General features: G+C 66.3%; 51 protein-coding genes (2 of these 51 running past the window's edge). 30 read left to right on the top strand and 21 right to left on the bottom strand.

Annotated elements, in window-relative coordinates; genetic code table 11:
* A protein-coding gene (locus tag BP26_RS0109815) for a 6-carboxytetrahydropterin synthase (RefSeq protein WP_029920405.1) crosses the window boundary here: on the bottom strand, positions 1–200 show its start. The gene continues 664 nt to the left of window position 1, outside the view; only the first 200 of its 864 coding nucleotides appear in the window; the start codon lies at positions 198–200; its stop codon lies beyond the left edge, outside the window.
* Between the two features lie 33 nt (positions 201–233).
* Between BP26_RS0109815 and BP26_RS0109810 the strand changes: the two genes are divergently transcribed.
* The 4 genes from BP26_RS0109810 (at position 234) to BP26_RS0109795 (ending at position 5061) form a co-directional block, all read left to right on the top strand.
* Complete coding sequence (locus tag BP26_RS0109810; RefSeq protein ID WP_029920404.1) at positions 234–782, top strand: SRPBCC family protein; 549 nt, start codon at positions 234–236, stop codon at positions 780–782.
* A gap of 78 nt (positions 783–860) precedes the next feature.
* Positions 861–2291 carry a glutamate--tRNA ligase gene (gene gltX / locus BP26_RS0109805; protein ID WP_029920403.1) on the top strand — a complete coding sequence of 477 codons (1431 nt, stop codon included), beginning with the start codon at positions 861–863 and terminating at the stop codon, positions 2289–2291.
* A 29-nt stretch (positions 2292–2320) separates the two neighbouring features.
* Positions 2321–4240 carry a threonine--tRNA ligase gene (gene thrS / locus BP26_RS0109800; RefSeq protein WP_029920402.1) on the top strand — a complete coding sequence of 640 codons (1920 nt, stop codon included), beginning with the start codon at positions 2321–2323 and terminating at the stop codon, positions 4238–4240.
* Positions 4237–5061 carry a M23 family metallopeptidase gene (locus BP26_RS0109795; protein ID WP_029920401.1) on the top strand — a complete coding sequence of 275 codons (825 nt, stop codon included), beginning with the start codon at positions 4237–4239 and terminating at the stop codon, positions 5059–5061. Before thrS ends, BP26_RS0109795 begins: the two co-directional genes overlap by 4 nt.
* Before the next feature lie 50 nt (positions 5062–5111).
* Here BP26_RS0109795 and BP26_RS0109790 read toward each other — a convergent pair whose 3' ends face one another.
* Positions 5112–5453, bottom strand: coding sequence for a histidine triad nucleotide-binding protein (locus BP26_RS0109790; protein ID WP_029920400.1), 342 nt, complete (start codon positions 5451–5453; stop codon positions 5112–5114).
* 111 nt (positions 5454–5564) lie between these two features.
* Here BP26_RS0109790 and msbA point away from each other — a divergent pair, with 111 nt between their 5' ends.
* From msbA to BP26_RS0109765, 5 genes are read left to right on the top strand one after another with little or no spacing between them, the layout of a single operon-like run.
* Positions 5565–7337 carry a lipid A export permease/ATP-binding protein MsbA gene (gene msbA, locus BP26_RS0109785; RefSeq protein WP_029920399.1) on the top strand — a complete coding sequence of 591 codons (1773 nt, stop codon included), beginning with the start codon at positions 5565–5567 and terminating at the stop codon, positions 7335–7337.
* Positions 7338–7354: 17 nt separating this feature from the next.
* Positions 7355–8347 carry a tetraacyldisaccharide 4'-kinase gene (lpxK, locus tag BP26_RS0109780; protein WP_029920398.1) on the top strand — a complete coding sequence of 331 codons (993 nt, stop codon included), beginning with the start codon at positions 7355–7357 and terminating at the stop codon, positions 8345–8347.
* Positions 8348–8377: 30 nt separating this feature from the next.
* Positions 8378–8560, top strand: coding sequence for a Trm112 family protein (locus BP26_RS0109775; RefSeq protein ID WP_029920397.1), 183 nt, complete (start codon positions 8378–8380; stop codon positions 8558–8560).
* Between the two features lie 16 nt (positions 8561–8576).
* On the top strand, positions 8577–9335 hold the full coding sequence (kdsB, locus tag BP26_RS0109770) for a 3-deoxy-manno-octulosonate cytidylyltransferase (protein WP_029920396.1): 759 nt from the start codon (positions 8577–8579) through the stop codon (positions 9333–9335).
* A gap of 17 nt (positions 9336–9352) precedes the next feature.
* Complete coding sequence (locus BP26_RS0109765; RefSeq protein ID WP_157572450.1) at positions 9353–10033, top strand: phosphatase domain-containing putative toxin; 681 nt, start codon at positions 9353–9355, stop codon at positions 10031–10033.
* Between the two features lie 188 nt (positions 10034–10221).
* On the opposite strand, the gene BP26_RS0109760 is transcribed toward BP26_RS0109765, so the two are convergent.
* The 3 genes from BP26_RS0109760 to BP26_RS0109750 all read right to left on the bottom strand — a co-directional run bounded on the left by BP26_RS0109760 (position 10222) and on the right by BP26_RS0109750 (position 15574).
* Complete coding sequence (locus BP26_RS0109760) at positions 10222–10965, bottom strand: hypothetical protein (protein WP_029920394.1); 744 nt, start codon at positions 10963–10965, stop codon at positions 10222–10224.
* A 24-nt stretch (positions 10966–10989) separates the two neighbouring features.
* A complete protein-coding gene (locus BP26_RS0109755) occupies positions 10990–12249 on the bottom strand; it encodes an OmpA family protein (RefSeq protein ID WP_169740677.1) in 1260 nt (419 codons plus the stop codon).
* Positions 12250–12508: 259 nt separating this feature from the next.
* Positions 12509–15574, bottom strand: coding sequence for an Rne/Rng family ribonuclease (locus BP26_RS0109750; RefSeq protein WP_084182962.1), 3066 nt, complete (start codon positions 15572–15574; stop codon positions 12509–12511).
* A 1120-nt stretch (positions 15575–16694) separates the two neighbouring features.
* Between BP26_RS0109750 and BP26_RS31070 the strand changes: the two genes are divergently transcribed.
* Entirely contained in the window at positions 16695–17624 is a 930-nt protein-coding gene (locus tag BP26_RS31070; protein ID WP_029920391.1) for an RluA family pseudouridine synthase, read from the top strand.
* 2 nt (positions 17625–17626) lie between these two features.
* Positions 17627–18283 (top strand): HAD-IIIA family hydrolase, encoded by a 657-nt coding sequence (locus BP26_RS0109740; protein WP_029920390.1) that lies wholly within the window; start codon positions 17627–17629, stop codon positions 18281–18283.
* Here BP26_RS0109740 and BP26_RS0109735 read toward each other — a convergent pair.
* Positions 18280–18876 (bottom strand): Maf family protein, encoded by a 597-nt coding sequence (locus tag BP26_RS0109735; protein ID WP_029920389.1) that lies wholly within the window; start codon positions 18874–18876, stop codon positions 18280–18282. The two genes, BP26_RS0109740 and BP26_RS0109735, sit on opposite strands and share 4 nt — an antisense overlap.
* Positions 18877–18918: 42 nt before the next feature.
* Here BP26_RS0109735 and BP26_RS0109730 point away from each other — a divergent pair, with 42 nt between their 5' ends.
* The 4 genes from BP26_RS0109730 (at position 18919) to BP26_RS0109715 (ending at position 22035) form a co-directional block, all read left to right on the top strand.
* The gene (locus BP26_RS0109730) at positions 18919–19344 is read left to right on the top strand and encodes a YceD family protein (protein ID WP_157572449.1); all 426 of its coding nucleotides are present in this window, start codon (positions 18919–18921) and stop codon (positions 19342–19344) included.
* 107 nt (positions 19345–19451) lie between these two features.
* On the top strand, positions 19452–19646 hold the full coding sequence (gene rpmF / locus BP26_RS0109725; protein WP_029920387.1) for a 50S ribosomal protein L32: 195 nt from the start codon (positions 19452–19454) through the stop codon (positions 19644–19646).
* A 51-nt stretch (positions 19647–19697) separates the two neighbouring features.
* The gene (plsX, locus tag BP26_RS0109720) at positions 19698–20741 is read left to right on the top strand and encodes a phosphate acyltransferase PlsX (RefSeq protein ID WP_029920386.1); all 1044 of its coding nucleotides are present in this window, start codon (positions 19698–19700) and stop codon (positions 20739–20741) included.
* 31 nt (positions 20742–20772) lie between these two features.
* Complete coding sequence (locus BP26_RS0109715) at positions 20773–22035, top strand: multidrug effflux MFS transporter (RefSeq protein ID WP_051748776.1); 1263 nt, start codon at positions 20773–20775, stop codon at positions 22033–22035.
* Here BP26_RS0109715 and BP26_RS0109710 read toward each other — a convergent pair whose 3' ends face one another.
* The 5 genes from BP26_RS0109710 to gspC all read right to left on the bottom strand — a co-directional run bounded on the left by BP26_RS0109710 (position 22036) and on the right by gspC (position 30106).
* On the bottom strand, positions 22036–24081 hold the full coding sequence (locus BP26_RS0109710; RefSeq protein WP_084182960.1) for an AsmA family protein: 2046 nt from the start codon (positions 24079–24081) through the stop codon (positions 22036–22038).
* 122 nt (positions 24082–24203) lie between these two features.
* Entirely contained in the window at positions 24204–25424 is a 1221-nt protein-coding gene (gene gspF, locus BP26_RS0109705) for a type II secretion system inner membrane protein GspF (RefSeq protein ID WP_029920383.1), read from the bottom strand.
* Between the two features lie 4 nt (positions 25425–25428).
* Positions 25429–26928: a type II secretion system ATPase GspE gene (gene gspE / locus BP26_RS0109700; RefSeq protein ID WP_029920382.1), complete on the bottom strand. Its 1500-nt coding sequence runs from the start codon at positions 26926–26928 to the stop codon at positions 25429–25431.
* Positions 26929–26936: 8 nt separating this feature from the next.
* Positions 26937–29201: a type II secretion system secretin GspD gene (gene gspD / locus BP26_RS0109695; RefSeq protein ID WP_051748773.1), complete on the bottom strand. Its 2265-nt coding sequence runs from the start codon at positions 29199–29201 to the stop codon at positions 26937–26939.
* 2 nt (positions 29202–29203) lie between these two features.
* Positions 29204–30106 carry a type II secretion system protein GspC gene (gspC, locus tag BP26_RS27500; protein WP_029920380.1) on the bottom strand — a complete coding sequence of 301 codons (903 nt, stop codon included), beginning with the start codon at positions 30104–30106 and terminating at the stop codon, positions 29204–29206.
* A 172-nt stretch (positions 30107–30278) separates the two neighbouring features.
* Between gspC and BP26_RS0109685 the strand changes: the two genes are divergently transcribed.
* The 4 genes from BP26_RS0109685 (at position 30279) to clpA (ending at position 37344) form a co-directional block, all read left to right on the top strand.
* Positions 30279–32507, top strand: coding sequence for a CHASE2 domain-containing protein (locus tag BP26_RS0109685; protein WP_029920379.1), 2229 nt, complete (start codon positions 30279–30281; stop codon positions 32505–32507).
* Between the two features lie 388 nt (positions 32508–32895).
* The gene (locus BP26_RS0109680) at positions 32896–34314 is read left to right on the top strand and encodes an NHL repeat-containing protein (RefSeq protein ID WP_157572448.1); all 1419 of its coding nucleotides are present in this window, start codon (positions 32896–32898) and stop codon (positions 34312–34314) included.
* Between the two features lie 181 nt (positions 34315–34495).
* Positions 34496–34819, top strand: a complete 324-nt coding sequence (clpS, locus tag BP26_RS0109675) for an ATP-dependent Clp protease adapter ClpS (protein ID WP_029920377.1) — start codon at positions 34496–34498, stop codon at positions 34817–34819.
* 239 nt (positions 34820–35058) lie between these two features.
* A complete protein-coding gene (gene clpA / locus BP26_RS0109670) occupies positions 35059–37344 on the top strand; it encodes an ATP-dependent Clp protease ATP-binding subunit ClpA (RefSeq protein WP_029920376.1) in 2286 nt (761 codons plus the stop codon).
* A 195-nt stretch (positions 37345–37539) separates the two neighbouring features.
* Here clpA and infA read toward each other — a convergent pair whose 3' ends face one another.
* From infA to BP26_RS0109645, 5 genes are read right to left on the bottom strand one after another with little or no spacing between them, the layout of a single operon-like run.
* Positions 37540–37758 (bottom strand): translation initiation factor IF-1, encoded by a 219-nt coding sequence (gene infA, locus BP26_RS0109665; protein ID WP_029920375.1) that lies wholly within the window; start codon positions 37756–37758, stop codon positions 37540–37542.
* A 27-nt stretch (positions 37759–37785) separates the two neighbouring features.
* Positions 37786–38529 carry an arginyltransferase gene (locus BP26_RS0109660; protein ID WP_051748771.1) on the bottom strand — a complete coding sequence of 248 codons (744 nt, stop codon included), beginning with the start codon at positions 38527–38529 and terminating at the stop codon, positions 37786–37788.
* Positions 38526–39296: a leucyl/phenylalanyl-tRNA--protein transferase gene (aat, locus tag BP26_RS0109655; protein WP_051748769.1), complete on the bottom strand. Its 771-nt coding sequence runs from the start codon at positions 39294–39296 to the stop codon at positions 38526–38528. The genes BP26_RS0109660 and aat overlap by 4 nt, the downstream gene beginning before the upstream one ends.
* Positions 39289–40467 carry a GNAT family N-acetyltransferase gene (locus tag BP26_RS0109650; protein WP_051748796.1) on the bottom strand — a complete coding sequence of 393 codons (1179 nt, stop codon included), beginning with the start codon at positions 40465–40467 and terminating at the stop codon, positions 39289–39291. Before BP26_RS0109650 ends, aat begins: the two co-directional genes overlap by 8 nt.
* Positions 40468–40479: 12 nt before the next feature.
* A complete protein-coding gene (locus BP26_RS0109645) occupies positions 40480–40812 on the bottom strand; it encodes a hypothetical protein (protein ID WP_029920371.1) in 333 nt (110 codons plus the stop codon).
* 179 nt (positions 40813–40991) lie between these two features.
* On the opposite strand from BP26_RS0109645, the gene BP26_RS0109640 reads away from it, so the two are divergent.
* The 4 genes from BP26_RS0109640 (at position 40992) to BP26_RS0109625 (ending at position 46503) form a co-directional block, all read left to right on the top strand.
* Positions 40992–43607 (top strand): DNA translocase FtsK, encoded by a 2616-nt coding sequence (locus BP26_RS0109640; RefSeq protein ID WP_281172710.1) that lies wholly within the window; start codon positions 40992–40994, stop codon positions 43605–43607.
* Between the two features lie 315 nt (positions 43608–43922).
* Complete coding sequence (gene lolA / locus BP26_RS0109635) at positions 43923–44594, top strand: outer membrane lipoprotein periplasmic chaperone LolA (RefSeq protein WP_029920369.1); 672 nt, start codon at positions 43923–43925, stop codon at positions 44592–44594.
* Between the two features lie 118 nt (positions 44595–44712).
* Entirely contained in the window at positions 44713–46032 is a 1320-nt protein-coding gene (locus tag BP26_RS0109630; protein WP_029920368.1) for a replication-associated recombination protein A, read from the top strand.
* A gap of 189 nt (positions 46033–46221) precedes the next feature.
* Positions 46222–46503, top strand: coding sequence for a BrnA antitoxin family protein (locus BP26_RS0109625; RefSeq protein WP_036516466.1), 282 nt, complete (start codon positions 46222–46224; stop codon positions 46501–46503).
* A 173-nt stretch (positions 46504–46676) separates the two neighbouring features.
* Here BP26_RS0109625 and BP26_RS0109620 read toward each other — a convergent pair whose 3' ends face one another.
* The 5 genes from BP26_RS0109620 to BP26_RS0109600 all read right to left on the bottom strand — a co-directional run bounded on the left by BP26_RS0109620 (position 46677) and on the right by BP26_RS0109600 (position 51455).
* A complete protein-coding gene (locus BP26_RS0109620; RefSeq protein WP_029920366.1) occupies positions 46677–47456 on the bottom strand; it encodes an alpha/beta fold hydrolase in 780 nt (259 codons plus the stop codon).
* Between the two features lie 112 nt (positions 47457–47568).
* Positions 47569–48267: a 4-carboxy-4-hydroxy-2-oxoadipate aldolase/oxaloacetate decarboxylase gene (locus tag BP26_RS0109615; protein WP_029920365.1), complete on the bottom strand. Its 699-nt coding sequence runs from the start codon at positions 48265–48267 to the stop codon at positions 47569–47571.
* A complete protein-coding gene (galB, locus tag BP26_RS0109610) occupies positions 48264–48998 on the bottom strand; it encodes a 4-oxalmesaconate hydratase (protein ID WP_029920364.1) in 735 nt (244 codons plus the stop codon). The genes BP26_RS0109615 and galB overlap by 4 nt, the downstream gene beginning before the upstream one ends.
* A gap of 90 nt (positions 48999–49088) precedes the next feature.
* Positions 49089–50036: a PDR/VanB family oxidoreductase gene (locus tag BP26_RS0109605; protein ID WP_029920363.1), complete on the bottom strand. Its 948-nt coding sequence runs from the start codon at positions 50034–50036 to the stop codon at positions 49089–49091.
* Positions 50037–50129: 93 nt separating this feature from the next.
* Positions 50130–51455, bottom strand: a complete 1326-nt coding sequence (locus BP26_RS0109600; protein ID WP_084182958.1) for a Rieske 2Fe-2S domain-containing protein — start codon at positions 51453–51455, stop codon at positions 50130–50132.
* Between the two features lie 295 nt (positions 51456–51750).
* Here BP26_RS0109600 and BP26_RS0109595 point away from each other — a divergent pair, with 295 nt between their 5' ends.
* The 7 genes from BP26_RS0109595 to BP26_RS29390 form a co-directional block, all read left to right on the top strand.
* A complete protein-coding gene (locus BP26_RS0109595; RefSeq protein ID WP_084182957.1) occupies positions 51751–52722 on the top strand; it encodes a LysR family transcriptional regulator in 972 nt (323 codons plus the stop codon).
* 191 nt (positions 52723–52913) lie between these two features.
* Complete coding sequence (locus BP26_RS0109590) at positions 52914–54044, top strand: 4-oxalomesaconate tautomerase (protein ID WP_084182956.1); 1131 nt, start codon at positions 52914–52916, stop codon at positions 54042–54044.
* Between the two features lie 40 nt (positions 54045–54084).
* Entirely contained in the window at positions 54085–54990 is a 906-nt protein-coding gene (locus tag BP26_RS0109585) for an amidohydrolase family protein (protein ID WP_029920359.1), read from the top strand.
* A gap of 29 nt (positions 54991–55019) precedes the next feature.
* Positions 55020–55421, top strand: a complete 402-nt coding sequence (gene ligA, locus BP26_RS0109580; RefSeq protein ID WP_029920358.1) for a protocatechuate 4,5-dioxygenase subunit alpha — start codon at positions 55020–55022, stop codon at positions 55419–55421.
* Positions 55414–56253, top strand: a complete 840-nt coding sequence (locus BP26_RS0109575) for a class III extradiol dioxygenase subunit beta (RefSeq protein WP_029920357.1) — start codon at positions 55414–55416, stop codon at positions 56251–56253. The genes ligA and BP26_RS0109575 overlap by 8 nt, the downstream gene beginning before the upstream one ends.
* A complete protein-coding gene (locus tag BP26_RS0109570; protein WP_029920356.1) occupies positions 56246–57202 on the top strand; it encodes a Gfo/Idh/MocA family oxidoreductase in 957 nt (318 codons plus the stop codon). The genes BP26_RS0109575 and BP26_RS0109570 overlap by 8 nt, the downstream gene beginning before the upstream one ends.
* Before the next feature lie 329 nt (positions 57203–57531).
* On the top strand, positions 57532–57671 hold the beginning of the coding sequence (locus tag BP26_RS29390) for a hypothetical protein (RefSeq protein ID WP_157572446.1). The gene runs 184 nt beyond the window's last position; 140 of the gene's 324 nt are visible here — the first part of the coding sequence; the start codon lies at positions 57532–57534; its stop codon lies beyond the right edge, outside the window.

Genomic DNA, 57671 nt, shown 5'->3' with positions numbered 1-57671 from the left:
ATCATGGTGTGGTCGGCGCTGCCGTCCAGCGCGCGCTTCAGGCGCTTCTTCACCTCGCCGAAATCCAGCACCATCGACTGGTCGTCCAGATCGCCGTCCAGCTCGATGTCGACGATCCAGCTTTCGCCCACCAGCCCGCGCTGCGCGTCCAGATAGGCGCAGTCGATCACGGTCAGCTGTTCGACGAAAAGGCGGGTCATGTCATCATGTTGCGGAGAAATCGGGAGACAGCGATGCGCTACAGCAGGGCGATTCATTCAACGGCGGGCATTTTAGCAGCCGCGGTGTTCCTGGCCGGCCCGACCCGCGCCGACGTGCTCAATGCCGACGCCACCGGCTTCCAGGTCAAGACCACCCTGACCGTGGCGGCGCCGCCGGCCAAGGTCTACGCCGCCTTCTCCAAGGTGGGCAAGTGGTGGAATCCCGAGCACACCTGGTCCGGTAATTCGGCCAACCTGAGCCTGTCCACCAAGCCCGGCGGCTGTTTCTGCGAGAAGCTGGAAAACGGCGGCGGTGCGCAGCACATGGTGGTGGTCTACGCCGCGCCGGGCAAGGAATTGCGCCTGAACGGCGCTCTCGGCCCGCTGCAGACCGAGGCCGCCATCGGCAACCTGGCCCTGACCCTCAACCCCAAGGACGACGGCACCGAGCTGACCTGGGTCTACAGCGTCAGCGGTTACACCAAGGGCGGCTGGACCGCCTGGGCGCCGGACGTGGACGCGGTGCTGAACGAGCAGTTCAGCCGCCTCAAGGGCTACGTCGAGACCGGCAAGGCGCAATAAGCGGGCTGCTACACGGGGCGTAAGCCCTCGATGGGTTAAAATCGGCGCCTTTCCGCGGCTGTGCCCCAATCCTCGCCCATGTCAGTATCGCCCTCGGTTGTCACGCGCTTCGCCCCCAGTCCCACCGGCTATCTGCACATCGGTGGTGCGCGCACGGCGTTGTTCAGCTACCTGTATGCCAAGCGGCACGGGGGCAAGTACCTGCTGCGCATCGAGGACACCGACCTGGAGCGCTCCAGCGAGGACGCGGTGAAGGCCATTTTCGAGGGCCTGGACTGGCTCGGCCTGCCGTCCGACGTCGAGCCGGTATTCCAGACCCAGCGCTTCGACCGCTACAAGGAGGTGATCGAGCAGATGCTGGAAGCCGGCACCGCCTACCACTGCTATTGCTCCAAGGAAGAGCTCGACGCGATGCGCGCCGCGCAGATGGCCCGCAAGGAAAAGCCGCGCTACGACGGCCGCTGGCGCCCGGAGCCGGGCAAGATCCTGCCGGAGCGTCCGGAAGGCGTGCGGCCGGTGGTGCGCTTCCGCAATCCGCAGGAAGGCGAGGTGCTGGTCGACGACCTGATCAAGGGCCCGATCAGCTTCCAGAACACCGAGCTGGATGACCTGATCATCGCCCGCGGCGACGGCACGCCCACCTACAACTTCTGCGTGGTGGTGGACGACTGGGACATGGGCATCACCCACGTCATCCGCGGCGACGACCACGTCAACAACACCCCGCGCCAGATCAACATCCTCAAGGCCCTCGGCGCCGAGCCGCCGGCCTACGCGCACGTGCCGATGATCCTCGGCGCGGACGGGGTGAAATTATCCAAGCGCCACGGCGCGGTCGGCGTGATCGAGTACCGCGCCCTCGGCTTCCTGCCGGAGGCGCTGCTCAACTACCTGGTGCGCCTGGGCTGGAGCCACGGCGACCAGGAACTGTTCAGCCACGCCGAGATGCTGGAGATGTTCGACATCACCAAGGTGCAGAAGGCGCCGGCGCGCTTCGACATGGAAAAGGCCATCTGGGTCAATCACCAGTACCTGAAGACCGCCGACCCGCTGCACGTCGCGCCGGAATTCGACTGGCACCTGCGCCGCATCGGCGTCGATCCGGCCAAGGGCCCGGCGCTGGCCGTGGTGATCGAGCAGCAGCGCGAGCGCTGCAAGACCCTGGTGGAAATGGCCGAGAAGTCCAAATTCTTCTTCGCCGAACTCGAAGGCTACAACGAGAAGGACGCCGCCAAGCACCTGACGGCGGACGGCGCCGCGCTGCTGGACGAACTGCGCGCGCGGCTTGAAGCGCTGCCCGAGTGGACCGCGCTGGCGCTGCACGAAACCGTCAACGGCTTCGCCGAAGGCAAGGGCCTGGGCCTGGGCAAGGTGGCGCAGCCGATCCGCGTCGCCATTGCCGGCATGGCCATCTCTCCGCCGATCGACCAGACCCTGCTCCTGCTGGGACGCGAGCGAACTCTTGCGCGGCTGGCAGCCGCCGTGAGCTACGTCCGCAATAAATCCTGAATAAAGCAGCAGAAACGGAATACCGGATCATGTCGATTCAAATCACGTTCCCGGACGGGAACCAGAAAACGTTCGAGGCCCCGCCGACGGGCCTGCAGATCGCCCAGGGCATCAGCCCGGGCCTGGCCAAGAAGGCCGCGGTGGTCAAGGTCAACGGCGAGCTGTGGGACCTGACCCGGCCGATCGACCGCGACGCGAAGTTCGAGATCGTCACGCGCGACAAGCCGGAAGCGCTCGAAGTGATCCGCCACGACGCCGCCCATGTGCTGGCGCAGGCGGTGCAGGAGCTGTTCCCCGGCACCCAGGTCACCTTCGGTCCTGCCACGGACACAGGCTTCTATTACGACTTCGCCCGCAGCGAGCCGTTCACGGAAGCCGATCTGCAGCAGATCGAGGAGCGCATGCGCGAGATCGTCAAGCGCGACCTGCCGATCAGGCGCGAGGTCTGGCCGCATGACGAGGCGGTGAAATTCTTCGACAAGGCCGGCGAGAAATTCAAGGCCGAGTGGATCCGCGACGGCATCAAGGCCGACGAGGAACTGACCATCTACCGCCAGGGCGACACCTGGCTGGACATGTGCCTGGGCCCGCACCTGGCTTCCACCGGCAAGCTCGGCACGGCTTTCAAGCTGACCAAGGTGGGCGGCGCCTACTGGCGCGGCGACGCCAACAACGCGCAGCTGCAGCGCATCTACGGCGTGGCCTTCGCCACCGAGCAGGAGCTGAAGGACTACCTGCACATGGTCGAGGAGGCGGAGAAGCGCGACCACCGCCGCCTGGCCAGGCAGCTCGACCTGTTCCATCAGCAGGAAGAGGCGCCGGGCATGGTGTTCTGGCACCCCAAGGGCTGGGCCATCTGGCAGGCCGTGGAGCGCTACGTGCGCGGCGTCTACAAGCGCAGTGGCTACCAGGAGGTGCGCGGTCCGCAAATCATGGACGTGAGCCTGTGGAAGAAGTCCGGGCACTGGGACAACTACCAGAACAACATGTTCTTCACGGAATCGGAAAAGCGCACCTACGCCGTGAAGCCGATGAACTGCCCGGGGCACGTGCAGATCTACAACGCCAATCTGCACAGCTACCGCGACCTGCCGATCCGTTACGCCGAGTTCGGCGGCTGCCACCGCAACGAGCCCAGCGGCGCGCTGCACGGCATCATGCGCGTGCGCGCCTTCACCCAGGATGACGGCCACATCTTCTGCATGCCGGAGCAGGTGGAATCCGAAGTCACCGCGTTCCATCGCCAGGCGATGGAGGTTTACTCCGATTTCGGCTTTGGCGATATCGACATCAAGATCGCGCTGCGCCCGGACAAGCGCATCGGCGACGACGCCACCTGGGATCGCGCCGAGGACGCGCTGCGCGCGGCCTTGCGCAGTGCCGGCGTGGAGTGGACCGAGCTGGCCGGCGAAGGCGCGTTCTACGGCCCCAAGATCGAGTACCACCTGCGCGATTCGATCGGCCGCGCCTGGCAGGTCGGCACCATGCAGGTCGATTTCATGATGCCGGAGCGGCTCGGCGCCAGCTATATCGACGAGCATTCCAGCCGCCAGATCCCGGTGATGCTGCATCGCGCCATCGTCGGCTCGATGGAGCGCTTCATCGGCATCCTGCTCGAGCACCACGCGGGCGCCATGCCGCTGTGGCTGGCTCCGGTGCAGGTGGTCGTCGCACCGATCGTCTCCGACGCGGATGCCTATGCGCGCGAGGCCGCCGCCGCGCTCGACGCCGCGGGCCTGCGCGTCGAGGCCGACCTGCGCAACGAGAAGATCACGCTCAAGATCCGCGAGCACTCGCTGCAGAAGGTGCCGGTCATCGTGGTGGTCGGACGCAGGGAGGCCGAAGAGAAGACCGTGACCTTGCGCCGCCTCGGCTCGGAGAGGCAGGAGAGCCTGCCGCTGGCGGAAGCCGTCGCCCGGCTCGCCGCCGAAGCCGCGCCGCAACGTTGAGCCCGCGCCGGCTGCTGGCCGCCGCCGTTCTGGCGCTTGGTGCCGGAGTGGCGGCGGCGGCTCCCGAGCTGCCCGTCACCTTGCGCGGTGCCTTCGAGCAGGGGGCGGTGGTGCTCGGAAAGGCCGATCCCGCAGCAAAGGTAACGCTCGACGGCCGCAGGCTCCTGCTCACCGCCAAGGGTGATTTCGTCTTCGGCTTCGACCGTGATGCCGGGCCGGACGCCGTGCTGGGCGTGACCCTCCCCGGGCGGGCCGAGGTGGTGAAGCACTACACCGTGCGCAAGCGCGACTGGCAGATCCAGCGCATCGAAGGCCTGCCGCCCAGGCTGGTCAATCCGCCGCCGGAAACCGAGCAGCGCATCGCCGACGAGGCCGTGCTGATCAAGGCCGCGCACGAGCGCGACACCGCCATCGACGATTTCGTCCAGCCCTTCGTGTGGCCGGCCAAGGGCCGCGTCTCCGGCATCTTCGGCAGCCAGCGCATCCTCAACGGCGAGCCCAAGCAGGCGCACTACGGCGTGGACGTGGCGGTACCGATCGGCACCCCGGTGCATGCGCCGGAGGGCGGCATCATCGCCCTGGCCGAGCCGGACCTCTACTTCACCGGCGGCACCATCATCGTCGACCATGGCCACGGCCTGTCCTCGGTGGTGGTGCATCTGTCGAAATTGCTGGTGAAGCCGGGTGACCGCGTGCAGCGCGGGCAGGTCATCGCCCTCTCCGGCATGACCGGCCGCGCCACCGGCCCGCATGTGCACTGGGGCGTCTACTGGTTCGGCGCCCACGTCGATGCGCAGCGGCTGGTAACGCCGAAACCCTAGGGTTCAATAAAGGGCCCAGACTGGAAGCGTCAATGCCGTCCCTGGCGCGCTCACCCCGGCGGCCATTTCAGCGGCCGCCCCGCCATCACATGCAGATGGATATGAAACACGCTCTGCCCGGCGCCCGCGCCGTTGTTGACGGTGACCCGGAAGGCCTCGCCGAATCCGGCATCCGCCGCCACCTTGTTCGCCACCAGCATCAGGTGGCCGAGCAGGGCCTGGTCCTCCACCGTGGCGTCGACCAGCCGCGGGATCGGCTTGCGCGGGATCACCAGCAGGTGCAGCGGGGCGCCGGGATTGATGTCCTTGATCACCACGCACTGTTCGTCCTCGTAGACGAAGCTGCCGGGGATCTCGCGGTCGATGATCTTTTCGAACAGGGTCTTGGCCATGGCGCTGGGGTCAACCGGTTTGGGGGATGGTTTCGGCCAGTTTAAGCGAACCCGGGCCGCGAGTTGCTACCATGAGCCCCTTGTACCCGCCGTCCAGCCGCCGTCCGCCCCTTGAACGCCGCAACAGCCCAGCCTTACAGCCCCGCCGCCGTCTACCGTCGTTTGCTGCGCTATGCCGCGCCGCACTGGAAGGTGTTGGTGCTGGCCCTGTTCGGCATGTTGATCTTCGCCTTCTCGGATTCGGTGGTCCTGCCTTACCTGGTCAAGCGCCTCACCGACACCTTCGCGGAACATGACCGCCATGTGATCCTGTGGATGCCCTGGGCCATCCTCGGCCTGTTCCTGGTGCGCGGCATTGCCAATTTCTGCTCCGCCTACGGCATGGCCTGGGTCGGGCAGGGCGTGGTGGCGCGGATGCGCCAGGAAGTGTTCGAGCACCTGCTGGCCGTGCCGGTGAGCTACCACGACCGCACCCGCACCGCCGACCTCCAGGCCAAGCTGACCTATCACGCCAGCCAGATCGCCGATTCGGCCTCCAGCGTGCTGGCCTCGATGATCCAGGGCGGGCTCACCGCCATCGGCCTGCTCGGCTTCATGTTCCACACCAGCTGGCGCCTGACCCTGTTCTCCCTGCTGATTGCGCCGCCGGTGGCTTTCTCCATCAGCTGGGTCAACAAGCGCTTCCGCACCGTCTCCGCGCGCATCCAGAATTCCATGGGCGGCATGAACCACGCCGCCGACGAGGCCATCACCGGGCGCCGCGTGGTCAAGCTCTACGGCGGCGAGAACTTCGTGCGGGAGAATTTCCGCACCATCAACGACTACCTGCGCCGGCAGAGCCTGAAGATGACCGCGGCCGGCGCCACCAGCACCAGTTCGCTGGAGCTGATCGCGGCCATCGGCGTCTCCGCCCTGGTGGCCCTGGCGATGAGTCCGCGCATGCTGGAGGCGATGAGCTCCGGCGATTTCGTCGCCTTCCTGGTGGCGATGCTGACCCTGCGCCAGCCGATCAGCTCGATGACTGGCCTGAGCGAACGCATCCAGCGCGGCGTGGTGGCCGGCGCCGACCTGTTCGGCTTTCTCGATACGCCGGCGGAGCGGGACAGCGGCAGCGTGCCGCTGCAGCGCGCCCGCGGCGCCATCCGTTTCGAAGATGTGCGCTTCAGCTACAACGACGACAAGGCACAGGCCCTGGCCGGCGTCACCCTGGACATCCCGGCGGCCAAGACGGTGGCCTTCGTCGGCCAGTCCGGCGGCGGCAAGTCGACCCTGCTGTCGCTGATTCCGCGTTTTTACGATCCCACCAGCGGCCGCGTCACGCTCGACGGCACCGACCTGCGCGAGTACCGGCTCAGCGACCTGCGCCGGCAGATCGCCCTGGTCGACCAGAACGTGGTGCTGTTCAACGCCAGCATCGCCGACAACATCGCCTACGGCTCCCCCGACGCCTCGCGTGAACGCATCGAGCAAGCCGCGCGCCGCGCCTGCGCCTGGGACTTCATCCAGAACCTGCCGCAGGGCCTGGATACGCCGCTGGGTCAGGATGGCGGCGGCCTCTCCGGCGGCCAGCGCCAGCGCATCGCCATCGCCCGCGCCCTGTACAAGGACGCGCCGATCCTGATCCTGGACGAGGCCACCTCGGCGCTGGACACCGAGTCCGAGCGCTACATCCAGCAAGGCCTGGAAGAACTGATCCGCGGCCGCACCACCCTGGTCATCGCCCACCGCCTGTCCACCGTGCAGAACGCCGACCTCATCGTGGTGATCCAGGAAGGACGCGTGGTCGAACAGGGCAGCAATGCCGAGCTGCTGGCGCGCGACGGCGTCTATGCCTCGCTGCACCGCCTGCAGTTCCGCGAGGCGGCCGAGGAAGCCGCAGTCTGAGCTTCATAGGGCCGTCCATGAAAATCTCGCTCGACCAGTTCTGGTACCGTCCCGCCCCGCCGCCCGGCTGGCTGCGTCCGCTGGCTTCGCTCTACGGCTCGGTCTCGGCCGATCTCGCGCGCACCCGCAAGGCTGCCGCGGTGCACCTGCCGGTACCGGTCATCGTGGTCGGCAACATCACCGTCGGCGGCACCGGCAAGACGCCTTTCGTGCTGTGGCTGGTGGAGCGCCTGCGTGAGCAGGGCTGGCGGCCCGGCGTGATCAGCCGCGGCTACGGCGGCTGTTCCCCCGAATACCCGCTGCGCGTCACCCCGGCCACCGACCCCGCCTGGGCCGGCGACGAGCCCGCGCTGATCGCGCGCCGGCTCGACATCCCGGTCGCCGTGGCGCCGGACCGCGTCGCGGCGGCGCGCCTGCTGCTCGACAGCGGCGACGTCAACATCCTGGTCACCGACGACGGCCTGCAGCACTACCGGCTGGCGCGCGACATCGAGATCTGTGTCGTCGACGGCAGCCGCGGCCTCGGCAATGGCGCGCTGCTGCCCGTGGGGCCGCTGCGCGAACCGCCGCAGCGGCTGCGCGAAGTGGACCTGGTGGTGGTCAACGGCGGCGGCTGGCGTGCCGACGGCGTCACCACGCTGGACATGAAGCTGCGCACCGTCGAAGCCCTGCCGCTCAGCGGCGGCGAACCGCGGCCCCTGGCCAGCTTCGCCGGCAGCAAGGTCCATGCAGTGGCCGGCATCGGCAATCCCGGGCGCTTCTTCGCCTCCTTGCGCGCCGCCGGCATCGAGGTGATCCCGCACCCGTTCCCGGATCATCACGGCTACACCGAGATCGACCTGGCCTTCGACGGCGCCCAGCCTGTGCTGATGACCGAGAAGGATGCGGTCAAATGCGCCGAGCTGGCCCGGCCCAATCACTGGTATGTGCCGGCCCAGGCGGTGATCACGGCGGACGGTGCGGCGCTTGTGCAACAATTGCTGGATAAGCTGCCGCCAGCCGCGGATTAGCTGCCAATCCCCCGAAAACACCGAATACCTATGGACAAGCGTTTGCTCGACATCCTCGTCTGCCCCGTTTCCAAGGCGCCGCTGGAATGGCATGCCGACCGGCAGGAACTGTGGTGCAAGGCCTCGCAGCTCGCCTACCCGGTGCGCGACGGCATCCCGGTGATGCTGGAAGAAGAAGCGCGCCCGCTTACCGACGCCGAGCTCGGCCGTTAGCCAGCCGGTTTCTGACGTGACTGCCTTCAAAGTCGTCATCCCGGCCCGGCTCGGCTCCACCCGCCTGCCGCGCAAGGTGCTGCGCATGCTGGCCGGCAAGCCCCTGGTGCAATGGGTCTGGGAGGCCGCACAGGCCTCGGCGGCGGAGCAGGTGATCATCGCCGCCGACGACGCGCAGGTGCTGGAGGCCTGCCGCGCATTCGGCGCCGACGCGCGGCTCACCGCGCCCAGCCACCAGTCGGGCACCGACCGCATCAACGAAATCGCCCAGGCCGCGGGCTGGCGCGACGACATCCTGGTGGTCAACCTGCAGGGCGACGAGCCGCTGATGCCGCCCGCACTGATCCGCCAGGCGGCCGAACTGCTCGCCGGCGATCCCGGCGCCGACATAGCCACCCTGTGCCATCCGCTGCACAGCCGCGAAGAGTGGCTCAATCCCAACGTGGTCAAGCTGGCGGCCGACTCGTTCGGCTACGCCCTGTATTTCTCGCGCGCGCCGATTCCCTGGAAGCGCGAAGGCACCAGCCCCGAATCGCCGCTGCCGCTGGGCCTGGCGTTCCGGCATATCGGTCTTTACGCCTACCGCGCCGGGGCGCTGCGGCGCTTCAGCGCGCTGCCGCCGTCGCCGCTGGAGAGCTGCGAAATGCTGGAGCAGCTGCGCGCACTCAGCCATGGCCTGCGCATCAAGGTCGGCATCGCCCAGGAGCTGCCGCCGCACGGCGTGGATACCGAGGAAGATCTCGCCGCGGTCGGCGCCCTGCTCGCCGCACGCTGACACCAAACGAAAAAATCATGAACCAATCTTCCGCGTCGATGCCGCCGCTGACGCCTGGACGGCGTTTCCTGGCGTGGCTGAACATGCTGTTCATCGACCACTCCGTCTTCCGCTTCTTCTTCAACACGCGGCACGCCATCGCCGACGACTGCTACCGCTCCAGCCACCCCATGCCGTACCAGCTGCGCGCCGCCAGGCGCGCCGGAGTGCGCTCGGTGCTGAGCCTGCGCGGCGATGAGCTTCACATCGGCTCCAACGTGCTGGAGATCGAGACCTGCCGCGAAGAGGGCCTGGTGCTGGCGCATCAGCCCATCGGCTCGCGCGATCCACCCGAGCGCCACCAACTGCTGCGCATCAAGCAGCTGTTCGATGAACTGCCGCGGCCCCTGCTGCTGCACTGCAAGTCCGGCGCCGACCGCGCCGGCCTGATCAGCGCCATGTACCTGCTGGTGGAGAAGAAGCAGCCGCTGGCGGTGGCGATGCGCGAGCTGAGCCTGCTGCGGCATGGCCACGTCTACCAGGCCAAGACCGGTGTGCTCGATCATTTCCTGGAGTGCTACGGCGAGCACCAGCGCGCCCATGGCACCGAATTCATGGACTGGGTCGAGAATTACTACGACCGCGATGCGGTGCGCGCCTCGTTCCATTCCAGCTGGTGGGCCAACAAGCTGGTCGACGGCATCCTGCGGCGCGAGTGATCCAGCGGATTGCTGGAACAAAAAAGGGACGCTGCTGCGCCCCTTTTTTTGGCCCGTGACCCGTCCGTGCTCCACTTTGCGGGTGGCCGGTACCCTGGATGGTGATGCCAGGCTTCAGTGAATTTCCAGAGCGTCGCCCCTCCCCGCAGGGAAGGGCAACGCCTGGATGAATGCCTCGGTGTCGAACGCTAGGGCGTGACGCAGGCGCCCGCCGCATAGACGTCGATGTTGGTCAGCACATTGGCCAGCCCGGAGACGTCGATGCGCACAGCGTTGAACGGCGCGGTGCTGATCACCGTGGCCACGGTCTGGCCGTCGTTGGCGAGCAGTCCGAGCAGGTCCAGGGCCAGCGGCCGCGTGCTGCCGGCGGAAGTCCCGTCCGTGCCGTTGTTGATGGCGGTCACCGTGACCGGCTGCAGCGCGGCAAGGTTCAGCAGCGCCGCGCCCGGCACCGAGACGATGAAGCCCACCTTGTCGCCGGCGGGATAGGTATTCACCGTGTCCTTCACCGTCAGCGAGGCATCGCCGGTGAGCAGACCGATCGGGATGGACAACGTGGCCGGATCACTGGTGGTGGGATCGACCGGATTGTTCGGATTGGATACCGAACAGCCCAGGCAGATCCCGTTCTTCGCCGGCGTGGCGGTGAACGTGGTGTCGGTCGCCGAAGCATTGACGAAGGGCTTGAAGATGGTGCCCGTCGGGCATTCGACGATGGTGGTGCAGCCATCGGTGCCCGGCTTGCAGTTGCCGCCGCCGCTGCTTCCGCTGCTGCCGCTACTGCCACTGCTACCGCTGCTGCCACTACTGCCGCTGCTGCTGCCGTTGTTGGCGCCGCTGTCGTCGGCACAGCCGGCGAGGAACAGCGCCGCGCAGGCCAGCAGCGCCGGACCCAGCAGGGCGGATGGATTGATGAGTCGTTGCGTTTTCATGTGTGTTTCCCTTGATCCCTGATCCTACTTGTCCATTACGCGGAATTCGACGCGGCGATTCAGTTCGCGATCGTCGGCGTTCTTTTCCGGATTGATCAGCAGCTGCGACTTGCCGTAGCCCTTGGCGACGACCTGCTCCGGATGCGCGCCCTGGCTGATCAGGTAGGTGCGTACCGCGTCGGCGCGGCGCTGCGACAGTTTTTCGTTGTACGCCACGCTGCCGATGCTGTCGGTATGGCCGGCGATCTCCACGCGCAGGCTCGCCTGTCCGGTGAAGGCGGGGATGATCACGTCCAGCACGGAGCGCGCGTTCGGCGTCAGGCGGTCCTTGTTGAACTCGAAGGTGATGCCGCGCAGCACGATGGTCTGGCCCGGGATGATGCAGCCGTCGGAATCGACCTTGAAGCCCTTTGGCGTGTTGGGGCACTTGTCGTGCTCGTCGTCGACGCCGTCGCCGTCGGAATCGACCCAGGGCTGCGGCACCAGCTGCACCATCTCCACCGGACGCGGCTGCAGCGTGGCGGTGCGGATGACGCGGCCCAGCGGAATCTCGATGCCGACCGAGGCGCGGTAGTCATGGTAGCCGCCGCCGCGGAACTCGTTGTGGAAGTCGTAGATGTAGCGCCCTTCGGCGCGCAGCTTGACGCCGTAGAACAGCGGCTTGGTCACCAGGCCCAGTCCGGCATCGGCGTTGAAGGTGCCTTTCTTGCCGGTGCCCGGCTGCACGTCCTCGTACGAGCCGCCCACACCCGCCAGGATGAACGGGCTGAAGTTGGAATCCATGCGACTGGTGAAGGAGTAAGCGAGGTCGACCGTGCCGCCGTACTGGTAGAAATCGGTGCCCTTGCTCTGCCCGGTGTTGAAAATCGAGATGGTGGGGGCGACTTCGACCGACAGGCGATCGGTGAACAGGTGGCCGTAGATCCACGAAGCACCGCCGCCGCGCCGCGTCGTGCCGCGGGCGCCGTCCGGAATCAGGTAGCTGCCGAGGAAACTGAGGTACTCATGCTCGCCATAGTAGGCCGGCGCCGTGCGCTCGTAGCCGGGCCGGTCGTCATCGGGAGCGAGCTGCCCGTCGCGCGTGATCACCTGGGTCTGCGGCTCCGACGGCGGCGGCAGCGCCACCTGCGTATCGGTCGTCGGCGGCACATGGGAGGCGGTTGGCGCGCCCGTGTTGTTGACCGGCGCCGTATTCAACGGAACCGGCACGGCCGGGGCGTCCTGGGCGCTGGCCACCCCTCCAAACAGAAGGGCGCAGACCGTCAATATCCTGAGTTTGTACATCGCTTCTCCCCTGAGCCGAAAATTATGACTGCCAGGTGCGCTGGGCCCTGGCATTGCACATCGTAAACGAAAAAAAACGCCGGTCCAGAAATTATCCGGACCGACGCCTTTGTCGGTTCACCTGCCAGGTTCCGCTGCGCGCCTGAGCGCGGTCACTGCTGAACGAAGCAAGCCCCGTGCCGCTTTACGCCGCAACGGGGCTGCCGCGGTCGATCAGGCCGATGATCAGGCCCGATCCGCCGGGCGCCGGCGGCTGTTGTTACGGTGCTTTGCCCTCGGCATGCGCGTTTTCGCCTTCGGGCGAAACGGCCGGCTGCGCTTCAGGCTCACGTGCGGTGCGTGGCTCCGGCTCGACAGCCTGCTGTTGCGGTTCCGACTGGTGCACGTGCACCGGCTCCGCGACCGGCAGCGGTGCCGGGCGTTCTTCGTGCACGGCCGCCGGCTCTACCTGATGGGCGGATTCCGCGCGCTCGTGGACGGCTTCCACCACCGGCGTCGATTCCGGTTTGGCCTCGCCGTGACCGGCGTCGGGCAGGTTCATTTCGCGCTGCACCGGGGCGGGGGTGTGGAATTCGGCCACCTGCGGCTCGGCGGCACGGGACTCTTCCTGCTTCCGGAAAGATTCCCGGGCCGGTTCGTGCGCAGGTTCCCGTTGCGCTTCCGGGCTGCCGTGTGCCTGCTCGCGTTCCCCGGCGTGCTCGACCTGGCTGCTCTCGGGCTCCGCATGCCCGGTAGGGCCGTGTTCGGATGGTGCGGACGGCTCAAAGCCCTGAGCTTCGCCATCCCCCGCATTCGCGGCTTCCGCTGTTTCGACACCGCCTTCGCGGTTGCCCTGGGCGCCGCCGTGCTGCTGCCCCTGGCCGCCGCCTTCACCGCGGCCGCCACGACCACGACCGCGCCTGCCGCGACGACGGCGACCGCCGCCCTCGCGTTCGCCCGCGCCCGTGCCCTCGGTGGGAGTGCCCTCTGCGCCGGTTGCGGTTTGCTGCTCCGACAGGCCGGCCTGCGGCGCGCCCTGCGTCGTCGCCAGTTCTTCGCCCGTCGCGGTATTCAGTCCCTCGATCACCTCGGCAGGCTGCTGCGCCGGGCTCTGGATCTGCTCCAGGCTCTGCGGCGGACGTTCGTTCTCCGCGCCGGCCACGCCAGCTACGGCTGCGGCCGCGTTCTGCGGCTGTCCCTGGCCACGGTTGCCGCCCTGGCCCTGGTTCTGCCGGCGACCGCCACCGCCCTGACCACCCTGATTGCCACCACCCTGGTTCTGCTGCGGCGGACGCTGTTGCTGGCCGCGCTGCTGGTTGCGGCCTTCGCCACGCCCTTCGTTGCGGCCTTCATTCCGCCCCTCGTTCCGATTCTCGCCGCGCGGCTGCTGCCCGTCGCGACGACCCTCGCCACGGCCTTCGCCGCGGTTCTCGTTGCGGCCTTCGTTGCGGTTGTCGCGGCGCTGCTGGTTGCGGCCCTCGTTGCGATTCTCGCCGCGCTGACCATCGCGGCGGCTTTCGCCGGGGCGCTGGTCGCGCCGCTGCCCCTGGTCGGAGCGCCCGCCGTCGCGGCGCGGATCGCGCCCCGGGCGCTGCTGCGGCAGGGCCGCAACGGGCTTCTCCTCCGGATGCGGCGCCGGGGCCAAGATCTTCTTCAGCCAGGCCCAGAACCCGCCGCTGGCGACGACCGGCTGCAGCACCGGAGTTGCGGCGGCGATCGGGGCGGGCGCCGGAGCGGCCGGCAACAGGGCCTTTACCGCGGCCTCGGCCGGGGCCTTCACCGCCGTCGGGCCGCCGGCGGGTGCGGACAGGGCGGCGCGCGCATCGGCGTTGAAATCCTGCGGCAGCTTGTAGCTGAGCGCGGCGTTGTTGTCCTGCTGCAGGTGATCCACGCGCACGCGCAGGATCTCGTAATTCGGCGTCTGCAGGGTTTCGTTCGGCACCAGGGTGATGGTCACCATGTAGCGCGATTCCAGCTCGGCGATCGGACCGCGCTTCTCGTTGAGCAGGTAGGTCGCCGTATCCACCGGCAGCTGCGCGATGACGCGGCCGGTGCGGTCCTTCATGCACTCTTCCTCGATCAGGCGCAGCACCGACAGCGCCAGCGATTCGACGCTCCGGATCTGGCCGCGGCCTTCGCAGCGCGGGCAGGCGATCTGGGTGTGCTCGGACAGCGAGGGCCGCAGGCGCTGGCGCGACATCTCCAGCAGGCCGAAGCGCGACAGGCGGCCCAGCTGGACGCGGGCGCGGTCCTGCGAGCAGGCATCGGCCAGGCGCTTTTCCACTTCTCGCTGGTTCTTGGTGCTGTTCATGTCGATGAAATCGATCACGATCAGGCCGCCCAGATCGCGCAAGCGCAGCTGGCGGGCGATTTCGTCGGCCGCTTCCAGATTGGTCTGGAACGCCGTTTCCTCGATGCCGCCGCCGCCGGTGGCCTTGGCCGAATTGATGTCGACCGAGGTCAGCGCCTCGGTCGGGTCGATGACGATGGAGCCGCCGGAGGGCAGGCGCATGACGCGCTGGTGCGCCGTCTCGATCTGGCTTTCCACCTGGTAGCGCGAGAACAGCGGCACGTCGTCGCGGTATAGCTTGAGCTTGCCCAGCTCGGTCGGCATCGAGTGCTGCATCTGGCTGCGGGCCTGCTCGTAGACCTCGGCGTTGTCGACGATCACCTCGCCGATGTCCGGGCGCAGGTAGTCGCGCAGCGCGCGCAGCACGATATTGTTTTCCTGGTAAATCAGGAACGGCGCCGGACGCTCCTTGGAGGCGTCGATGATCTTGTTCCAGATGTTGACCAGCTGATCAAGGTCCGCCTGCAGCTCTTCGGCGGTGCGGCCGATGCCGTTGGTGCGGACGATCAGGCCCATGCCCTCGGGCACGTTGAGCGCACTCAGCGCTTCCTTGGCCTCTTCCCGCTCTTCGCCCTCGACCCGGCGCGACACGCCGCCGGCGCGGGGATTGTTAGGCATCAGCACCAGGTAGCGGCCGGCCAGGCTGGCATAGGTGGTGAGGGCGGCGCCCTTGTTGCCGCGCTCCTCTTTTTCCACCTGGACGATGACTTCGGTGCCCTCGCGGATCATGTCGCGGGGATTGCGGCTGCCGCCTTCGCCGGTCTGGAATTCGCGGGCGACTTCCTTCAGCGGCAGGAAGCCATGGCGCTCGGCGCCGTAATCGACGAAGCAGGCTTCCAGGCTGGGCTCGACCCGGGTGATCTTGCCCTTGTAGACGTTGGACTTACGCTGTTCGCGCGAGGCCAGTTCGATGTCGAGGTCGTAAAGCTTCTGCCCGTCGACGATGGCCACGCGCAATTCTTCGCGCTGAGTGGCGTTGATGAGGATTCTTTTCATTATGGCGGTCTCGGTATTCGCTCGACCGCGCAAAGCGCAACAAATGGGATGCGACGCGTCTTTCGCGCGCCTTGATCGTTCCTGAAACAACTGAATTCGGTCTGATCATCATCCCCGCCTCGCGCGGGAACGGCTTGATAGTGAAGACGCCTTTCGTGGACGAAAGGCACGGAAAACTTAAGGCGGTGGGGGCGGTTTGCTACGATGCGCCACCCACTTTCACCAGGCCGCCGCGTGCGAAGCACAGCGGCGAGCCGGCCCCCGGGCGCAAGCCCAAGGACTTATTAGTGTGCCACAGACTTTTCAAAACCGGTAGTTTTCCCTTGGAATCAGGGACATCCGGCCTTAACAGTTGCGATCTCGGTCACAATTGCGCATTTCCCGAGCCCTCGCGGAGTTGTTCATGACACGTCCCACGCGCCAACCCGCCGGCTTCAAAGGTTCCAGCAAGGCTCCGGCCGGCAAGGGGCGCGGCGCGGCGCCGTCGGCGCCTTCCAAGGCGCGGTCCCCGCGCCAGGAAGGCGCGGCCAAGGGCGGCCCGCGCCAAGAGCGGGGCCCGCGCCCGGCCAAGGCGGCACCGGGCGGCGGCCATTTTGCCCGCAGCAAGGACCGCGCATCCTCCGCGCCCAAGGGCGCCGGACGTTCCGGGGCCGAGCGCCGCGACGATACGCGCCCGGCGCCGCGCTCGCGTCCCGGTTCTCATCCCGGCAGCGCCGATGGCCGCGGTCGTTCTGCGGTGAAAGGCGAGGCGCTGGTTCACGGGCGCAACCCGCGCCCGGCCAAGGCGTCCTCGGGGAGCGGACACTTCGCGCGGCCGGAACGGCCTTCCCACGCGCCGAAGGGCGCCGCTCGCCCCGGAGCGGGGCGTCGTGATGATGCGGAGTCCCCCTCGCGCACACGTCCCGGCGCCGGTTCCGGCCGGCCTCGCCCCGCTGCAAAAGACAGCGCGTTCGGCCATGCGCGCGGCGCGCGTCCGGCCAGGGCACCGGGTGGCGAGCGTTTCGTGCGCAGCGAGCGGCTGATCCGCGTGCCCAAGGTCCTGAATTCCGGTTCCGGGCGCGGCGAAGGCCGTGACCGCAGTGCCGAAGGCGGCGATGGCGTCGAAGCCGTCGCCTCCGATGTGCGCAAGGTGACCGTTTCCGCCAACGAGGCGGGGCAGCGCATCGACAACTTCCTGCTCAAGCGCCTGCCGGGCGTACCCAAATCGCATGTCTACCGCCTGCTGCGCTCCGGCCAGGTGCGCGTCGGCGGCGGCCGCGCCAAGCCCGAGCGCAAACTCGAGGAAGGCGAGGAAGTGCGCATCCCGCCGGTGCGCGTTGCCGAGCGCGGCACCCCGGTGCGCGCGCCGGACGCGGTGCTCAACCGTCTGCGCGAAGCCATCGTCTACGAGGATCCGCACTATCTGGCCATCTCCAAGCCCGCCGGCCTGGCCTCCCACGGCGGCACCGGCATCGCCTACGGCGTGATCGAGGCGGCGCGCGGCTGGGACAAGTACGAATTCCTGGAACTGGCGCATCGCCTGGATCGCGACACCAGCGGCGTATTGTTGCTGGCCAAGTCGCGTCCGGCCCTGCTGCGCGCGCAGCGCGCCTTCCGCGACGGCCTGGCCAACAAGCGTTACTTCGCGCTGCTGCTCGGCCGCCTGCAGGGCGGCGCGCGGGACGTCGACGCGGCGCTGGTGAAGAGCCGGCTCGAAGGCGGCGAACGCTTCATCGAGGTCGACGAGGAAGACGGCAAGCCCTCGCACTCGCGCTTCGTGCCGCAGGCCCATTACCGCGACGCGACCCTGTGCGAGGTGCACATCTTCTCCGGCCGCACCCACCAGATCCGCGTGCATGCGCTGGCGCTCGGGCACCCCGTGGCCGGCGACCGCAAGTATGGTCTGCGCGACGAGCAGAAGCCGTTGCGCGACCTGGGCCTGCGCCGCATGTTCCTGCATTCGCACTTCCTCGAACTGCCCGCCGAGGGTGAATTCCGCAAGCTGACGCTGAGCGCGCCGATGACCGGCGAACTGCGCGATTTCCTCGACGAACTGGGACCCGGAAAATAAAGGTGGGTAAATTTTCCATCCTGATCTTCGACTGGGACGGCACCCTGGCCGACTCCGCCGGCCACATCGTGTCCTCGATGCAGCAGGCCATCGCCGCCATGAACCTGCCGCCGCGCTCCGACCAGGCCATTCGCGAACTGATCGGCCTGGGTCTGGTCGACGCCATGCAGCGCCTGTTTCCGGAACTGGACGTGGATGACGTGCTGCGCCTGCTCGGCGAATACCGGCGCATCGCCCCCGGCAGCATGGCCCACGAGGCTCCGCTGTTCGCCGGTGCGCGCGACGCGCTGGAACAATTGCAGGCGCAGGGCTATTTGCTGGCGGTGGCCACCGGCAAGAGCCGCCCCGGCCTGAACCGCTCGTTCCAGGCCCACACCTTTCTCAAATCGATGTTCTTCACCACCCGCTGTGCCGACGAAACGGCCGACAAGCCCGATCCCCTGATGCTGCGGCAGATCCTCGAGGAAACCCGGCTGCAGCCGGAGCAGGCCTTGATGATCGGCGACACCGATTACGACGTCGGCATGGCCAACGCCCTGGGCATGCCCTCGCTCGGCGTCGGCTGCGGCGTGCACGAGCCGGGGCGCCTGTTGCGCGCAGGGGCACAGGCAGTGTTGGACAACGTCGGCGGCGTGCCGGCCTGGCTGGCGGCGCGCTAGGGCAGGGCCAGTCCGGCCTTCGCCAGCAACTCCCGCACCGCGATCAGCGGCAGTCCCACCAGCCCGGTCTGATCGCGCGATTCGATCACTTCGCACAGGGCGATTCCCAGCCCTTCCGACTTGAAGCTGCCGGCGCAATCGAAAGCCGGCTCGGCCGAGACATAGCGTTCGATCTCCTCCGCATCGAGGCGGCGGAAGTGCACCGTGGTCAGGTCGAGCGCCTCGTACAGTGCGCCGCTGGCCCCCTGCACCAGGGCCACTGCCGTAAAGAACCGCGCGCTGTTGCCGGACAGGCGCGTCAGCTGCCCGATCGCGCGCCGGCGGTCGCCCGGCTTGCCCAGCAGCTCGTCGCCGCAGGCGCAAACCTGGTCCGAACCCAGCACCCAGCGCTGTGGGTGCCGCGCCGCCACCGCCCGCGCCTTGGCCAGTGCCAGGCGCTGCGCCAGCTCCCGCGGCGCTTCGCCCGCGCGCGGCGTCTCGTCGCTGCCCGGCGCCTCCTGCTCGAACGGCACGCCCAGGCGCCGCAGCAGTTCCGCGCGGTAGCGCGAAGTGGAGGCCAGGATCAGGGGGGATTGCGTGGAAATGGCGATCATCGATTTTTGACGGTTATGGATATGACAACTAGCATGCCGCCCATGAAAGACGGCATCCCCCTGCGCGTCAAGGTGTCAGCCTCGGTTTCGCGCGGCAGCATCTGGCACGGCGCCATCCCCATCGCCAAATTACCCCGCCTGGCCGCGGTCCTCACCGACAGCGAGGGCGAGCTGCGGGTGGAGCTGGCGGCCGAACGCACCATCGCCGGCGCCTTCAGGCTGCACGGCAGCATCGCCGGCGAACTGGGCCTGACCTGCCAGACCTGCATGGCGGACTTCCGCTGGCCCCTGCAGATCGGCCTGGATCTGCGCCTGGTCTTCAACGAAGCCGAGGAACGCCGCCTGCTGCAGGAGTGCGAGCCGTTCCTGGTGGAGGACGATACCCTGCATTTGCATGATCTGGTCGAGGAAGAAGCCCTTCTGGCGGTACCCTTCGCACCCCGTTGCGAGACCTGCGCCGGCGTATGACGCTGCCGGCGTAAGCACGAAGTATTAAGACAGGGGGGTGTTTCCCCTGTCTTTTCTGCTAAAATCCGCTCCCTTTGAGGGGCAGTCCGCACCTCCGGAGTTGAGTCATGGCAGTCCAGAAATCCAAGAAATCCCGCGCCCGCCGCGGTGATCGCCGTTCCCACGATGCGCTGACGGCCCCCACGCTGTCGGTCGATCCGACCTCGGGCGAAACCCATCTGCGCCACCACGTCACGGCCGACGGTTACTACCGCGGCAAGCGCGTGATCGCCAAGGCCACCCCGGAAGTCCCGGAAGCCTGAGCCCCGCCAGGCCGGGGACGCGCCCACAACCGTGATCTCCGCCTGTAGCGTGTGACTGCGCCAGTCACATTAGCCATCGACGCCATGAGCGGCGACCACGGATTCGGGGTCGCCGTTGAAGCTTCCGTGCGCGTGCTGGCCGAGTATCCCCATCTCAATCTGATCCTGGTCGGCGACGAGGCCACGCTGCGCAAGGCGCTGCGTACCCACCACCAGGCGGAAGACGCGCGCCTGCAGATCCAGCACGCCAGCGAGCTGGTGGCGATGGACGAGTCCCCGTCCAAGGCCCTGCGCAACAAGAAAGACTCGTCGATGCGGGTCGCGGTCAACCTGGTCAAGGAGAAGCGCGCCCAGGCGGCGGTCTCCGCCGGCAACACCGGCGCCTTGATGGCCATCGCCCGCTTCGTCCTCAAGACCCTGCCCGGCATCGATCGTCCCGCCCTCATTTCGCCCCTGCCGGCGATCGGCGGCGTCACCCATGTCCTCGATCTCGGCGCCAACGCCGACTGCACCGCCGAGCAGCTGCTCCAGTTCGCGGTGATGGGCTCGGCCCTGGTCGGCGCCCTCAGCGGCATCGAGCGTCCGCGCGTGGCCCTGCTCAACATCGGCGAGGAAGAGATCAAGGGCAACGACAACATCAAGGCCGCCTCGGCCATGCTGTCGGCCTCCTCGCTCAACTACACCGGCTACATCGAGGGCGACGGCATTTTCCTCAACCCGGTCGATGTCGTGGTCTGCGACGGGTTCGTCGGCAATGTCGCCCTCAAGGCGGGCGAGGGCGTGGCCAAGCTGATGGGCCACTTCATGCGCGAGGAATTCACCCGCAGCCTGCCCACCAAGCTGGTTGGCCTGATCGCGCGCTCGGTGCTGCGCGCCCTGGCCAAGCGCATGGATCCGCGCGTCTACAACGGCGCCAGCTTCCTCGGCCTGCAGGGTACCGTGATCAAGAGCCATGGCGGCGCCGACGCCCTGGCCTTCGCCAACGCCATCAAGGTGGCGATCCGCGAAGTGGAGAAAGACGTGCCGGCGCGCATCAGTCGCCTGCTCAGCGCCGCCATCGCCGTGCCGCCGGTCGCCGCCGCAGTCAACAAATAGCTGTTCCCATCATTCCCCGGATGTCCGAGTCTTGAACCGGTATCGCGCCAACCCGCGCTTGCTGCCGCTGTTGCTGGCCGGCCTGGCCATGCTCGGACCGTTCTCGATCGACACCTTCTTTCCGGCCTTCGGCCGGATGGAGCACGACTTCGCCATCGGCGCTGTCGCGATGCAGCAGACGCTCAGCGTCTACATGGGCACTTACGCCGTGATGTCGCTGCTGCACGGCCCCTTGTCGGACGCGTACGGCCGGCGCGGCGTGATCTTCTACTCGCTGCTGGTCTACCTGTTCGCCACGATCGGTTGCGCACTGGCCCCGAGCTTTCACTGGTTGTTGCTGTTCCGCGTGGGGCAGGGCATGTCCGCCGGCGCCGGCATGATCGTCGGCCGCGCCATCATCCGTGACCGCTACGCCGGTGTGGACGCGCAGCGCCTCATGGCGCAGGTGACGCTGATCTTCGGCGTGGCGCCTGCGCTGGCGCCGATGGTCGGCGGCTGGGTGCTGTATGTCGCCAGCTGGCGCTGGATCTTCGGCGTGCTGGCCCTGTTCACCGTGCTGTTGGCGCTGACCTCGCTCGTGGCGCTGCCGGAGACCCATCCACGCGGGCGCCGCACTCCGTTCGACCTGCGCCACCTGTTGCACACCTATGGCGCCATCGCACGCGACCGGCGCTTCATGCTGCTGTCGTCCGCCGCCGCGATCAATTTCGGCGCGCTGTTCGTCTATGTCGCCTCGGCGCCGGTGATCGTGCTCGGCATGCTGCACCTGAACGAACGCCAGTTTCCCTGGCTGTTCCTGCCCACCATCGGCGGCATGATGTTCGGCGCCTGGATGTCGGGACGGCTCGCCGGCAATCTCAGCGCCGCCCGTACGGTGGCACTGGGTTATATGCTGATCTTCGGCGGCGCCGGGCTGGGCTTGTTGCTCAACAGCCTGATGGCACCATCGGTGCCCTGGTTCGTCCTGCCGATCGGCATCGTCGGCATGGGCGTATCGCTGGCCTTCCCGACGCTGACCCTGCTGATGCTGGACCGCTTCCCGGCGGTGCGCGGGGCGGCCGCTTCGGTACAGGCGGCGATGTCGCTCGGCAGCAGCACCATCGTCGGCGGCCTGCTGTCGCCGATGGCCTCGCGTTCCGGGCTGCACCTCGCGTGCGGCAGTCTTGCCCTCAGTGTCTGTGGCTTCGCCTGCTGGCTGCTGTATCGGCGCATCACGCCCAATCCGGAGCTGCAGGAGTTGAACCCGGCACCGGTAGGGGACATGCCCGCGGCACCGGCAAGCGAACGCGGCTAGCTAGTGGCTGCGGTCCGCGGGGGCCGCGGCCGACGCCGGTTTCGTCTTCGCCGACGCAGTGGTCCCGGCCTTGGGCGGTCGCGCTGGGACTTTTGCTGCGGTCTGCACGGTGGTCAGCAGTTCATCGCAATTGTGATCCTTGCCCAATCCCAACTGGATCGTCGGCAGCAGGGCCGCCAGCGGCGTGAGGAACACCCCCAGCACCACCGCCGCGCCACCGCGCGCCGCCAGTACCACCGGGTCCGGATGGATGCTCGGATCCTTCAGCGGTCCGCGGATCAGGATCGGCGCGGCCAATGAACCAATGTTGAGGCGCTTGGGTTCGGTCGACAGCTTGTAATCCACCTGCTCGTCGCGCAGGTTGATGTTGCCGCTGCCGACGACATTGGCGGCGCTGGTATCGAAGATGAAGGTGCGCGTATCGAGCACGCCTTTGGTCAGGCCGAAGTCGGTGACCAGGCAGCGCAGCTGCGCCCGGCTCGGAATGCCCAGCGCCGAGATCACACCATTGCCGAAATCCAGGCCTGCCAGGTCCACCAGCAGCGCCGACAGGTTGCCGCCGCTCATGAACAGCTTCAGTTCGCCATCACCGCGTCCCAGCATCTGCGCCAGCGAGTTGCCCATGGTGTCGATCTTCGCGCTGCCGCCGATGGTGCCGGCGCCCTTGAATACGCCGGTGGACTGCATGATGCGCGACAGGTCCACCTTGCGGAAGTCGACGTCGCCGACCACGTGCACCAGGTTTTCCTGGCCGTCCAGTTCCAGGTTCAGCACGATGGCGCCGCTGCCCACGCCGAACGACAGCGGCTGCAAGGCCAGCTTGCCGTCCTCCACCTTGAGGTTGGCCACCAGGTTGTCCAGCGGCGTCGACTCGCTCTCGATGCGCTGGCCTTTGTAGTGCACGTCGAAGTCCACCGCGCGCAGCTTGGGCAGGTTGATCGGCTTGTCCGGCAGCAGCTTGCCGCTGGATTCCTGTTGCGCGTGCTCCTGCTGTTGCTGTTTGCTCAGGTTCTCCGAGTTGTCGGTCTTGCCCGGCGCTGCGCCGATGAAGCCACGCAGATCGGCCAGCACCACCTTGCGTGAATTCATGTCGGCGCGGAAGTAGGGCCGCACCCCGCCCAGCTGCACTTCGATATTGCCTTCCAGGTCGCTGTTGCCGACGGTGCCGGCGAAATCGCGGAAGCGCACCTTGCGCCCTTCGTAGTCGAGTTGGCCGCCCAGCTTGTAGGGCGGCGTCGGCGCCAGCGGGATGCCGGTGAGCGGATACAGGTTGGAGAGATCGTCGCCGGACAATTCCAGCTTCAGGTCGGCGCCGCCGAACTTCAGCGGTTCCAGCAGCGTGCCCTGCAGCGATACCTTGGTGGCGCCATTGGCCAGCTTCAGGTCCACCGGGTAGCGATCCTTGGGATCGCGCAGACTCAGCACCGAGCCGCCGATGAAGCGCCCGCTGATCGGCTGCGCCGCGTAGCGGCCGTCGATGCCGACATAGATGCCGGGTTCGCCGCCGTTCTGGGCATCTTGTGTGTGAGCGTCCAGCGTGAAGTCGCTTTTCACTTTCGGATCGAGGAAATGGATGTGGCCGTCACGGATGATCAGGCTGCCCACGTCCACCTGCCAGGGATGTGCGCTTGGCGTGGAATCGCCGCTGCCGATCGCCAGCTTCCAGTTCGGTGTGCCGGAAGGCCCGGGTTTGAAATCCCCCACGGGATGCTCGATGTCGATTTCGGTCAGCATGGCCTTGCGCTCGAACAGGGCCCAGGGATCGAGACGGATCGCCAGCCGGTCGATGGTCGCCATGCTCGAGTCCGGCGGGAATTCCTCCGGATTGGCCACGGCAACCCGGTCCAGCACCAGCTGCGGACGGCGCGCCAGCCGGATATCGAAATGCCCCAGCGTCACTTTTCGGCCGAGCGCCGCGGAGGCCTGCGCCTCCACCAGAGGCCGGAACCAGTTCCAGTCCCACAGCAGCACGAATGCGACCAGCAGCACGACCACGGCCCCGAGCGCCCCAAAAAGTAATTTGGGCCAGCGACGGCGCATTGGCATGACCCTCTCCGCTCTTGCTTGTTGTAGTTATGACCGGAACCGGACGCCGCCGTTCCCTGCCGCGTCCGCCCTGCGCAGTTGTGCCGCCTGTCGATGGGCGAAACGCGGCCCGCTGCGGGACGCTATTTCACCAGCTGATTCAAGTCCAGGATCGGCAGCATGATCGCCACCACGATGACCAGCACGATGCCGCCCATGATGACGATCACCATCGGTTCCATGATGCCGACGGTGGCGGCCACCAGGGTCTCCAGCTCGCGTTCCTGGTTGGTGGCGGCGCGGTCGAGCATCTCGTCGAGCTTGCCGGAGGATTCCCCCGAGGCGATCAGGTGCAGGGCGATGGGCGGGAACAGGCGGCTCTCCGCCAGCGATTTGTTCAGCGCCACGCCTTCACGCACGCGCTTGGCCGCCGCGTCCACTGCCTCGCGCATCGGCAGGTTGGTCACCACCTGCGAGCCGATGCGCAGGGCGTCCAGGATCGGCACGCCGCTGCCGAACAGGATGCCCAGGGTGCGCATGAAGCGTCCGGTATTGCCGCCGCGCACCAGCCGGCCGATCAGCGGCAGGCGCAGCTGCTGGCGATGCACCTTGCGGCGGAACTCCTCGTTGCGCATGGCGCGGTTGAACAGGAACGCCGCCGCGGCGATGGCGATCGCCATGTAGATGCCGTAGTTGCGCAGGAAATCGCTGGTGGCGATGAGGCCGCGGGTGATCGCCGGCAATTCCTGGCCGATGCTGTCGAACACGCCCACCACCTTCGGCACCACGTAAGTCATCATGGCGATGATCACGCCGATGGCCACCACGGTGAGGATCAGCGGGTACATCAGCGCCAGCATCATCTTGCTGCGCATCTGCTGGCCGCGGTCGGCGTAGTCGGCCAGGCGCTCCAGCACCTGGTCGAGGCGGCCGGCCTGCTCGCCCGCCTCGATGGTGGCGCGGAACAAGGTAGGGAAGCCGCCCGGAAATTCGGCCAGCGCGCTGGCCAGGCTGTTGCCCTCCACCACGCGCGAGCGCACACCCAGCGTCACGCGCTGCACCCGTTTGCTCTCGCTCTGCTGCGCCACCGCCGTCAGCGCCTCGTCCAGCGGCAAGCCGGAGCGCGTCAGCGTGGCGAGCTGACGGGTGAACAGCGCCAACTCGGTGCTGTTGATGTTGCCGCTGCCCTTGAGGTCGAAGCTGCCGCGCTTCTGCGCCTTGCCGGCGGCGACTTCGTGCACGTACATCGGCGTCAGGCCGCGGTCACGCAGCATCTGCCGCACCTGCCGCGGCGTATCGCCTTCGATCAATCCCTTGCTGTTGCGCCCACCGGCGTCGAGCGCGGTGTATTCGAAAGCGGCCATCGGCCTACTCTTCGATCGTCACGCGCAGCACTTCGCTGAGCGTGGTCTGGCCGGCCAGCACCTTGTTGCGGCCGGACTGCAGGATGCCGGCGCTGCGCTCGCGCGCGGTGGCTTCCAGGATCTGCTCGGAAGCGTTGTCGTGGATCAGCGATTCCAGGCGGCGATCCACCTCGATGATTTCATGGATGCCGCTGCGTCCGTGGTAGCCGGTGTGGCGGCACACCGCGCAACCCACCGGCTTGTACAAGGTCACATCCTGGCGCTGCGGTACGCCCAGTTGCTCCAGCTCGCTCATACGCGGCGTATAAGGCTGCTTGCACTGCTTGCACAGCGTACGCACCAGGCGCTGCGCCATCAGGCCCACCAGCGAGGACGACAGCTGGTAAGGCTCCACGCCCATGTCGCGCAGGCGCGTCACCGCGCCCACCGCGGTATTGGTATGCAGCGTCGACAGCACCAGATGGCCGGTCTGCGAGGCCTGCACCGCGATCTCCGCGGTTTCCAGGTCGCGGATTTCACCGACCATCACCACGTCCGGATCCTGGCGCAGGATGGCGCGCAAGCCGCGGGCGAAGGTCATCTCCACGCGCGCGTTGGTCTGGGTCTGGCCGACGCCGTCGATGTAGTACTCGATCGGGTCTTCCACCGTCATGATGTTGCGGCTGCGGTCGTTCAGCACCGACAGCGCCGAATACAGCGTGGTGGTCTTGCCCGAACCGGTGGGCCCGGTCACCAGCATGATGCCGTAGGGGCGGTGGATGATGCGGCGCAGCGTCGCCACCTGCACCTCGTCGATGCCCAGGTGCTCCAGGTCCAGGCGCTCGGCCTGCTTGTCCAGGATACGCATCACCACGCGTTCGCTGTTGGTCCCGGTGGGAATGGTGGAGACGCGCACGTCGACCTTGCGGCCGCCGAAGGCGCGGCTGATGCGCCCGTCCTGCGGCAGGCGCTTCTCGGCGATATCCAGCTTGGCCATGATCTTGACGCGCGACACGATCTTCGGCGCCAGCGAGCGCGGCGGCGACAGCACTTCGCGCAGCACGCCGTCGACGCGGAAACGCACCGTGACGCGGCTCTCGAAGGTCTCGATATGGATGTCCGAGGCGTTTTCCTTGATCGCCTCCACCAGCAGCCCATTGATGAACTTGATGATCGGGGCGTCGTCGTCCGACTCCAGCAGATCCTGCGCTTCCGCCAGCGCGGCGGAGAGGCTGTCCAGGTCGGCCTGGTCCTCGGTCAGGCCGTCGGCGAGGGCGGCGCTGGCGCCGGTCTGGCCTTCATAGGTGCGCTGCAGCAGCGCATCGAACTCTTCCTGCGGCACCGTGCGCAGCCGGATCGGCCGGCGCAGGAAACGCCGCACCTCCTGGATCGAGTCGAGGCTGACGCCGTTCTTGCACACCAGCTCGACCACGTCGCCGAGGTCTCCCGCCACGATCAAGCCGTGGCGCTTCGCAAAGGCGAAGGGCGGACGGCGCAACTCGGCGGCAGTCGCCTGCATTTCCATGCGCCTGGTTATCGGCCCGCGGGCGCCGGAGCGCCGGGGTTGTCGGCTGACGGCCTGTCCGTCGGCGGCACGTATACCGGCGGCAGCGCCTGCGACGGCGGCGCCGCGCCGGGGGCTACGTCCGGACTCTGGCCGGGCCGTGCCGAAGGCGGCGGCGGCGCGGTCTGGGAGGCCGGCATATTGGTCCGGTCCATGTACTCTTCGTAGTGATACAGCACCGGCGGACGGCCGCCGATCAAGGGCACCGGCCCGTTTGAAGCATCGAGCTGCGAATGCCGCGTATCCTCGTACTTGCGCTTGGTGTAGTAATCGCCCTCGGTGCGCTCGCGCAGGATCACCGGGTGCAGGAAGATCATCAGATTGCGCTTGGTGCGCTCGACGGTACGTGACTTGAACAGGCCGCCGATCAGCGGAATGTCGCTCAGCAGCGGGATCTTGTTCACCGAATCGTTGACCTGGTCGTCGATCAGGCCGCCGATCACCAGCACCTGGCCTCCTTCGATGCTGACGGTATTGCTCACCGTGCGCTTGTTGGTGATCAGGCTGGCGGTGCCGGCGGTGCCGCTGGCGATGGTGGAGTTCTCGAATTCGAGCTTGAGGCGGACCGTATTGCCCTCGCCGATGGTGGGCGTGATGCCCAGCTTGAGGCCGATATCCTGCCGGTCGATGGTCTGGAACGGGTTGACCGAGCCGTTGCTGGCCGTGCCGGTATTGGAGAACGAACCGGTCAGTTCCGGCACCGACTGTCCCACTTCGATCTTGGCTTCCTCGTTGTCGAGGGTCACCAGCGACGGCGTGGACAGGATATTGGTGTTGGCGTCGCTGGCCAGGGCCTTGATCAGGCCGCCGAAAATCGAGCCGTCCTTGCCCGTCACGCCGACCAGCGCGGTGCCGCCGCTGCCGATCAGGCCGGCCGCGGCGCCGATCAATGAGCTGTTGCTGGTCAGGCTGCTGGTGCTGCCGGTGCTGATGCCCGACGTCGCAAGGCTGCTGAGGTTGGACAAGGCCGAGGAGGTGGTGGAATTGAGGATGCCGGCGGCGGCGATGGTATTGGGCTTGTAGGCGATGTAATCGATGCCGAGCTGGCTCGACTTGTCGGCACTGACCTCGGCCACGATCGCCTCCACCAGCACCTGCGAGCGGCGGATGTCGAGCTGGGCGACGATGTTCTTCACCTGCTGCATCATCTTCGGCGGCGCGGTGATGATCAGCGCGTTGGTATCCCGGTCGGCCAGCACGTGCAGATCCGGGTTGTTGCTTGAAGTGCCGCCGGCCGACGCCGGGCTCGAGCTTACCGACGGCGCCGAGACCGGCGTGCTGCTGCTGCCGAACGACGAGGAAGAGCCGCCCGAGGAGCTGCCGAACATCGAGCCGCTCTTCGAACTGGACGAGCGGCTCGGCTGCGCATTACCCATCAGCAGCGGTGCCAGGTTTTCGGCGAGGGCGTAATTGAGGTAGATGACCTGGGTGTCGCCCTTGTTGTTGCTGGGCTGGTCCAGTTGCTTGATCAGGGCGATCAGCTTCTCGCGCTCGGAGCGGTCGCCGCCGAGCAGCACGCTGTTGCTGCGCGGGTCGGAAATGACCGTGGTCTGCACCGCGCCCGGATCGGCCTGGCGCGCCTGCTGCGCCAGGGTGGTCAATACCTTCACCACGTCGTCGGCCGCCGCGTTCTCGAGATGGATGATCTCGACATTGCGGTCGCCGTTCTGGTCCATCTGGTAGATCAGCGCCTCCATGCGCCGCACATTGGCGGCGCGGTCCGACACGATCAGGCTGTTGCTGGAGGTGTACGCCGCCAGGTGCCCCGACTGCGCCACCAGCGGCCGCAGGATCGCCACCAGCTGCGAGGCCGAACCGTTGTGGATATCGAACACCCGGGTGACGATGTCGTCGCCCGCCAGCCCGGCGCCGCCGACCGAGCCGCCGCCCTCGGTGCGGGCATTGGCTTCCGGCACGATCTTGATCGAGGAGCCGGAAGGGATGGCGGCGAAACCGTTCACTTCCAGCACCGACAGGAAAGTGGCATAGACGGCGTTCGCATCCATCGGGCTGGACGAAACCACCGTCACCTTGCCCTTGACCCGGGGGTCGACCACGAAATTCTTGCCGGTCACCTCGCTGACCGTGGCGATCAGCGTGGAGATGTCGGCGTCCTTCAGGTTCAGCGTCACCTCGGCGCCGTTCTTTTCCGCCAGGGCGCCGCCGGGAAGGCCACTGCAGAGGGCCAGCACCAAGCCGCCCAGGAAGGGCCGGAATGCGGAAGGACGAGTCATGCTTAAGGGCTCAGATTGACGTTGACGGTTTGGGATTCGCTGCCGCGCTGCACGGTCAGCGTAAGCTGGTTGGCCTGGCTCATGTCGCTGAGCAATTGCAATGACTTGGCGGGGTCGTCCAATTGTACGCCGTTGATCGAGGTCACCACATCGCCCGGGCGCAGGCCGGCGGCGGTGAACACCGAACGGTCGCGGCCGGGATAGATGCGGTAGCCCATCTGCCCGTTGCCCGAGGGATTGGGCGCCGGCTGCACGCGGATGTAGTCCTGCGCCTTGGCCGGGTTGGCGAGCATCTGCGCCCGGATTTGCGCCAGCGATTCGGCGGCGCCGCTGTCGCCGGCGCCGTCGGCCACCGCCAGCGGCGCATCGTTCGAATTCGGCTGATCCTTGTCCAGGCGCAGCGTCTCCAGCTGGCCGTTGCGCGACAGCACCACGCGATCGGGGAAGATCGCGGTCAGCGTCACGCCGGGCGAGATGGCGTCGTTGATCGAATACGGCTTCTCGTCGCCGCCGCCGGCAATCAGGGCGCGCGAGGCGGACTTGTTCTTGCTGTTGGCGAGGATGCCGAGCAGGGTCAGGGCGAGCTGCGTATCGGGCGCATTGCGGATCTTGTCCAGCCCCGGCGTGGGCGAGGCCTGGTACTGCCCGAACAGGTGCGCCGCGCTGATCCGGTTCAGGTCCAGCTGGTTGGCCGGGTTGGGCGCGCTGGCCAGTGCCGGCGCGGCCGACCACGCCGCCGCCGCCGGGGTCGGCACCAGTGCCCAGATCAGCTCGGCCAGCAGGCGCGCGATGACCACGGCCAGCACCAGGTCCACCGCGGCGGGCAGCCAGCGGGCATAGCGCTCGTACAGCGGCGCCAGGGTCTTGGGCAGGGCGGTCCAGTCCCGCAGGGTCATGGAAGTCATTTCGGCATCATAACGGGCGTTTGCGGGGCGCGGAAGGAAACTTTCCGTTAAGGTTGAGCGGATTGCCCTGTCGCCGCCCGGTAGCGGGCGGCAGGCTTTTCTGGGGGGTGGCGGCACGGCCGGCGGACGCAGAATATCCGCCTTGAATGGCAGAAACATTTCGGGGAAGGGGATGACGCACAAGATCTGGGTCCGGCTGGGGATCAGCGCCGCCGTGTTCCTGCTGTTCCTGTTGCAGACGGCCGGCTTCTACGGCCACACCCTGCTCGATCAGATGGAGTCGTTCAGTTACGACGCCCGCCTGCTGCTGACCATGCCCAAGACGGTGGACAAGCGCATCGTCATCGTCGACCTGGACGAAAGAACCTACGCCACCGAGGGCTGGCCCTGGCCGCGGGCCAAGATGGCGGAACTGGTGCGGCAGCTGTTCGAGCACTACAACGTGCGGGTGCTCGGCTTCGACGTCGATTTCCAGGATGCCGACGCCACCGCCGGCGGCCAGCTTCTCGACAGCCTGGCGAAAGGCCCCCTGGCCGACCTGCCGGGCTTCGCCGAACGGCTTCCGGCGCTGAAGGACAAGCTCGACGGCGACCGCATCCTCGCCGCCATGCTCAGCGGCAAGCCCGTGGTGCTGGGCCTGTTCCTGAAACAGACCCTGCCGGTCGGCGAAGCCGCCAGCACCGGCGCCATCTGCGCCCCGGTGATCGACGCCGGCGCGCGCGCCCTGCTCGAAGTCAACTTCCCGCGCGCCGTCGGCTACGGCGGCAACGTCGCGCCGTTGCAGGCCGCCGCCCCGGCCTGCGGCTTTTTCGACAACCCCGGCGTCGATCAGGACGGCCTGTACCGGCGCGTACCCCTGTTGCAGGAATACCAGGGGCAGGTCTATCCGTCGCTGGCGCTGGCGGTGACCCAGATGGCCATGGGCAATGTGCCCGTTTCGCTGGAATTCGACCCGCCGGATATCAAGACCTCCCTGCACCTGGAGCGCGTCCGCTTCGGCCCCGCCACCGCCCCCGTGGACGGGAGCGCGGCGATTTATGTGCCTTACCGCGGTCCACAAGGCAGCTTCCCCTATGTTTCGGCGGCCGACGTGCTGCATGGCACCGCCGACCCGGCGGTATTGAAGGGGGCCGTGGTCCTGCTCGGCACCACCGCCGCCGGCCTGCTCGACTACCGGAGTACCCCGTTCAGCAAGGTCTTTCCCGGGGTGGAGGTGCACGCCAACATCATTTCCGCGCTGCTCGACGGCCGCATCCTGCAGAAGGCCCCCTATTACATCGGCATCGAAATCGTCCTGCTGCTGATCGTCGCCGCCTTCATGACCCTGCTGTACCCGCGCCTGTCGCCGCTGCACGGCGGCCTGCTGGTGCTGGGCATCATCGCCGCCCTCATCGCCCTCGGGTTCGCCATGTGGTCGGGGGCGAAGTTCATCACCCCGCTCGGCATCCCGGTGGTATTCACCCTGACCCTGTTCCTGGCGCAGATGCTGAACGGCTTTTTCAACGAGTCGCGGGCCGTGCGTCACCTGAACAAGCGGTTCGGCCAGTACGTGCCGCCGGAGCTGGTGGACGAGATGGCCGCCAGCGGCCAGGAAATCTCCATGTCCGGTGAAAGCCGCGACATGACCGTGCTGTTCTCCGATATCCGCGGCTTCACCACCATCTCCGAGAAATTCCGCGACAAGCCGCAGGAATTGTCGCTGCTGATGAACGAGTTCCTCGGCGTCCTCACCGAAGTGGTGTTCCGCCATCGCGGCACCATCGACAAATACATGGGCGACGCCATCATGGCCTTCTGGGGCGCCCCGCTGGAAGATTCCACCCACGCCTTCCACGCGCTGCAGGCGGCGATGGAGTTTCCCCAGGCGCTGGCCAGGCTGGACGCCGCGTTCGAGGCGCGCGGCTGGCCCAAGCTGCAGATCGGCGTCGGCCTCAATTCCGGCCCGATGATGGTCGGCAACATGGGCTCCGAGTTCCGCGTTGCCTACACCGTGCTGGGCGACGCCGTGAACCTCGGTTCCCGCCTCGAAGGCCTGACCAAGGAATACGGCGTGGCGGTGATCTGCAGCGAAGCCACCCGCGCCGGCGCTCCTGAATGGACCTTCCGCGAGCTCGACCTGGTCAAGGTCAAGGGCAAGGACCAGCCGGTGGCGATCTATGAGCCATTAGGCCCCAAGGATGCCGTCGACCCCGGCCTGCGCCAGGATCTGACGCGCCTGCGCCAGGCCCTGCGCGCCTACCGTGCCCAGCGCTGGGACGAGGCCGAGCGCGAGTTCTTCGGCCTGTCGCGCTCCGGCCGGCCGCATCCCCTGTACGAGCTGTACCTGGAACGCATCGCCGAAAACCGCCTGCATCCGCCCGCCGCGGACTGGGACGGTGCGACCGTGTTCAAAACCAAGTAAAGCCTAGTAAAGCCTCAGGGAAAGATCAGGGTGAGCCTGGGGCGCGGGTGTTGCCCTTGCGCCCAATGGCGCAACGGATATTTACATTCCGCACCGGTACTACAGCCCTTGCGCGCTGTCATGTATGATCAGCAGCCATGAGGTTGGGTCGACAGCCGGCGGCCGATGGTGTCCCTGTCGATAGTTCACGGAAAGATGGATGGCCGCCGTACCGGCTTTGAACGAATTCCTCCGCTTGCGGTCAACCGGCTAGCGCCGCGTCGACGGCGCTTTATTTTTTAGCACACCACAACTGCACATTGATTAAGGGGTTGAAGTAATGAAACAGTCCACCGGCAGGCTCTTAGGCGCCCGTCTATTGAGCCGCCCCGCGGCCCTCGGTATCGGCATGGCCGCAGCAGTCGTGGCCGGAATCTCCGCCTGCGGCGGCGGCGGCAACAACAACTGCCACAACATCCCGCAGGCCACCGGCCTGATCGGCCAGCCGAATTTCAACCAGGGCACCCCGAACAACCCCAGCATCTCCGGCTTGTCGCTGGGCGGTGTGCAGGGTTCGGTTGCCGTATTGCCGAATCCCAGCGCCCCCACCGACACGGCCACCGCCACCGTCTATGTGGCGGATACGACCAACAATCGCATCCTGGGCTTCACCGGTATTCCGTCCGGTATCAACACTGCAGCCGCCTCTTTCGTCATCGGCCAGAGCTCGATGACGGATCAGAGTTCCGGCATCGGCCCGCAGGGTTCCGTTCCGATCAAGTTCGCCAACCCGAGCAAGGTCTGGATCGCCACCACGCCGACCAACACCTACCTGGCCGTTGCCGACAGCGGCAACAACCGCGTGCTGATCTGGAACACGCCGCCGAAGGACAGCACCACCGGTCCGGATATCGTGCTGGGCCAGCCGAACCTCACCACGGCCGCCGCCAACCAGCCCAACGCCACCCCGTCGTCGACGGGCATGGATCATCCGACTGCCGTCATCATCAGCTCCAAGGGGCAGGTGGTGGTGGTCGACAAGAGCAACAACCGCGTGCTGATCTGGAACACCGTTCCGACCACCAGCAACGTCCCCGCCGACCTCGAACTGGGCCAGGTGGCCACCGATAGCTCGGGTACCACCACCTGCACCGCCAACACCGGCACCGCGGGCTACTGCTTCACCACCAACGTCCCGAACATCGACCAGTTCAACGGCATCACCAACATCCTGGCGATGCGTCAGCCGTCCGACGCCTGGACCGATGGTTCCAACCTGCTGGTCAGCGACACCGGCAACAACCGCGTGCTGTACTGGGCCGGCGTGCCCAACAACATGAACAAGCTGCCGGACAACCTGCTGGGCGCCACCCAGTTCGGCTCCTACAACCCCGCCGGCGGCTCCGGCTCCCAGGCTTTCAATGCGCCCTGGGGCGTAGCCTCCGACGGTACCAGCGTGTTCGTCGGCGACAGCGGCAACAACCGCGTGCTGGAGTTCCAGTCCTACATCACCACGCCGAAGAACGGCACCGCGGCGACGGTGGTGTTCGGCCAGCAGGACTTCACCCACATCACGCAGAACGATCCTGACCAGAACGGCGCCGTGGCCGACCAGCGCAACGACCCCGCGACCAGCGGCGTCAACGCCGGCACCATGTTCAGCCCGCAGGGCCTGTATGTGAACGCGTCCTACAACGTCCTGCTGGTTTCGGACAGCGCCAACAGCCGCGTCATGCGCTTCCCGATCATCGGCACCAGCAGCGCCGGCCCGAACACCAACTACGGTGTCGACGGCACGAACACCGACGACGGCAACTTCTGCTTCTGATCCTCTGAAGCGGGTTCAAGGCCGCTCCGGACGCAAGTCCGGAGCGGCCTTTTTATTGGCGCGGCGTCCCGTTGGTGGCAAAATTTCGACGGTAGCCGGGTCGCGGCGCGGCAGCGCGCGCCTTGAACCGGGCGGTCCCAGCCCCCATTGAGCTGACAATGCAAATCGTTACACTGTTGACATGAGTGAGCGCGAACGCGATTCCGGCACCGGCACAGGCCTCGTCGTCGAGGAGGCCAAGCCGCGCCTGCAATCGCCGCCGTTGTACAAGGTCATCATGATCAACGACGACTTCACCCCGATGGAATTCGTGGTCGAAGTGCTGCAGATGTTCTTCCATCGCACGCGCGAGCAGGCGGTGCAGATCATGCTCCAGGTGCACCAGACCGGGCGCGGCGTCGCCGGCATCTTTCCGGCGGAAATCGCCGAAACCAAGGTGGCCCAGGTCAACGCCTATGCGCGGAAAAACCAGCACCCCCTCCTGACGGTGATGGAAAAGGCATAGAAGCCGGCGATCGGTGGCCAGTGGTCAGTGGCCGGTGATTCAGCGCCTCATTCCCCTGTTCGTCGCCTGTTTTCCCCGATTTCTCGCGCTTTTACCGGCCACTGATCACTAGTCACTGACCGCTGCTTCATCTGGTGCGGGAATTGCAAGGAATAAACATGGGCGATAAAGCTCTTGCGCCGAGGTTGCAAAAGCCCGAGGCTAGCCCCATAAAGGTGCGGTGAAGACTAGGAGCACACATGCTCAGCGATGAGTTGCAAAAAGCGTTGGATGCCGCATTTCTTGCCGCACGCAGCGACGGCCACGAGCTGTTGACCGTCGAACACCTGCTGCTGGCCCTGCTGTCCGATTCCAATGTCAGCGAAGTCCTGACGGCCAGCGGCGCCGATCTGGACAAGCTGGAACAGGCCCTGCGCGACTACATCGCGCAGAACATCCATTCCAACAAGGAAGCCGCCGGCAACCAGGAAGTGCAGCCCACGCTGTCCTTCCAGCGCGTGCTGCAGCGCGCCATTTACCACGTCCAGGCTTCCGGCAAGAAGCGCGTGTCGACCCTGAACGTGCTGGTGGCCCTGTTCGCCGAGAAGGACACCCACGCCGTCTACCTGCTCAACGAGCAGGGCGTCAGCCGGCTGGACATCGTCAACTACATCTCCCACGGCATCGCCAAGAACAGCCAGCCGGCCGCCCCGGAAGCCTCCAGCGAGGCCGAGGAGAAGGAAGAGCCCGGCAAGCCCGGCGGCAAGAGCGCCCTGGAACAGTTCGCCGTCAACCTCAACGAGCGCGCCCTGCGCGGCCAGATCGATCCCCTGATCGGCCGTGCCACCGAGCTCGAGCGGGTGATGCAGACCCTGTGCCGCCGCCGCAAGAACAACCCCCTGCTGGTGGGCGAGGCCGGCGTCGGCAAGACCGCCATCGCCGAAGGCCTGGCCTGGCTCATCACCGAGGGCCGCGTGCCCGAGCTGCTGCGCAACGGCGTGGTCTACAGCCTGGATCTCGGCAGCCTCATCGCCGGCACCAAGTACCGCGGCGACTTCGAGAAGCGCTTCAAGGGCGTCATCACCGAGCTGACCCGCACCCCCGGGGCGATCCTGTTCATCGACGAGATCCACATGATCATCGGCGCCGGCGCCGCCAGCGGCGGCGTCATGGACGCCTCCAACCTGCTCAAGCCGATGCTGGCCAGCGGTGAGTTGCGCTGCATCGGCAGCACCACCTACCAGGAATACCGCGGCATCTTCGAGAAGGACCGGGCCCTGTCCCGCCGCTTCCAGAAGATCGACGTGCCGGAGCCGAGCGTCGAGGACACCATCAAGATCATCGAGGGCCTGCGCGAGCGCTTCGAGGAGCACCACCAGGTGCACTTCACCAGCGGCGCCATCCGTTCCGCGGTGGAGCTGGCGGCGCGCCACATCACCGACCGCCACCTGCCGGACAAGGCCATCGACGTCATCGACGAGGCCGGCGCCCGCCTGCGCCTGCTGCCCGAGGGCAAGCGCCGCAAGACCGTCCAGGTGCGCGACATCGAGGAAACCATCGCCAAGATCGCGCGCATCCCGCCGAAGAGCGTGTCCAACAACGACCGCGACCGGCTGGCCAACCTGGAACGCGACCTCAAGCTGGTGATCTTCGGCCAGGACGCGGCGATCCAGACCCTGTCCTCCTGCATCAAGCTGTCGCGTTCCGGCCTGGGCAATCCCGACCGGCCGATCGGCAACTTCCTGCTCGCCGGCCCCACCGGTGTCGGCAAGACCGAGGTCACCCGCCAGCTGGCCAACCAGCTCGGCATCGAGCTGATCCGCTTCGACATGTCCGAGTACATGGAGCGGCACACCGTGTCGCGCCTGATCGGCGCGCCCCCGGGCTATGTCGGCTTCGACCAGGGCGGCCTGCTCACCGATGCGGTGCTCAAGCATCCGCACGCGGTGGTGCTGCTGGACGAGATCGAGAAGGCCCACCCGGACGTCTTCAACCTGCTGCTGCAGGTGATGGACCACGGCAAGCTCACCGACAACAACGGCCGCGCGGCCGATTTCCGCAACGTCATCCTGGTGATGACCACCAATGCCGGTGCGGAAGAGTCCTCGCGCCGCTCCATCGGCTTCTCCGAGCAGAACAACACCACCGATGCATTGGAGGTGATCCGCCGCATGTTCTCGCCGGAATTCCGCAACCGCCTCGACGCCATCGTCCCGTTCGCCCCGCTGGGCCGGGCCGAGATCGCCCGCGTGGTCGACAAGTTCCTGATCCAGCTGGAAGAGCAGCTGTCTTCCAAGCACGTGCAGCTGGACGTGGAGCCGGATGCCCGCGAGTGGCTGGCCGATCACGGCTACGACGCCAAGATGGGCGCCCGCCCGATGGCCCGCACCATCCAGGAGAACCTCAAGCGTCCGCTGGCCGAGGAACTGCTGTTCGGCAAGCTCTCCAACGGCGGCCGCGTCTCGGTCCGCGTCGGCGAGGACGGCAAGCTGGAGTTCGAAATGGTGGCGCGGGAGAAGCCGGCCGCCGCCGCCGAGCCCGCCTGAGCCCGAGCGCTGTAAACGACAAAGCCCGCTTCAAGCGGGCTTTGTTTTGTGTGATACGCCGCTGGCGATCAACTGGCTCTTGTCGTCATACCGGCGCAAGCCGGTATCCAGGGATTCGAAGCGTGAATTCCACTGCTTCAGACACCGTCGCGCGCCGGCATGACACCCAGCCGGAAGCGCAAATGCGGCGAAATCTTATTTGTCGCGGAAAGTGATGCGACCCTTGCTCAGGTCGTACGGCGTCAGCTGCACTGTCACCTTGTCGCCGGTGAGGATGCGGATGTAGTTCTTGCGCATGCGGCCCGAAATGTGGGCGGTTACCACATGGCCGTTTTCGAGTTTGACGCGGAACGTGGTGTTCGGCAGCGTCTCGACGACGATGCCGGGCATTTCGATGTGATCTTCTTTGGCCATAAGCCGGGAAACGGAACCCAGGTTCTTTCAGGAGGCGGCATTATCCGCGAACCCATCCCCTGCGGCAATTCGCTCCAGCCGGGCCCAGCCGCCGGGGTGCAGCACTTCCAGCGGCCGGAAGCGCTTTTTGTAGTCCATTTTTTCGCTGTTTTCGACCCAGTATCCCAGGTAGACGTAGGGCAGGCCCTGCAGCCGCGCCTGCTCCACCTGCCGCAGGATGGCGTAGGTGCCGAGGCTGCGTTCCGGCAGGTCGGGGTCGAAAAAAGTGTACACGGCGGAGAAACCCTGCGGAATCCGGTCCACCACCGACAGGCCCAGCAGCTGGCCGCCGCGGCGGTACTCCCAGAACTCGGTGCGGCCCCAGGTGCAGCCGAGGAATTCGCGGAAGGCCTCGGCGTCATCGGGGTCCATGCCGCCGCCGGCATGGCGGGCGCTCAGGTAGCGCCGGTACAGCTCGTAATGCTCCTTGTCCAGCTGCGACACCACCCGCAGGTGCAGGTCCGCGTTGGCGCGCAGGCAGCGTCGCTGCGAGCGGTCCGGCGCGAACTCCTGCACCGCGATGCGCACCGAGCGGCAGGAGCGGCACAGCTGGCACATCGGCCGGTAGGCGTAGTTGCCGCTGCGGCGGAAACCCTGATCGAGCAGCACGCCGTAGAGCGCATCGCTCAGCGGAAAGGCCGGATCGACAAAGGCGCTGCGCGCGCTGCGCTGCGGCAGGTAGCCGCAGCTGTGCGAGCTGCCCACCAGCAGGCGCAGGCTTTGCAGCTTCATGCCGCGTCTCCAGCCACAGGAGGCGACAGCGGCCGGTGGCGGCGCTGGTCCGGCACCGGGATGTCGAAGCGCCAGGTGCCGGTGCGGCCCACGTCCTGCAGCGCCTGGCGCAGCCGCAGCAGGAAGCGGTCGCGCGGAATCTCCACCGCCCCCAGTGTCTTCAGGTGCCCCGAGGTGACCTGGCAATCGATCAGGCTGTAGGCCCAGGTGCGCAGCTGCCGGCTCAGGTGATACAGCGCCAGCTTGGAAGCATCGGGCACGCGGCTGAACATCGACTCGCCGAAGAAGGCCCGGCCCAGCGCCACGCCGTAAAGCCCGCCCACCAGTTCGCCGCCCTGCCACACTTCCACCGAGTGGGCGAAGCCGTGCTGGTGCAGTTCCAGATAGGCGCGTTTCATTTCCGGCCCCAGCCAGGTGCCCTGGCCGCTGCGGCGGCTGCCGGAGCAGGCTTCCAGCACTTCGGCAAAGGCGCTGTCCAGCGTCACCGCGTAATCGTCCTTCTTCAGCCGCTTGGCCAGCGAATGCGAGACGTGGAAATCCTCGGGCGCCATCACCGCGCGCGGGTCCGGGCACCACCACAGGATCGGCTCGTTGGGGTTGTACCAGGGAAAGATGCCGGAGGAATAGGCGCGGATCATGCGCGGCAGCGACAGGTCGCCGCCGATCGCCAGCAGGCCGTTGGGATCGCGCATGGCGCGATGCGGCGCGGGGAAGGGCTGGTTCGGATCGCGCGGATCCAGCCAGTGCAGGCGGACCGGGTTATCCATAGGACTCGTCCGCGGCCAGGGGCGCTTCCGCCGCGATCTCCAGCGGCGCGTCCTGCCGGTAGGGGCTGTGATCGGCCAGCGCGTCGCCGCGCTGGCCCACCCATTCGCGCTCGCGCAGCAGCGATTTCGCCACGGCTTTATGCAGCCGCGGATCGGCCAGCCAGTGGGCCGAGCGCGTGCGCACCGGTTCGAAGCCGCGCGCCAGCTTGTGCTCGCCCTGCGCCCCGGCGTCGAAGCATTGCAGGCCCTCGCGGATGCACCATTCGATCCCCTGGTAATAGCAGGTTTCGAAATGCAGGCTGTGGTAGCGCTGATCCGCGCCCCAGTGCCGTCCGTAAAGGGTATCGCCCCCTTGCACAGTGATCGCCACGGCTGCCAGCCGCTCCCCGTCGTAAGCCAGGATCAGTCTAACCGGCGTCCCCGCGCGTTGTCCGTAGTCGAGAAAAAAATCCAGGGTGAGGTAGGGGGCCTGGCCGCGTTCCTCGTAGGTGTTCGAATACAGCTCGTAAACCCGCAGCCACGCGGCTTCGTCGATCTCGTCTCCCGCCCGCACTTCGAAGCGCAGTCCGGCTTCCGCCACGCGGCGGCGCTCGCGCAGCAGCTTCTTGCGCTTGTCGCTGGACAGGCGCGCCACGAATCCGCCGAAATCGGCATAGCCGCGGTTGCGCCAGTGGAACTGCACGTCGTTGCGTTCCAGGCAGCCGGCCGCGCCCAGCGCATCGAGGTCCGGGCCGTCGAGAAACAGCGCATGCATCGAGGACAGGCGGTTGGCGCGGGCGATTTCCGGCAGCGCCGTCGCCAGCGCCGTCCGGGCGGCTGCGTCGCGCGCGCCCAGCCGCGGCCCGGTGGCCGGGGTGAAAGGCACCGCGTTGAGCAGCTTGGGGTAGTACGGCCGGCCGATGCTCTGGCTGGCTTCGGCCCAGGAGAAATCGAAGACGAATTCGCCGTAGGAGTGCGCCTTCAGATACAGCGGCGCGATGCCGGCGACCGTGCCGGACTCATCCTCCAGCACCGCGTGGCAGGGCGTCCAGCCCGTCTCCGGGCTGGCGCAGCCATGCGTTTCCAGGGCGTCGAGGAATTCGTGGCGGGTGAAGGGATAAGCGTCTGGAAAAAAGCTGTTCCAGACCGCGGCGGGGAGGGCCGAGGCGCGTTCCAGGTGGCGGACGCGCAACCCGGCCATGCACTAGTGGAAAGTGAGGGGCGCGACCGCGACCTTGCGCAGCGCCCACTGCACGCAGGTATCGTGCTCGAAGCGTGAGATCTTCTCTTCCTCGGCCGGCGGCACCGCCTCGGTCATGCGGCCGTCCGCGTCGAAGCGGATGGCGGCGCCCGCGGTCTGGATCTTCATCTCGGTGGAAGCTTCGTCGTCCCAGGACACCTGCAGGTAGCGCAGGCGGCGCTCGGCATACTCGGGCAGCCGGTTGGCGCCCGCGGCGATCAGCGCGGCCTCATCCGACGAGAACTCGCGGATTTCGCCGCCTTGCGTCAACACGAAGTGGCGGATTTCCGTACTCATGGTTCGCTCCGTAGTGATCCTCTATGACTTCGACACCACTCAAGGATGAAGGTTTAGCGGCGGAATTCAAGCCCTCTTGAGGGTGGAGCGGTGTAGTGGGGACGGGCGGTTCCTCCGGCCGGACGGAGGAAGGGCGCTGCTATACTTTTCCATGGCCGCCGGGCCTCCCGCATATAAACTTGACCCTCTCCTTTACGAGCGCGCATCTGGTGCTGGATTTTTTAAAAAGCAAGAAACAAGCCGCCAAACCGGTCGGCCTCCGCGCGCGCGCCGCCAGCGCGCCGCCGGCCGAAGCCAGCTGGATCGAGCGCCTGCCCCGCGAAGCCGCCTTTCTTGCCTGCACCGGCCTGGCCCTGTTCCTGCTGGTGGCCCTGATCAGCTTCCACCCGGACGATGCCGGCTGGTCGTCCTCCGGCATGGGGGGAGCCACCCGCAACCTCGCCGGCAGCGTCGGCGCCAGCCTGGCCAACGGCCTGCTCAGCTTCGTCGGCTATGTCGCCTTCCTGCTGCCCTGGTCGGTGTTGTGGCTGGGCCTGCGCGTGTTTCGCGGCAACGAAGGTCCGTCCCATTTCCCCGCCTGGGTGCGCGTGCTGGCCTGGGTGCTGGCCCTGCTGAGCCTGTCGGCCCTGGCCGCCATGTACCTGGGGCAGGCCGGGCGCTGGATCCCGCAGGGCAGCGGCGGCATCGCCGGCAGCCTGCTCAGCGACGTGCTGATCAAGGTGCTGAACCAGGTCGGCGCCACCCTGCTGCTCCTCACCCTGTTCGCCGCGGCCCTGCCGCTGGCCATGATCTTCTCCTGGATCACCGTGCTGGACGCCCTGGGCGGGCGCGTGCTCGGCCTGGGGCAGTCCCTGATGGGCAAGGCCCGTGAACGCCGCCTCAACGCCCAGGCCGCAGCCGCCGCGGCGGCGGACGCGCTTCCGGCGGTCAGCGTCGAGCCCACGCTTGCCGCCGAGGCCGAGGCGCCGGCGGAAAAGACCCGTCGCCGCCGCGCGCCGTCGGTGAAGCCGACCGAAGACGATAGCCAGCTCGACTTCGTCCCGGCCGCCATCACGCCGCCGGCGGTGGCGCCGGACCCCATCCCCGCGCGGGTCGAGCCGGCCCGTCCCGAACCGGTCAGGGAGTCCGTCCGGCCCGAACCGGTGGAACGGGCGGTATCCGTGGCGCCCTCCCTGGTGCCCGAGCCGGCCGAGGCCATCGGCATCGCGCCCGACCGCCCGGTCGTGCCCAAGCCGCCGGCCAAGGCCAGGAAATCGCACAAGCCGGAAGAGCCGGAAGTGCCGCCCTACGACGGCACCAATCCCCTGCCGCCGCTGGAACTGCTGGACATGGCGCGCCCCAGCGGCAAGCGCTACACCCCGGAAGAGATCGAGCGGGTCTCGCGCGAACTGGAGCGGCACCTGGCCGATTTCGGCGTCAAGGCCCAGGTGGTCGACGCCATGCCCGGCCCGGTCATCACCCGCTTCGAACTGCAGCCCGCTCCGGGCGTGAAAGGCTCCCAGGTCACCAACCTGGCCCGCGACCTGGCCCGCGCCCTGTCCGTGGCCAGTGTGCGTGTGGTCGAAGTGGTCGAAGGCAAGAGCGTCATCGGCCTGGAAATCCCCAACACCAAGCGCGAGATGGTGGTGCTGCGCGAAGTGTTCGAATCCAGTTCCTACCAGGATTCGTCGGCGCCGCTGACCATCGGCATGGGCAAGGACATCGCCGGCAATCCGGTGGCGGTCGACCTGGCCAAGATGCCGCACCTGCTGGTGGCCGGCACCACCGGCGCCGGCAAGTCCGTGGCGATCAACGCCATGATCCTGTCGATGCTGTACAAGTCCACCGCCCAGCAGGTGCGCTTCATCCTGATCGACCCGAAGATGCTGGAACTGTCGGTCTACGACGGCATCCCGCACCTGCTCACCCCGGTCGTCACCGACATGAAGGACGCCGGCAACGCCCTGCGCTGGTGTGTCGCCGAAATGGAGCGCCGCTACCGCCTGATGTCTGCCCTGGGTGTGCGCAACCTGGCCGGCCTCAACCGCAAGATCGAAGAGTCCGCCGAGGCCGGCGAGCCGCTGCACGATCCGCTGGCGGCCGAGCCCGACCTGTTCTCCGAGAATCCCATCGAGCCGCCGGCGCTGGAAAACCTGCCGCACATCGTCGTCATCATCGACGAGCTGGCCGACATGATGATGGTGGTGGGCAAGAAGGTCGAAGAGCTGATCGCCCGCCTGGCGCAGAAGGCGCGCGCCGCCGGCATCCACCTCATCGTCGCCACCCAGCGCCCCAGCGTCGACGTCATCACCGGCCTGATCAAGGCCAACATCCCCTCGCGCGTCGCCTTCCAGGTCGCCTCGCGCATCGACTCCCGCACCATCCTCGACGAGATGGGCGCCGAAACCCTGCTCGGCTACGGCGACATGCTCTACCGCCCCATCGGCGCCTCGCGCATGAGCCGCCTGCACGGCGCCTTCGTCGACGACCACGAGGTGCACAAGGTCGTGGCCTACCTCAAGCAGGTGGGCGAACCCAACTACGTCGCCGAGATCACCGCCGGCGAGCCGGAGCGCGGCGAGACGGGCGAGGGCAACGGCGGCGGCGACGCCGAGAAAGACCCGCTCTACGACCAGGCCGTGGCCGTGGTCCTGGAAACCCGCAAGGCCAGCGTCTCCTGGGTGCAGCGCCGCCTCAGCATCGGCTACAACCGCGCCGCCCGCATGGTCGAACAGATGGAAGCCGCCGGCATCGTCGGCCCCAGCGGCCCCGGCGGCAACCGCGAAATCCTGGCCCCCGGCGGTGGCCGCGAATAGAGCCCGGAGCCGCTCCTTTTTTGTCCCCTCTCCCCACGAACGTGGGGAGAGGGCTAGGGTGAGGGGCAGCGCACTCAGAAGGTGTAGCTGCTCTTCACTCCCAACGCCACCCCGTAGCAAAGAGGGGGCGAAGATTCCCCTCTCCCGCTCGCGGGAGAGGGGCAGGGGAGAGGGCCGCTTCACCAGAATCGGTAGGGTGGGCGAAGCGCAGCGCAACCCACCAGCCCAAGCGCCGCGCACCGAACACGCAGCTTCAGTACCCGTTCAGCCCCGCCATGCGAAGCTGACGCAACAGGACACAAAACGATGACCGCGATGAAACTCAAATCCGCCCTGCTCGGCGCTGTGTGCCTGGGTCTGCTCGCCTCGACGGCCGCCCGGGCCGACTCCGCCCAGGACGCCCTGAAGCGCTTCACCGACGGCGTGCAGACCTTCGACGCCCACTTCGACCAGGTGCAGACCACCGACAAGGGCCAGGTCACCGCCCGCAGCAGCGGCCATTTCTGGCTGGCGCGGCCGGCCACCACCGGTACCGGCAAGTTCCGCTGGTCCTACGAGAAGCCCTACGTGCAGGCCACCGTCTGCGACGGCGCCAAGCTCTGGGCCTACGATCCCGACCTCAACCAGGTCACCGTGCGCGACGCCAAGAGCGCCCTGGCCGGCACCCCGGCCGAACTGCTCTCGCAGAAAGCCGCGCTGACCAGCGCCTTCACCGTGAAGGACGCCGGCACCGAGGGCGACACCCGCCTGGTGACCCTCTCGCCCAAGTCCAAGGACAGCGACTTCAAGACCATCGAGCTCGCCCTCAACAAGGACGGCGCCCCGGTGCGGATGAAGTTCGCCGACCAGATCGGCGGCCACTCCGAAGTGACCTTCACCGAAGTCCACACCAACGCCAAGATCGACCCGGCCCAATTCCAGTTCACCCCGCCCAAGGGCGCCGAAATCGTCAACGACGGCGGCATCACCACCAAGTCCCTGGATTAGGGCGCGGTTGTCGTAGGGCGGCCCGTGGCCGCCGGCGCACTTCCCGGATGCGCCGCACGCCGCCAGGTGCGCCGGCGGGCACGGCCCGCCCTACGGCGGTATCCTTTATTGGCACCCCATGACTGACGTCTTCGCCTCCGCCGTTCCCTTGTCCGCGCCCCTCGCCGAGCGCATGCGCCCGCGCACGCTCGACGAGGTCGTCGGCCAGCAGCACCTGCTCGCCGCCGGCGCCCCGCTGCGCGTTGCCCTCGAAGCCGGCCGCATCCCCTCCATGGTCTTCTGGGGCCCGCCCGGCGTCGGCAAGACCACCCTGGCGCGCCTCATCGCCGGCTACTCCGCCGCCCAGTTCCTGACCCTCTCGGCCGTCATGGCCGGCGTCAAGGACATCCGCGAGTCCACCGCCCAGGCCCGCGCCGCGCTCCAGGCCAACCCGCCGCAGCGCACCGTCCTGTTCGTCGACGAAATCCACCGCTTCAACAAGAGCCAGCAGGACGCCCTGCTGCCCTACGTCGAGGACGGTACCCTCATCCTCGTCGGCGCCACCACCGAAAACCCCAGCTTCGAACTCAACGGCGCCTTGCTCTCCCGGCTGCGTGTTTTCGTGCTGCGTTCGCTGGATGAATCCGCGATCAAGGACCTGCTGCTGCGCGCCCTCACTGATCCGCAACGCGGCCTGGGCGAAAGCGCCGACGCCATTCCGCAACACTGGCTCGACCGCATCGCCGAAAGCGCCGACGGCGATGCCCGCCGCTCCCTCATCCTGCTGGAGACCGCGGTCGAGCTGTCGCGCGCCGCCGGCGAAAAGAGCGACGACCTGCTGGAGAAGCTGATCGGCCGCGGCCTGCGCCGCTTCGACAAGCAGGGCGAAAACTTCCACGACCAGATCTCCGCCCTGCACAAGTCCGTGCGCGGCAGCGACCCGGATGGTGCGCTGTACTGGTTCGCCCGCATGCTCGACGGCGGCGTCGATCCCGTCTATGTCGCCCGCCGCATCCTGCGCATGAGCATCGAGGACATCGGCCTGGCCGATCCCCGCGCCCAGCGCCTTTGTCTGGATGCCTGGGACACCTGGGAACGCCTCGGCAGCCCCGAAGGCGAACTCGCCCTGGCCGTCGCCGTGGTCTATCTCGCCGTGGCGGCGAAGAGCAACGCCGTCTACAAGGCCTACGGCAACGTCCGCGCCGTGGTCGAGCAGCAAGGCACCCTCGAAGTGCCCATGCATCTGCGCAACGCCCCCACCAAACTGATGAAGGGCCTGGGCTACGGCCAGGGCTACCGCTACGACCACGACGAAACCGAAGCCCACGCCGCAGGTCAGCAGTATCTGCCTGACGCGCTGGCAGGCACGGAGTTCTATACCCCTACTGGGCGGGGACTCGAAGGCAAGATCGCGGAGAAGCTGGCGCAACTGCGCGCGGCCAACAAGCGCAAGGATTGAATCCGACAGGGCTGCCGATGCAATCCATTTGAGCAGAACTCCATTTCATCAATCCCCTCTCCCCACGAACGTGGGGAGAGGGTTAGGGTGAGGGGCGCTTTTAAGCCGACGAAGCTCGAATTCCATACTTAACTACAAAAAAGCTACATTTGCTTTCGTGGGACGAACCCGAACAAGAACGGAAAATCCATGAGCAAGGCGAAAATACCTGAATCCGTCCGCAAGGAGTTGGCAGCACTCGCCGCCAGACCGGAAAGCGAAATCGACTTCTCCGACATTCCGGCAACATCCGCAAAGGATTGGAACGGCGCACAACGTGGTCGATTCTATCGGCCCATCAAGAAACAACTCACGGTGCGCATCGACGCCGATGTGCTGGAGTGGCTCAAAGGGCAGGGCGCCGGCTATCAAAGCCGTCTGAATGAGATTCTACGCAGCGCCATGCTCAAGAAAGGCCGCGTTCAGCCATAGCAACGCATTCAAGAATTAAAGGGCTTCGAGCTATGAATTGGCATGCTTGGCCCCTTTGATTCCTACCGGGAAGGGGCTAGAGGGCGGCTCCGAATTTGTCTGCTCCCCATGCCAACGCAGACCTGATAGTCACCTGCTTGCTCGCAGGTTGCATATGGGAAGCCGGCTGCTCACTAGGTCCGTTGTCCGGCGGCTTCGAGAATCAACTGGGTGATCTCCTCGGGGTGCGAGATCAGCGCTAGATGGCTGGCCTTCACTTCGATGGTCTTGGCCCCCATGCGCTTGGCCATGAAGCGTTCGAGGTCGGGATTGATCGTCCGGTCTTCCGTGGAGACCGCATAGAAACTCGGCTTCGACCGCCAGGCCGCCTGCGTGGTCTTGCCGGCGAGCAGAGCCTTTTGGAACGGCTCCTGGGTTGCGTAGAGCACCTTCGCCTTTGCTTCCGGCAGGTCGCCCGCGAAATCACGCAGAAACGCAGCCTCACCCAGGCGCCCTTCATCGCCGTCAAAGATGATGCCGGCCGACGCAGGGGGTGTAGGAAATGTCTTGGCCAACGCAGTGTAATCCTCGCCCGCATCCGGCGCCCGCGCCGCCACATAGACCAGGGCCGAGACTTTCGGATTCATGCCGGCCTCGGTGACGATCATTCCGGAAAAAGAGTGTCCGACCAGAACTGTCGGGCCATCCTGCCGGTCCAGCACGCGCTGGGCCGAGGCCACCGCTTCCGGCAAGGTCGTCAGGGGGTTTTGCACGGCGGTGACATTGAGCCCCGCGGCCTGCAATCGCGGGATGACCTCGGACCAGCAGGATCCGTCGGCGAACAGCCCGTGCACCAGCACGATGTTGCGCGCCTTCACCAAAGGCGGGGCGGCGGCCATGCTACGGGCGGAGATCAGCGCAGCGGCGGCGCCTGCGGCCAGTGCGGCCGAAAAAGTACGCCTGCTCATGTTCATGACCTGACTTCCCTCAGCGGTGGGGCATGCCTTTCAACATTATCAGAATTGCCGTCGCCTGACAGATTGGGGGGGGGCGTGCGTATCGTGCCCGAGCCCATTGGCATGCTTTTTAATCGTCGAGTTCCGCGAGGGTATCGACGTAACGAATTCCGTATTCCTTCAGGCGTGGCCGCATCGAGTAAATATCGAGTCCCAGTTCTCCGGCGGCGAGGCGCATACGCTTGTCGATCTCGGCTTGCTCCCGCTGCCGGCCGGCGGAGAGCACCTTGTCCACGGCGGCGTTCGGTATTACGACGACCCCGTCGTCGTCCGCCACAATCGCGTCACCGGGAACCACGCGCGCGCCGGCGCAGACGACCGGAATATTGACGGATCCCAGAGTGGCTTTGACCGTACCGCGCGCATTGATCGCCTTCGACCAGACCGGAAAGCCCATGTCCGTCAATGCGGCCACATCGCGGCAACCGGCATCAATAATCAATCCGCGGACTCCGCGTGCCTTCAACGAAGTGGCGAGCAGATCGCCGAACATGCCATCGGAATTCTCCGTCGCGCACGCCACCACCAGCACATCGCCTGGGTGACATTGTTCGATCGCCACATGCAGCATCCAGTTGTCGCCCGGCTGAGCCAAAACGGTCACCGCCGGCCCGGCGATGGCGGGGCCCCGATAGATGGGGCGCATATAGGGTTGCATCAGGCCGCTGCGGCCCTGCGCTTCATGCAAGGTTGCGACCCCCAGCGCCGCCAATCCTCCGGCCAGCTCGGCCGAAAAGCGCGGAATGTGCCGCACGACCAATCCGTTCATGACAAATCTCCGGTAACGCGTGGGAATATGCTCTGGAAACCCTCGGCGTATTTGATGTCGCGCGTGGCAGTCACGCCGATGTTGCGCTTGGCCTGAGCCCCTCGCTGGAGCGCGACGCGCGTGTAATATTCCCAGAGATGTTCCTGGCCGGCCATGCATTGGATGGCGGCGTATTTCTTGTCCCAGACTCCGGTGATGTCGAGCAGCACGTCCGGGCGCCATTCGCATTGCTCGGGCTGGTGCGGCTCGAAGCAGTAGACCGGTGGAGCGCCGACGATCTTTTCACCCGGACGGTAGCCCTCGGCCTGGGCCAGGATCCGCGCCTCCTGGGTCAAGTGTGTCGCCAGAGGGTGATCGTAGTTGTACGGGTCCTTCAGCGAATGGCTCAGAACGAAGCCGGGCTGAATCTGCCGGAATACATCGGCAAGCCGGAACAGCGTGTCGCGATCTGCGCGCATCGGATAGTCCCCGATGTCGAAAAACTCGACGCTGGCCCCCAGGACTTCAGCCGCCGCCTGGGCTTCCACACGACGCGCGGCCTTCACCTTGTCCTCCGTCATGTCGCCTTTGCGCCATAGCTTGGCCGATTCGCCGCGCTCTCCGAACGACAGGCAGACGACGTGCATCCGGTAACCCTGCTGCACGTGCAGGGCGATGGCGCCGGCCGAGCGCCAGACAAAGTCCGCCGAATGCGCGCTGACGACCAGGCCGCTTTTGTGTGGGTTTGACATGGATCTCCGTGGAATCTTTTTAGCTGTTATGGACTTGCCGCATAATCGGGTGGACCGGGCGATATGGAAGGCGTCGCATCCGCCGCGCACTCATGGCTCGATCACAAGCCGTGCGCTGCGGGCACGCGAGCAGCAGGGCGTAAACTGATCGTTCGCCGCCTTCTCCGCATCGCTGAGATATAGATCGCGATGGTCGGGAATGCCGTCGATCACGCGGGTCACGCATGTGCCGCAGATGCCTTGCTCGCAAGATACCGCTATGTCGATTCCCGCTTCGCGCAGCACGTCGACCACGCTGCGTCCCTGTGGAACGGCATAGACCGGACCTTGCGCGCCGACCTGGACTTCAAACAGTTCGTCGTTGCCGGAGACGGCGGCTGCGCTGAAATATTCGCGATGCAGGTTGGTCTCGTGCCAGCCCTGCGCGCGGGCAGTGTCGAGGATATAGTCCATGAAGCCGCCCGGCCCGCAGATATAGAGGTGCTTATCGCGCTCGGGGCCCTTAAGCAGCTGCTTTACGTCGAGCTTGTCCTGAGCCGGACTGTCATCGAATTGAAAGCGGCAATGTTCGCGGTACGGCGCGGTTTCCATCTGTGTGCGAAACGCGGCGCGGCCCGCATCGCGGGTGAAATAGAACAACCGGAAGGGCCGGCCCTGGCGGCACAGGCTGTCAGCCATGCACAGGATCGGCGTGATGCCGATGCCGCCCGCAAACAACAGGCTCTCTCCGGCGGATTCCAGCGGAAAGAGATTGCGCGGCTCGCTGATCTGCAGACGGTGACCAACTTCAAAACGCTCATGCAAGCCCTTCGAGCCGCCGCGTGAATCCGGTGTTTTCAACACTCCGATCACATAGCGATGCCGCTCTGCCGGGGAGTTGCATAGGGAATACTGGCGCACAAGCCCAGGGCCGACCACAACATCGACATGCGATCCGGCATCGAATGCCGGCAATTCACCGCCGGAGGCGTGTTTCAACTCAAAGCTGAAGACACCCTCCGCTTCGCGCTCCTTCCGGGCGATTACGACATCGAGCATAAACAATGAACTCCAGTCCTCACGGATTCAGTCGGCACGGCGGTGATGTGAAGCCGCGGTGCCGCGAACACGTCTCGGAGATTTGCAAGGGGATCAAGCCGGGTCCAGGCCAAAAAAAGTGCCGTCGGAAGCAATCAGGGCGCAGTACGCCTCGGCCGTGGACGCGGGATCGATCACGTTGGTTGCGACCACCATGTCGCGGAAGTCGTTGTCCTCCGCCTTGCGCACCACGCCGCGCGGATCACGCCCGGCCTGTACCTCGCGTGCCGCCTCGTCAAGCATCCTGCGGGCGCGGACGATCGCGATGTCGGTGCTGCCGAGATGCTCGTCGATCTGGTCGTGTATCAAACCCTGTGACTGGGTGATCGCGATGTCGTGCACCGAGAAGCATTCGCCCAGGCCGAGATAGGCTTTTTCCTTCATCGACTCTCGATCCTGCATGAATAGTTGCTCCTGCTGGCGGCGCATGCGATCGCCTTCCGCCTTCTCCGATTGGTACTGGGCATCCAGGCTTTCCTTGTCGAGCTTTCCGCTGCGGTGGAAGATGAACTCCCAGCGCCAATGCGCGTGATCGTCGATGGGCACATCCCACAGCATCGTCAAGCCGCCGTTTCCGAGATAACCTTCGAAGCCGCCCACGGCACAGGCATTGGGCATCACGAAATTCGTGATTCGCACCGACGTGGCGGGAGAATCGGGCATCGCGCGCTTGGTATACAGCCTGACGCCAAAGCGTGTGTCCTCGATGCTGATGGCCGGACGCGATTTGTTCGCGAACACCCCCCAGCGCGCTCTCATCGTTTCGTCGGTGAGTTCCACCTTGTGCAGGTATGAGGTATGCACCGGGTCAATGTTGCCCTCGCTGGCCTGCAACCAGTTGCACTCGCCGCGCCAGCGGCAGGTATAACGATATTGGTCTCCCCCCATCAGCGCGGGATAGTTGGGGAACAACGGCGGTTCGCCCGGTCCCATGTAAGCCCAGAACGCGCCGGCCGCTTCATGCACTGGATACGACTTCGCCTTGACCCGATCCTTAGCGGTTGGCGAGAGCTCCGCCGGTTGCTCGATGCAGCGGCCGTTCACGTCGAACAGCCAGCCGTGGTAGGGGCAACGAATTCCGCCGTCTTCGATGCGTCCCAGGGCTAGATCGGTGCAGCGGTGGGCGCATTTGCGATCGATCAGGCCGACGCGGCCCAGATCGTCGCGGAACAACACCAGGTCCTCACCCATGATGCGCACGGGCAGCGGCGGGGCGCCGGGCCCTAGGTTGCTGGCGAGGGCAATCGGCTGCCAATAGCGGCGCAGCAACTCGCCCGCGGGCGTGCCGCGATTGGTGAAGGCCAGGTACTGGTGGCGCCCCGCGCCCCGCACTTCGGGAATGCCGCCGGTTCCGGCGGCGGGATTGGGTGTCGCGTTCATGCTGTCTCCATCCTTGTAGTTCGTTTTTGGCTGGTGCGGCCGTCCTTCCGGCGGCAAGCGCCCCTTCCGGGAAAATGTCCGCAGTACACGGCCAGGCCGTATCAGGCGACAACGATGAAGAGGCGAGGGGAATGGATCAACGCCGGCAGACCACTAACAGCTATTCCGCTTTTGGATATGCACGAAAACTGCGCGAAAGCTCACGATTTGAAGTAATGTGAAAGGATGATCGGCGGCGAGGAGCACCGGACAGGCCGACGCACATGGAATTCCTGAAACACAGGGATCACATCAAATGGATATCAAGCAGCTCGAATATTTTTGTCAGGTCGCTGAGCTCGGCAGCTTCAGCCGGGCGTCCGCGTTTCTCGATGTGGCGCAGCCTGCATTGAGCCGACAGATCCGACAACTGGAAGTCGAGTTGCGCAGCAACCTGTTCGAACGCAACGGCCGCGGTGTAACGCTGACCGCAGCCGGACGGCGCCTGCTGGAGCATTCACGAGGCATCCTGCGCCAGGTGGATCTGGCGCGGCGCGACATCGGCGATCATCGCGACGAGATGGAAGGCCGCCTCGTTCTGGCCTGGCCTCCCAGCTTGGGGCGCACCGCGACCGTGCCGATGGTCGAAGCGTTCCGCAAGGATTTTCCGCGGGTGACGCTGTGCCTGGTCGAGGGCCTTTCGACGCATATCCTGGAATGGCTGGCGATCGGTCGCGTCGATTGCGCGGTGGCCTACAACGCGGTCCCCAGTCCCAACCTCGACCTGCTGCCGCTGTCCCAGGAGTCCCTGTACCTGATTTCGCCGCGTTCCGAAGTGGAGCCGGAAAGCGCCGGCATCGAGTCGATCGACCTGATGGCAATTGCCGAGCTGCCGCTCATCATTCCAGGTCGGCCGAACAATATCCGGATGCTGGTTGAGCTGGCCCTGGCATCCGTTGAAAAAAAGATGCGTGTCGTCTATGAGATCGAGAGCATTCAGGCGATTCACGACCTGGTGCGGCGCGGCCACGGCCACGCGGTGCTGCCGATGAACGCGATCGGCAATGAACTCTGCACCTGGGATGCAGAGTTGCAGGTGCGCGCCATCCGCAACCCGCCGCTCTCCGCCAGCCTATGGCTGGCGACTTCAACACACCGTCCCAGCAGCCTGCTGACACAGCGCACGCTGAAGCTCATCGAAACCACCATCACTGCGCAAATCGCGGAGCGCAATGTCGCAATCCGCTCGATGATGCACGCCGAGTCGCGGTCCAAAGCCTCCCCCTGACCGATGCCGCCGGGCGCCGGAATCCGGCTGCTGCGGGCTATATGCGCGGCCATGCTTTTTTGCGATAGCAGCCAGATGGTTCGAAGGCTTGCTCCTCCCGGAGCGGCGCACGAGTATTGCCCGAACACAGTTCGCGGCGATCTCCTTTCAACGGTCGCCATTCGAAAAGCGATGCAAAAAGCGCCGGAGGAGTGGTGTCCCAAACTGCAATACCCTGTCTGTTCATGCGTGGCGGCACCTCGCGTGGGCCGTTTTTCGATCGGGCTGATCTGCCGGCCGATCTTGCGATACGCGACAGGGTTTTGCTGGCGGCAATGGGTTCGCCGGATCGCAGGCAAATCGACGGCCTGGGCGGTGCCCATCCCCTAACCAGCAAGGTCGGCATCGTCGCCGGCAGTACGCGACCGGGGATCGATCTCGAGTTCCAGTTCGCGCAGTTACAACCCGACGGCAGCACCGTCGATACGACGCCCAACTGCGGCAACATGCTGGCTGCCGTCGTACCGTTCGCCCTGGAGCGCGGGCTCGTCGCGGCGCAAGGCGATCTGACGACGTCTCGTGTGCTCACCTTGAACACCGGCATGGTGTGCGATATCGCCGTCGAAACTCCCTTGAACGGGGATCATCCCGACGTCCGGGAGGTCAACTACGACGGCCGTACGCGCATCGACGGCGTACCGGGCACCGCCGCGCCCATTCGCATCAACTTCCTCGACACTGCCGGTTCGGTCTGTGCCCGGTTGCTCCCGACCGGCCATCGCCTCGATCGGGTCGAGCTGGCAGGTGTTGGCGCCATCGAGGTTACCTGCATCGACAATGGCATGCCGATGGTGCTGCTGCGTGCCGCCGGCCTCGGCCGCCGCGGCGACGAAAGTGTCGCGGCGCTGAACGCCGATGAAGAGCTCAAGAGCCGACTCGAGGCCTTGCGCATGACCTGCGGCGAGCTCATGGGGCTCGGCGACGTCCGCGCAAAGAGCTATCCAAAAATGTGCCTTCTGGCCGCGCCGATGGCCGGCGGCAGCATAGCGACACGCTGTTTCATCCCCCATGTCTGCCACGATGCGATCGGCGTGCTGGCGGCCGTTACGGTAGCCACCGCCTGCGCCCTGGATGGGACGGTTGCCGATGGCCTGGCCAGCGTAGCGCCGGGTGCGGAGAAGATCATCCGCGTCGAACACCCGTCCGGCGAGTTCGAGGTAGTCCTGGTCCTGGGAGGCGGCGCTGACGGGCCAGTGGCGCGCGCCATGCTGCTGCGCACCGCGCGGCTGCTGATGCGGGGCGAAGTCATGGTCCCGCGCAGCATCTGGAACGGTGTTCGATGAAGGCGCTTTCATCCCGACACTCAAAAAAGCATTGATCTCCATGTCTGATCAAATCACTCCCGGCTGGATACCGTTCCACCCAGCGCCGTCCCGTCCGCGTTTCACGCTGCCGCCGGGCGCGGTGGATGCGCATTGCCATGTCTTCGGGCCGCAAGCGAAGTTCCCCTTCTCCCCGCAACGCAAGTACACGCCTTGCGATGCGTCCGCAGAACAACTCTTTTCCCTGCGCGACCACCTTGGTTTCGAGCGGAACGTCATCGTCCAGGCCACCTGCCACGGCAGCGACAATCGTGCACTGCTCGAAGCCTTGCACACCGCCGGTGGTCGTGCGCGCGGGGTTGTCACTATCGGGACCGGCATCGGCGATGCGGAACTGGAGTCGATGCATGCCGCGGGTGTCCGTGGCGTGCGCTTCAATTTCGTGCGCCGCCTGGTCGATTTCACGCCCAAGGATGACCTGCTGCAGATCGCCCGGCGCATCGCTCCCCTCGGATGGCATGTCGTGGTGTATTTCGAGGCACGGGATCTGCCCGAGTTGCGCGACTTCTTCACGGAACTGCCGCTGCCGGTCGTCGTGGACCACATGGGGTCGCCCGACGTGAGTCAGCCCGTCGATGGACCGGAATTCGGAATGTTCGTGCAGCTGATGGCCGACTACGCGCATATCTGGTCGAAAGTCACCTGCCCGGAGCGATTCAGCGTATCCGGCCCGCCGGCCCGCGACGGCGAGCGTGCTCCGTATCGGGACGTAGCGCCGTTCGCTCGCCGCTTGGTCGAGGCTTTCCCCGACCGGGTCCTGTGGGGCACCGACTGGCCGCATCCCAATCTCAAGAACCACATGCCGGACGACGGTCTGCTGGTGGACTTCATCCCACAGATCGCGCCGACACTCGCATTGCAAAAGCGGCTGCTGGTCGACAACCCGATGCGCCTCTACTGGTCCTGACTCCGCCGCCTTCTTCGACGCAAAAAATGATGAATTCACCCCATGAATACGACGACATTCCGGGCACCTATGTGTTCGACGGCAGTCACAACAGGCTGGGTTATCACCTGAACATGTTCTGCAAGTCCCTGGATGTCGCCGCCAATCGCGATGCGTTCCGATCGGGTGAGGCAGCTTATCTAGACCATTATCCCCTGACGCCGGAACAGCGCAGAGCGATCCTTGAACGCCAATGGCTGGAAATGCTGCGCCTCGGCGGCAATATCTACTACACCTTCAAGCTGGCGATCTTCGACGGATTGACGATGCAGCATGCGGGGGCCGCCATGTCCGGCAACGGCATGACCACCGAAGAATTCCAGCAGATGATGCTGGCCGGTGGAAGATCCATTACCGGTAACCGCAGCCGCCGGGAGACGCCTCGTGGCTAGGCTGATCGGCGGCATCGGGACCTCGCACGTTCCGGCGATCGGCGCCGCGATCGATCGCGGCAAGACCCAGGAGCCTTACTGGAAGCCGCTGTTCGATGGCGTCCGCCCTGTGCGCGACTGGATCGAGCAGGTGCGGCCGGACGTCTGCATCGTCATCTACAACGATCATGCCTCCCGGTTCGATCTGTCGGTAATCCCCACCTTCGCCATCGGCGTCGGTGCGGAATTCGCCCCGCACGACGAAGGCTATGGCCCCCGTCCGGTCCCGCCGGTAGTGGGGGACCCCGCACTCGCATGGCACTTGACCGAGTCCCTGATCCTCGACGGCTTCGACATGACGATCGTCAGCGACCTGACTGTCGATCATGGACTGACCGTGCCGCTGTCGCTGGTATACGGGCAGCCGCAGGCATGGCCGTGCAGGGTCATTCCCCTGTGCGTGAACGTCATTCAGTATCCGCCGCCGACCGGCGAGCGGTGCTATCGCCTTGGCCAGGCTCTGCGGCGAGCGATAGAAAGCTACGCACCGGATGTCACCGTAGCCGTATTCGGAACCGGCGGCATGTCGCATCAGCTGCAAGGGGAGCGCGCCGGCCTGATCAATCGCGAGTACGACCTGCGCTGGCTGGAGGGATTCGTCCACGCCCCCGAAGAACTGTTGAAGATCGGACACGCCGAATATCTGCGGGAAACGGGCTCCGAGGGCATTGAGCTGGTCATGTGGCTGATCATGCGCGGGGCGATGGACCCGAAGGTTCGGGAGATCCATCGTTTCTACCACGTGCCGGTGTCGAATACGGCATACGGCATGGTGATCCTCGAAAATGACTGAGCGGGCAGTGCGGCTGGCCCTGGCTGGCCCGGGAGCCTTCGGCATCAAGCACCTGGAGGCGCTTACCCGCATCGGTTGCCGGGTCGAAACCCTGGTCAGTGTCGATGCCGCCCATGCTGAGGCAGTCGCGGCGCGGTTCGGTATACCGCGGCGGAGCCAGGATCTTGATAGTGTCCTGCGCGACGAGGCGATCGATGCCGTGATCCTGTGCACACCCACACCACTTCACGCGTCGCAGGCAATGGCCTGTCTCCGGGCAGGCAAGCACGTACTGGTTGAAATCCCCCTGGCCGATTCCCTGCCGGATGCGCAAAGCATTGTGGCCCTGGCGCAGCGCCAGGGGTGCATTGCCATGTGCGGCCACACCCGGCGCTTCAATCCGGGACATCAATGGCTGAATCGGCTTATCCAGGCCGGCCGCTTCCAGCTGCAACATCTGGTGGTGCAGACCTATTTCATGCGGCGCACCAACATCAATGCCCTCGGCCAGCCACGCGGTTGGACCGACCATCTGCTCTGGCATCATGCAGCGCATAGCGTGGACCTGTTCCTGCACCAAACCCGGTCGTCCCTTGCCGGCTACCGAGTGCTGCAGGGCCCGATCCACCCACAGCTCGGCATCGCGACCGACATGTCCATCCAGATGGCCAGCCGGAGCGGCGCGTTGTGCACGCTCAGCCTGAGCTTCAATAACGATGGACCACTGGGAAGCGATTTCCGCTACATCGGCGATAGTGGGACCTACCTGGCGCGTTACGACGAATTGCTGGATGGCCATGGGCGCCCTGTGGACCTGGATGACGGCGCCCCATCCGACGGCGTTGAACGGCAGGATCGTGAGTTTCTTGCTGCCATCCGCGAGAGGCGTCAGCCGCAGGCCAGCGCCGCAGATGTGCTGCCGTGTTATGAGGTGCTGGCTGCGCTGGAGCGGGTGTTGCGGCGGCGCTGAGTCGTCCGCAGGCACCGTCTGCCCGGGTATGACCCGGCCGCGGCCTGATTCAAGTGGGCATCGCACGCAGCCCGCCGCATCGATAATTTCCGCGCCGACTCCGCTGGCTCATGTGTGACCTCCATAAATCCCGCATATGCGTCCCATGACGTGGGCGTGGCCTGGCCCAGCGCCGGGAGTGCATGGCCTTGGCCTGAGTCCAGGGACCTCTGCACATGCTTGCGGGGCATAACAGCTAGTGCCGGTTTCGGATTGATCCAGTATTTCGCTCCCCGGATATTAGCGGCGTCCCTTGGCGTGGTGACCGCATTCACCGGATCCCGCCATCGATGCGGCAAGAACCAGAAGGTTCCGCCGCGAAATACAACAAGCGGCGCGAAGCCGCGATCAGAGGAGATGTTCGATGCGTAACAGATATGTCGCTGTGCCACTCGCGGCACCCGTTGCCGATACCGTTGCCAACGAAACC

The sequence above is a fragment of the Nevskia soli DSM 19509 genome (genome assembly GCF_000711955.1).
In the GTDB taxonomy this organism is placed as follows: domain Bacteria; phylum Pseudomonadota; class Gammaproteobacteria; order Nevskiales; family Nevskiaceae; genus Nevskia; species Nevskia soli.
Note: the sequence above shows the minus strand (reverse complement) of the source record. Positions and strands in the feature narration are given on the sequence as shown.

What these genes read in the sequence shown, in the direction of transcription:
- BP26_RS0109600 (WP_084182958.1), bottom strand. Translation starts at nt 51,455, where the DNA reads ATGAACGCGACACCCAATCCCGCCGCCGGAACCGGCGGCATTCCCGAA.
- BP26_RS0109620 (WP_029920366.1), bottom strand. Translation starts at nt 47,456, where the DNA reads ATGAACATGAGCAGGCGTACTTTTTCGGCCGCACTGGCCGCAGGCGCC.
- BP26_RS0109605 (WP_029920363.1), bottom strand. Translation starts at nt 50,036, where the DNA reads ATGCTCGATGTCGTAATCGCCCGGAAGGAGCGCGAAGCGGAGGGTGTC.
- BP26_RS0109775 (WP_029920397.1), top strand. Translation starts at nt 8,378, where the DNA reads ATGGACAAGCGTTTGCTCGACATCCTCGTCTGCCCCGTTTCCAAGGCG.
- aat (WP_051748769.1), bottom strand. Translation starts at nt 39,296, where the DNA reads ATGGATAACCCGGTCCGCCTGCACTGGCTGGATCCGCGCGATCCGAAC.
- thrS (WP_029920402.1), top strand. Translation starts at nt 2,321, where the DNA reads ATGTCGATTCAAATCACGTTCCCGGACGGGAACCAGAAAACGTTCGAG.
- BP26_RS0109750 (WP_084182962.1), bottom strand. Translation starts at nt 15,574, where the DNA reads ATGAAAAGAATCCTCATCAACGCCACTCAGCGCGAAGAATTGCGCGTG.
- BP26_RS0109585 (WP_029920359.1), top strand. Translation starts at nt 54,085, where the DNA reads ATGTCTGATCAAATCACTCCCGGCTGGATACCGTTCCACCCAGCGCCG.
- gspC (WP_029920380.1), bottom strand. Translation starts at nt 30,106, where the DNA reads ATGACTTCCATGACCCTGCGGGACTGGACCGCCCTGCCCAAGACCCTG.
- clpA (WP_029920376.1), top strand. Translation starts at nt 35,059, where the DNA reads ATGCTCAGCGATGAGTTGCAAAAAGCGTTGGATGCCGCATTTCTTGCC.
- gspE (WP_029920382.1), bottom strand. Translation starts at nt 26,928, where the DNA reads ATGGAAATGCAGGCGACTGCCGCCGAGTTGCGCCGTCCGCCCTTCGCC.
- BP26_RS0109685 (WP_029920379.1), top strand. Translation starts at nt 30,279, where the DNA reads ATGACGCACAAGATCTGGGTCCGGCTGGGGATCAGCGCCGCCGTGTTC.
- BP26_RS0109790 (WP_029920400.1), bottom strand. Translation starts at nt 5,453, where the DNA reads ATGGCCAAGACCCTGTTCGAAAAGATCATCGACCGCGAGATCCCCGGC.
- BP26_RS0109570 (WP_029920356.1), top strand. Translation starts at nt 56,246, where the DNA reads ATGACTGAGCGGGCAGTGCGGCTGGCCCTGGCTGGCCCGGGAGCCTTC.
- BP26_RS0109760 (WP_029920394.1), bottom strand. Translation starts at nt 10,965, where the DNA reads ATGAAAACGCAACGACTCATCAATCCATCCGCCCTGCTGGGTCCGGCG.
- BP26_RS0109755 (WP_169740677.1), bottom strand. Translation starts at nt 12,249, where the DNA reads ATGTACAAACTCAGGATATTGACGGTCTGCGCCCTTCTGTTTGGAGGG.
- BP26_RS0109660 (WP_051748771.1), bottom strand. Translation starts at nt 38,529, where the DNA reads ATGAAGCTGCAAAGCCTGCGCCTGCTGGTGGGCAGCTCGCACAGCTGC.
- clpS (WP_029920377.1), top strand. Translation starts at nt 34,496, where the DNA reads ATGAGTGAGCGCGAACGCGATTCCGGCACCGGCACAGGCCTCGTCGTC.
- gspF (WP_029920383.1), bottom strand. Translation starts at nt 25,424, where the DNA reads ATGGCCGCTTTCGAATACACCGCGCTCGACGCCGGTGGGCGCAACAGC.
- BP26_RS0109645 (WP_029920371.1), bottom strand. Translation starts at nt 40,812, where the DNA reads ATGAGTACGGAAATCCGCCACTTCGTGTTGACGCAAGGCGGCGAAATC.
- BP26_RS0109735 (WP_029920389.1), bottom strand. Translation starts at nt 18,876, where the DNA reads ATGATCGCCATTTCCACGCAATCCCCCCTGATCCTGGCCTCCACTTCG.
- BP26_RS0109595 (WP_084182957.1), top strand. Translation starts at nt 51,751, where the DNA reads ATGGATATCAAGCAGCTCGAATATTTTTGTCAGGTCGCTGAGCTCGGC.
- BP26_RS0109630 (WP_029920368.1), top strand. Translation starts at nt 44,713, where the DNA reads ATGACTGACGTCTTCGCCTCCGCCGTTCCCTTGTCCGCGCCCCTCGCC.
- BP26_RS0109810 (WP_029920404.1), top strand. Translation starts at nt 234, where the DNA reads ATGCGCTACAGCAGGGCGATTCATTCAACGGCGGGCATTTTAGCAGCC.
- BP26_RS0109615 (WP_029920365.1), bottom strand. Translation starts at nt 48,267, where the DNA reads ATGAACGGATTGGTCGTGCGGCACATTCCGCGCTTTTCGGCCGAGCTG.
- galB (WP_029920364.1), bottom strand. Translation starts at nt 48,998, where the DNA reads ATGTCAAACCCACACAAAAGCGGCCTGGTCGTCAGCGCGCATTCGGCG.
- BP26_RS0109730 (WP_157572449.1), top strand. Translation starts at nt 18,919, where the DNA reads ATGAAAGACGGCATCCCCCTGCGCGTCAAGGTGTCAGCCTCGGTTTCG.
- rpmF (WP_029920387.1), top strand. Translation starts at nt 19,452, where the DNA reads ATGGCAGTCCAGAAATCCAAGAAATCCCGCGCCCGCCGCGGTGATCGC.
- BP26_RS0109680 (WP_157572448.1), top strand. Translation starts at nt 32,896, where the DNA reads ATGGCCGCAGCAGTCGTGGCCGGAATCTCCGCCTGCGGCGGCGGCGGC.
- BP26_RS0109625 (WP_036516466.1), top strand. Translation starts at nt 46,222, where the DNA reads ATGAGCAAGGCGAAAATACCTGAATCCGTCCGCAAGGAGTTGGCAGCA.
- gspD (WP_051748773.1), bottom strand. Translation starts at nt 29,201, where the DNA reads ATGACTCGTCCTTCCGCATTCCGGCCCTTCCTGGGCGGCTTGGTGCTG.
- BP26_RS0109710 (WP_084182960.1), bottom strand. Translation starts at nt 24,081, where the DNA reads ATGCCAATGCGCCGTCGCTGGCCCAAATTACTTTTTGGGGCGCTCGGG.
- lpxK (WP_029920398.1), top strand. Translation starts at nt 7,355, where the DNA reads ATGAAAATCTCGCTCGACCAGTTCTGGTACCGTCCCGCCCCGCCGCCC.
- gltX (WP_029920403.1), top strand. Translation starts at nt 861, where the DNA reads ATGTCAGTATCGCCCTCGGTTGTCACGCGCTTCGCCCCCAGTCCCACC.
- BP26_RS0109765 (WP_157572450.1), top strand. Translation starts at nt 9,353, where the DNA reads ATGAACCAATCTTCCGCGTCGATGCCGCCGCTGACGCCTGGACGGCGT.
- ligA (WP_029920358.1), top strand. Translation starts at nt 55,020, where the DNA reads ATGAATTCACCCCATGAATACGACGACATTCCGGGCACCTATGTGTTC.
- infA (WP_029920375.1), bottom strand. Translation starts at nt 37,758, where the DNA reads ATGGCCAAAGAAGATCACATCGAAATGCCCGGCATCGTCGTCGAGACG.
- lolA (WP_029920369.1), top strand. Translation starts at nt 43,923, where the DNA reads ATGAAACTCAAATCCGCCCTGCTCGGCGCTGTGTGCCTGGGTCTGCTC.